A 56404-nucleotide genomic window follows, 5' to 3' on the forward strand; every position below is an offset into this window, starting at 1 on the left:
GGCGGTCCAGCGAAAACCATTGTGCATCCTCGATTTCATCGGCCTGGGGGGTGATTTCGCCACCGGCATAGTCGGCATGAAAAGCCAGCATCAGCGATTGCGGGAAGGGCCAGGGCTGGCTGGCGAACCAGCGGATATTGGTGATGTAAATGCCGGTTTCTTCGAATACTTCACGGCTCAGGCAGCCCTCCACGCTCTCGCCTGCCTCAACGAAACCGGCCAGTGCGCTGTACATGCCGGGGCGGAAATGCGGCGAACGCGCCAGCAGCAGTTCCTTGCCCTTGCGCACCAGGCACATCACGGCCGGTGCGATCTGGGGGTAGCTGCGGTGGGTGCATACCGTGCACAGCTTGGCAGGCTCGGCCGGATCGATCAGGGTGGGCGCACCGCAGGCGCCGCAGAAGCGGCTGGCCCGATCCCAGCCGAGCAGGTGCTTGGCTCTTGCGGCCAGCATCCAGGTTTCATCCGCGATGAGGCCGAAGGCTGCGCGTGGATTGAGCGCCTGGACTTCTTCCGGCAGTGCCAGCTCGGCCGGCCAGCGGCGTGCGCGACACGGCCGCCCGCCTAGCTGGCCGAGCAGAAAGTCGCTCTCTGGCGGAGGCAGGGCGGCCAAGACGGCCGAAGCGGGCAGGGCGTGCTGGTGGCTCAGGAGCAGGTCTTCGCCGGCAAAGGCGAACTCGAAGGCTTCGCTGATTTCGCTCGGCGCGGCACTCAGATGGGGCAGGAAATCAGCGGGCCAATTCACGCAGGGACTCCGGGAGGGCCGACATCGGGGCAGCTGTCAGCATGCTGCAACGGGGGCTCATTATGCTGCATCGACCCCCGCCTCTGCCCGGAGAAACAGCATGGCCACCTCTCGCCGCACTCCTTCCCCCGCGTCTGCCGATACCGCCCGCACTGCGCTGATCATCAGTGGCGGCGCACCGAATGCGACCCTGGTCGCCGGTGCGCTGGTGGCCTTCCACGAACTGGGGCTCAAGTTCGATGTGATCTCCACGGCGGGGGCGGGCGCCTTGCTGGGCCTGATGTACTGCGCGCCAAAGAATGGCGATCCGGTCAGCACGCTGGCCGGGCTGAAGGAGATGGGCGTGGCTGACCCGCTCTACGAGGCCTTCCCGGTAAACTTCAAGGTCTTTAATAAGCCGGGCACGCTGGCCGATCTGTATCGCCGCGCGCTGGGTCTGAATCCCTTCATCCAGAAAATGATGGATTGGCCCGCCCAGACCCCACTGGCCCAACTGGTAAAAGATTCCAGCGCGCTGATGCTGGCTTCAGCCTGCCCCAGCGATCTCAACCCGGAGTCGCTGGGCTTGTGCGCACATGTACCGTTTGCCGAAACGATCATTGATTTCGCCGCCGTGCCGCAGATCACGCCTGATTTCTGCGTGAATGCCTTCAACCTGCGCACGCGCCAGATGGAAAACTTCCGCAAGGACAAGCTTGGCCCGCCGCATCTGCAAGCCGCGTTGTCCTTCCCCTTCCTGTATCCACCGACCGAGCTGGATGGCGGGCTCTACATCGAAGGCGCTGCGCTGGATTGTCTGAACTTTCACGAGCTGCTGAGCCGCCATCCGCAGCTCGAAGAAGTGGTGGTGTTCGACATCCTCGGCGCAGATCGCCTGCTGCGTGCGCCCAAGAGTCTTTACGACGCCTGGGTGATGTCCATCCTCACCCCGCTGATCGAGATTGCGCGGGACGATCTGAAAATCTTCGAAGCCACGCATCTGGGCAAGTACCCTCAGCTGCAGCGGCCACACCGCGTGCCGCTGATCGATGACATCCCGGAAGCCGAATTGCCGGACGTGTTCGACTGGTCGCGCAGCAATCTCGAGCGTCTCTTCGACCTGGGCTTCGAATCGGCGGCGCGCTATGCACGCAGCCGGTTGGCGCATCTGGCCAGTTGAGGCATTCGTACGCGTATGGCGGGTGCGTTTGGTCACAATCTGCACACAGTGTGTGCAGTCCGCCACAATTGTTATCGGATCTTGCCCGCCCGGCCCCTCAAGGGAGATCGCCCCACGCCGTAGAACCCGCATGAGAACAAGTTTTCCGGAGAGATGCGCGTGAGCGGAGCACAGGCGGGCGTTGAAGCATGGGTCAATCGCATCAAGGAACGGGACATGCCGGTCTTCGGCCGCACGGTGCAGGAAGTGCGCAGTGTGACCGAGGACGACATGGCCTCCACCGCGCGCCTCTCGCGCGCCATCCTGCAGGATGCGGCCCTCACCACCAAGGTGCTCAAGCTCTCCAACAGCGTGATGTTCAATCCGTCACGACAGAGCGTGAACACCATCAGCCGGGCCATCGTGGTGCTCGGTTTCGATCTGGTCGGCAACATCGTCCTCTCCATCCAGCTCATCGACGCACTTCTCGCCAGCGGTATGCGCGAACGCGTGGTGGCCGAGATGGCACGCTGTTTCCATGCCGCAGTGCAGGCCCGCACGGCCGCTCGGGCGCGCAGCAGCAAGGCCGCCGAGGAAGTCTTCATTGCCACTCTGCTCGGGCGGGTGGGAGAGATGGCCTTCTGGTGTTTTGGCGGCGAGCAGGCAGAGCAACTCGATGCCGCCATGAAGGCGCGCCCCGATGCCAAGCCCGAAGAGCTGCAGCTCGAAGTTCTGGGCTTTCGCCTCAACAGCCTCACCGCTGCGCTGGCGCGCGACTGGCACCTTGGCCCCATGGTGATTGCGGCGGCCCAGCCGCCGGCCAATCCGGATGCCAACGAAAAAGCCATCCTGCACGGCTATCGCCTGGCTCATGCTGTCGAGGGGGGCTGGGAAACCCCCGCTGCGCGCGCTGCGCTGGCGGAATACGCCGACTACATCGGCCTGCCGCTCAAGGACATCACCGAGGAGCTCACCGCCAATGCCGGTGAGGCCGCGCGCGTAGCCGCCCAGTTTGGCGCCGAAGAGGCTGCGCGCCTGATTCCGATGCCCAAGGGCGAGCTTGTCGATATCGATGCCGAAGTGGCCCAGATCAATGATCCCGCGCCGGATCCGATGCTGCAGCTCAAGATTCTGCGTGACCTTTCGATGCTGCTGGCAGGCAACCCGAGTCTCAATGACGTGCTGCAACTGGTGCTCGAAGGCATCTATCGCGGGCTTGGCATGAGTCGGGCGGTGTTTGCCCTGCAGACGGCGGATCGTGCCAAGGTGGTGGGCAAGGTGGCGCTGGGGCGCGATGCGGACAAGCTTGCCGCCCATTTCGCGTTTCCGCTCGATCAGCGCCCCGGCGAAATCATCAATCTGCTGTTTGCCAAGTCCGCGCCGATCTGGCTCAAGGGCGAGCCGGCGGCCGGCCTCAAGCTGGACCGCCTCGAAGCCGTCACCGGCCAGCGTGACTGCATGCTCGCTCCCATCGTGGCCGCTGGTCGCGTGATCGGTTTCTTTTACGCTGATCGTGCGCCGGCCAATCCGCCTGACGATGAAACCTGGCAAGGCTTTCTCCATTTCGCCCAGCAGGCCAGCCTGAGCTTCCAGCATGTGGCCTCGCGCGGGGCGGTGAAGAAGTAGCACCGCTGGGCCTTCGCCAAGAGGTGCGGTGCACCCGGCGTCCGATGCCGTAAAATCCGCGCTTCCCTCTAAGCATCCCAAGGAAGCGCCATGCCCGTGAACCTGCCATTGCCTGTTGCCGATCAACTCCTGCCTGTCGCCGGTTTACGCCTGGGCACGGCCGAAGCGGCAATCCGCAAGCTCAACCGCCGCGATCTTTCTCTGATCGAACTCGCGCCGGGCAGCCGCGTGGCCGGTGTGTTCACCCAGAACCGTTTCTGTGCTGCGCCGGTCACGGTGTGCAAGGAGCACCTGGCTTCCGGCTCAATCCGTGCGCTGGTCATCAACACCGGTATTGCGAATGCCGGCACTGGCGAACTGGGGATTGCCAATGCGCGCGCATCCTGTGACGCGGTAGCCGCTGCGCTGGGCGTGAGTGCCCGTGAAGTACTGCCTTTCTCCACCGGCGTGATTCTTGAACACCTCACCGTCGACAAGCTCATCGCGGGTCTGCCTGCCGCCAAGGCCGCACTCAAGGCGGACGGCTGGTATGAGGCCTGCCATGCCATCATGACCACCGACACCCAGCCCAAGTGCGCTTCGCGCCAACTGCAAATCGGCGGCAAGACGGTGACCCTCACCGGCATGAGCAAGGGCGCCGGCATGATCAAGCCGAACATGGCCACCATGCTTGGCTTCCTTGCCACCGATGCAGATGTCGCCCAGCCGCTGCTCGAGGCGCTGGTCAAGGAAGCCGCGGATCTCTCGTTCAATAGCATCACCGTCGATGGCGATACGTCCACCAACGACAGCTTCATTCTGATTGCCACCGGCGCTTCCGGCGCACCGGCTATCACCGATGCCGCTTCCGCCGATTACCAGGCGCTGCGCGCTGCGGTGATCGATCTCTCGATCTGGCTGGCGCAGGCCATCGTGCGCGACGGCGAAGGTGCCACCAAGTTCATGAGCATCGTCATCGAAGGCGGTAAGAGCCGCGAAGAATGCCGCCAGGTGGCTTATGCCGTGGCCCACTCGCCGCTGGTCAAGACCGCCTTCTTTGCCTCCGACCCCAATCTCGGCCGAATCCTCGCTGCCATCGGCTATGCCGGTGTGCTGGATCTGGATGTGAGCCGCCTGCGCGTGTGGCTCGGTGACGGCAAGGAAGAAGTGCTGGTGGCTGAGCAGGGCGGGCGCGCGGCGAGCTATGTCGAGGAAGCCGGCGCGCGCATCATGCAGAGCGCCGAGATCACCGTGCGCGCCGATCTGGCGCGTGGTGATGCGGCTGCCACGGTGTGGACCTGCGACTTCTCGTATGACTACGTCAAGATCAATGCGGATTACCGCTCGTGATCTGAGATTGCATCAGCCAACAAAAAGCCCGCTCTGCAGAGCGGGCTTTTTGTTGCCCTGAGCTTTCGCCGTGTCAGGCATTGCGTGCGGCTCAAAGCCGGTTTTTGGTCGTCACTGCGGTGACGGTCTGTAGCCAACCTTCAAACAGTTTTCCGAAAGGATCGCGTGAGAGGTATTCGTGTTCGAGCACGAGATGCAGGTCCTTCGAATACACACGGCGCTCGCGCGTATAGGGTACGGCCCCTTCGCAAACCTGAAGATAGGTTTTCCCCTCGATATCCACAACCGTCACAGGCAGGCGGACGATCTGGCCGTTGATGCTTACATCACGCTCGCTGGCCGACGATCTGGCTTTGAATTCGCCGTCAAATCGGCACACATAAGCGCTTTCGTTGGAGGCCGGGCTTTCCCAATGGTTTTCGAAGGACCACTTCATGCCAGGCTTGAGTTCTGTTTTCGGCATCCAGTGTTCCACTGCGTCTGCCGGGATCGCTCTGCGTTCTCCCGTTTTGCTGATGGAGGCAATGACGGCGAGCTTCTTGTCCAGGACTTCAGCCGAACCATTCCCGTAGCGCAACAGAATCTCGCTGGCGGAGTCGGATTCGATGGCGTAGGAATAGGTCAGGGTGCGATTTTCAAGAACGGGCTCGGAGCCGGGGGCGTCCTGCACATATTTCCTGAAGGCGTTGCTGACCTGATCGCCGCTTTGCAAGGGGTCGGGCTTGCTGGGGTCCGGATCGGCCCAGACGGATGTACTCAGAATGCTCAGCGCGAGCATTGAAATAAGCCCCTTCATGCATGTCCCCTTGAATCATTTATTGGATTGAGCCGCGCATCATAGTTCAGCGCAGCGGACATGCAGGGCGCAGCACGATTTTTCCGGCCGGCTTCTGTTGCACGGCTGCCAATTGCCTCCGGAGTTCCCGGTGAGCGCGCACACACCGTGCAGGGGAGCGGTCCGTGCCGGAGATGATGACGATCGGGTTCAATGAGGCAGACGGCGCGCCAGATCCGGCATGTCGAGCTGCCTGAGAGAACGGGGTTGTTGGCCCTTGGGGCCGGGCTTCTGGTGCCAGGGACATAGCGCAGGGGTGTGACGCCCTGCGCAAGGGCTTGTCAGGGAGCAGGCGTGAGCAGAGCGACTTTCTTGCCGGTCGAGATGGATGTGATGCTCAGCTGCTGGCTGGAGCCGAGCAATTTGCCATAAGAGCTCAGACTCAGTGAGCTGTGTTCCAGTACAAGGTCCAGGTCCCTGGAGTAGACGTAGCGCTCCTCCCTGTCGGAGCCTGATCCGACGCAGTTTCGGATATTCACCCTGCCACGCACCTCGATCACGATGACAGGCAGGCGGACGATGCTGCCGTTGATGTTCTGGTCGCGTTCGTCCGCATAAGACACCGCGTCATACTCGCCAAACCATTGGCACATTTTGGTGGAGTTCGAGGCCACCTGCTCATGGCGTTCAGAAAATGACCACTTCATGCCCGGCTTGAGTTCTGTGGTGGGCATCCAGTGCTTTACCGTCTCGGGGTCAATATCCTTGCGCTCCCCGTTCTTGTTGATCGTGGCGATCAGCGCGAGATCCTTGCCAAGGATCTCTGCAGCGCCGTTCCTGCTGCGTAATACGCGTTCGTCGCCGGCGCCTGACTCGATGGTGTAGGACGTGGAAGCGATTTTTTCCTCCAGAACGGGCTTCGATGTGGGGGTCTCCTGGGTGTATTTCTGCAGGCTGCGGGTGATCCGATCGCCATTCCGGATCGTGCTGACAGGCGTCGTGCCATCGGCGGCGCAGGCATTGGCGCACAGCAGACTCAGTGCGATTGCAGGGACTATCCGTTTCATTGCGTGCTCCGTGAATTGATCAGGGGAAATTTCGTCGGGGATGTTATGCCAGAAAGTTTTTCTGGCGGCATATGTCTCCCGTTGGTTTGATCATTCAGGCCGACTATGCGCCCTGTGGTGGTCGTGGTTGCTGTTCGACGCGTTCCAGGGGGGGGGGCGTCGAGGCAGGTCCCGGCAGTCCGTAGAAATTTCCGGTTGCCGGCGCTTCTTCCGCATGCTGAGGGTGTTGCTCCGCCCGCGCTGCGGCTATGCTGCGAGGTTCGCGGAGAACGCAGTCGCGGAATTGATTGCGCATTCCGGTTCCGGCCAAGGTGGGATTCTTGTGCGCGCTGGCCGGTGCTTCATTCAGGAGATGGTTTGGGCATGTCCTTGAGACAGAGATTGCTGCAGTGTTTCGGTCGCTGGATCGGGCGCGGCGCGGCTGTGGTCGCCGCGCCTCAGCCTGTGCCATCAGGCCGGCGCCGTGAGGCGGAGGATTTCGCCCAGCTCAATCGCCTTGCCCCGCGCAAGGATGCGCCGGATACCCACAATGCCTTCGTGCGTCGCGAGGCGATCCTGTCGCGTGGCGGGCGCATCGCCGGCTACGAGTTCTCCTTGCTGACCAGTATGCAGGCCCGCATGAATCAGGAGCAGGAGCTGACTCGCCAGGCTTATGACGCGGCGCTGCTGACCCGGATGGCGTTGCAGGGCGTCCAGTCCTTGCTCGGCCGGCGCCTGGCCTTCATCCAGGTGGCGGTGGAGTCGCTCAGCAACTTGCGGATCAGCCAGTTGCCACCGAAGAACACCGTGCTCGTGGTGCATCTGGGCGCACACACGACGGAACTCGAGAGCCTGCCAGCACGTTTTGCACGGCTCAAAGAGGAGGGCTTCCTGGTAGGCCTGATGGCGGATGAGGATTTCGACATGGCGGGTCCGCTGCTGGAGCAGGTGGATTTCATCCAGATCAATGTCACCGCTTTCAACGGCATTGACCTGCGCACCGCAACGCGCGCCCTGCGCGCTGTGGCGAGACCGGGTGGGCGAGCATTGCGACTGGTGGCGCGCAATGTGCAGAGCTACGACGACTATCAGTTCTGCAGCAAATGCGGCTTTGATTTTTTCCAGGGGGCCTTCATCTCCAGTCGCGAGAGCCTGCGGCCGAGCAGCGCCAAGATCAATCGCATGGTCTTGCTGCCGATCCTGAACATGGTGATGAGCGACCGGAGCTTCGGCGAAATCGCGGATCAGCTCTCCAGCGAGCCGACCATGAGTTACAAGCTGCTGCGCTACCTGAACTCGGCGGCCATGGGCTTGCAGAAGCCGATCGACAATCTGACAGAGGCGCTGGTGCTGATCGGGCGGGAGAAGTTCTACCGCTGGACGTCACTGCTGCTCTTCGATTTCGCCGAGCCGGATTATCAGCAGCGCTTGCTGGCCGAACGAGCGCTCACGCGCGGGCGTACGCTTGAGCTGATGGCGGGCAAGGGCCTGATTCCGGAGGATGCCGGCAAGCTTTTCCTGGTGGGCCTGTTTTCCCTGCTTGACGAGGCGCTCGGGCGATCACTGCCGGAGTTGCTGGCGCAGGCGGCGCTGCCGGAGGCCGTGCGTGATGCACTGCTGGGCAAGCCGGGGCCCTATGCGGATGCGCTGAATCTGGTGGTGCTGGGTGAGGCTAATTCGAGCACCCGCCTAGTACAGATCGCCGAGGCCGTGCAGCGTTGCGGCATCGACTACACCGACTTCATGCCGGCGGCGGCGCAGGCGCTGGTATGGGCCAACCAGATGCTGGCTGGAGAGGAGACCGAGGCGGCAGGGGGCGACTTGCTCTGAGTGCCTGTTGTGATGGTGCTTCAGGCTTTCGTCTGTTGTGCATGCGCAGGCCACGGAGGAGAGAGATGAAGAAAGGTCTTGTCAGCACGTTCCTTGTACTCACCGTGAGTGCGGGGGCGCTGGCCGCCGAGTTCGGCTCGCGTGGCGGCCCGGAGCCGGTCAATATCGATGCGGTGGCGCAGGCCTTGCAGCAGGATCCGTATGACATGGAGCTGCTGATCAGCTACGGCACCTCCAAGGGCGGCTCGGCGGGTCATCTGGCTTTGTCGATTCGAGATAAGGCCTCTGGTGACGAGTTCGTGCATTCGGCGAACTTCTATGCCGACCGTTCGGAAGCACATGCGCGCGGCGTCTACAACGCCGAGCTGATGACCCGGATCCCGAAGATGGAGTATCTGTTTCGCACTTCATCCTCGCTCGGCGAAACGGCCTCCTTCGGGCTGGATTTCGGCGAGATCTACAAGCGTTCGGTACTGGGGATCCGCGTGTATGGCGTGCCCGAGCGTGAGAAGGCCGAACTGGAAGCCTTCTTTCGCGAATTGAATGCCGACTTCCAGCGCCAGGCGACGGACACGCGCTATCACTCGGGCGAGGTGCGTTACGGTTATCTGGATCTGAACTGTGCCAAGACCATCGGCAGCGCTTTCCGCTACGGCGCCGGCTATGCCAGGCTCGAGGTGCTGAACGGCCCCTATTTCTCCTGGCGACTACTCAAGAAGGCGTTGCGGGCCAATATCCCGACCGAGATGGCACTGAAGATCATGCGCGAATGGCAGGCGCGCGGCTATGCGATGGATGTGGTGCTGTACCGCAAGTACGCAGCTTCCAGTTACATGGATCCGCACGACGAAGAGCCCGTGGCTTTCAAGGATCTGCCGAACCGCTTTCCTTCGGTACTGTCGCGTGACTTCCGCCGCGAGTCCGGGCGTTACGAGGATTACGACAATCTCTTCGCAGCCTATCTGTTCTACAACCTGGGCAAGTACCGGGTGAGCCTTGATCCGGCCAGTCAGCGTCTGCAACTGGAGCAGCTGAAGGCGCCGATGCCCTATGCGCTGGCGGAGGCCTGGGCGAAAAAGCATGCTAAGACGGACCATCTGAAGTTGCAGCGCGGGCTGCCGGAGCCGCTTCAGGGAAGGCCGGTCGAAGAGTAAGGCGCCGCCGACAGGCCCGCCCGGCGGCGCTCAGCATCGGCTGCGCGCCTACTCCCTCATGAATTCCCGCTCCCGGCGGCGGCTTCCCGCAGCTTGTCCTTCTTGCTCTTTCGCTTGCCCTTGATGCCGCCTGAGCCTGCGCCGGGCTGGGGCGTTTCGGTAGGCTCGAAGCCTTCGATGAATTCGCGTTCCAGGCGAATGCCGATACGTTTTTCGATCAGGCGGAAGTGGGCTTCGGTGGCGGCGCTGATGAAGCTGATGGCGAGCCCGGGCTCACCGGCACGGCCAGTGCGGCCAATGCGATGGGCATAGTCGGTGGCGGCACGCGGCAGATCGTAGTTAATCACCACTGGCAGGCGGGCGATATCCAGCCCACGTGCGGCCACATCGGTGGCGACCAGCACATGCAGGCGTTCGGCCTTGAAATCAGCCAGCACTTCGCTGCGCGCGCCCTGGCTCAGCTCGCCGTGCAGCGGTGCGGCCTGGATGCCGCGGCGGGCGAGTTTGCTGGCCACCAGATCGCAGGCGTACTGGGTGGCGACGAAAACGAGCACGCGCGTCCAGCCTTCCTGGCGGATCAGGTGTAGCAGAAGCGCCGTGCGGCTTTTTTCATCCACGGTGAGGGCATGCTGGTCGATCTCGGGTTCGCCGGCCGCTTCTGCGATGCGCGTGGGGGTACGCAGCAGGGTTGCGGCCAGCGCTTCGACGCCCGGCGGCAGGGTGGCGGAGAAGAGCAGGCTCTGACGTTGGGCCGGCAGCAGGGCGAGGATGCGCTGCAACTCGTCGGCAAAGCCGGCGTCGAGCAGGCGGTCGGCCTCGTCGAGTACCAGGGTGCTTAACCGGTTGATGCTGACGGCATTGTGGTCGATGAGGTCCAGCAAACGCCCGGGCGTGGCTACGAGAATATCGGCACCGCCGCGCAGCGCCATCATCTGCGGGTTCAGCGAGACGCCGCCGAAGGCCACCACCACCTTGACCGGTTCGGCCAGATGGCGAGCGAGATCCTTGAGGGTTTCACCGCTCTGGATGGCCAGCTCACGGGTGGGGGCGAGGATCAGCGCGTGGGTGCGCCGTGCGGCACCATAGATGGATTTGCGTGGCAGATCGGCGAGCTGCTGCAGGATCGGCAAGCCAAAGGCGAGGCTCTTGCCCGAGCCGGTGGGCGCCGAGCCGAGAATGTCTTCACCGCGCAGGGCGGCTGGAATGGCGGCAGCCTGAATGGCGGTGGGGCTGGTGAATTCACGCTCGGCGAGCGCGTTCAGCAGGGCGGGGGCAAGGCCGAGGTGGGCAAAGGGCATCGGGGCGCTACGGTGGGGAATCAGGGCGTGATGATAGGCAAGTCCGTCGGTGGCGTCAGAACTGCGTGTGCTGGGCTGCCGCCGGCCAGCTCCACCCGGTTGCCGCCACGGGCCTTGGCGGCGTACATGGCTGCATCGGCGATGCTCCACAGGCGGCTCTCGCTGTCGCCATGCTCGGGGTAGCAGGCGATGCCGATGCTGGCCGAGATGCGTAGCGCGTGGCCACCGATTGCAAAGCGGGTGGCCAGGGCCTGACGGATTTTTTCGGCGACGTGGCGGGCGTCTTCAACGCTGCTCAGGCTGGGCAGCAGGACGACGAATTCGTCGCCGCCGATGCGCCCGACGGTGTCGGAGGCGCGGATGCATTCGTGCATGCGGCGGGCCGCTTCCTGCAGCAGCAGATCTCCGGTGGCGTGACCGAAGTGGTCATTGATGGCCTTGAATTCATCGAGATCGACGAAGAACAGCGCGAGGTGGGCGTGGTCGCGGTGGACCAGGCTCAGTGCCTGTTGCAGGCGGTCGGCAAACAGGGCGCGGTTGGGCAGGCCGGTGAGGGAGTCGTGCTGGGCCATGTGGCGGATCTGCTCTTCACTGGCCTTGCGCGCGTCGATATCGGAGATCGTACCGAGCAGGCGCAAGGCCTTGCCATCGGCGCTGCGGCGCATGACGCGGCCGCGCGCGAGCACCCATTTCCAGCGGCCATCCTTGCAGCGCAACCGGTATTCGCTGGAAAAGCTTTCCTGGTGGCCCTTGATGCAGGCCGCGGTAGCGGCGAGGGCGGCAGCGCGGTCGTCCGGGTGGATGCGCTCGACCCATTCCTGGCGATGCGGGGCGATCTCGTCCGGTTCGTAACCGAAAATCTCCAGGCAGCGGCGCGAGTAGAAGGCGGCATCACCGACCAGATCACGGTCCCACACGCCATCGCCGGCGCCTTCGAGGGCGAACTTCCAGCGCTCTTCGCTACTACGCAGGTCTTCGGTCATTTGCTGGGCCAGCCGGAGGGCGAGCTGGCGAGCGGTGGCGAGGATGCGCGCCAGCACGGCCAGCAACAGGCTCAGGCAGAGGCCGCTGATGGCTATGGTGGTGGCGTCGCTGTGGCCGACGCGGGTGACGAAGCCGGGCAGGGTGCTGGCTTCGATGACCCAGTTGCGACCGCCGATTTCGAGATACTCGGCTGCGTAAAGGCGTGGCGGTTTGGTCTCGGCGGGGTGTGAGCTGAAGAGCAGATTGTCGGTACTGGGCTCGACGCCATCGTGGACGTGGATGAGGATGTCGGAGTCTGTGTCGCCGTACAGGCTAGCCATCATTTCATCCAGATGGACCGGGGCATAGATCCAGCCGATGAGGCTGGCGCGGCGCTCCGCCAGGGTGCGGATGCTGCTGCCCTGCCGGAACAGGGGGGCACAGAGGATTACGGAGGGCGCCCGGCCGTTGGCTGGATCGAGCAATTGCGGAAGTTTGCCGGTGATGCGGGGCATGCCGGAGTCCCGCGCGGCCTCCATGACGGCGCGTAGCTCCGGTACGGTGTAAGGATCGAAGCCGAGGGTCATGCGATTGCGGCCGCTGAAGGGTTCGACCTGAATGATCGGGGTGTACAGCGCGCGCTCGCCGGGCGGGGTGATGCTGTAGTCCGCAAGGCCCTGCCGGTGCAGTTGCTTGAGCAGGGTGGGCAGTTCTGCGGCAGGGGTCAGGGTGATCTGGCCGACGCCTTGGATACCGGCGAAGTCGGCGCCCAGCTGCAAGGTGTTCACATAGGCGGTGAAGCCCTGCCGGGTGACCTCACCGGAACCGGCGTAAAAGCCCTGTACGCCGCGCAGCATCTGCTCGTAGGCGCTCATGCGCTGCACGATGCGGGCCGTGGTGTCGCGCAGGCTGTCGTCAAAACGCGCCCGCAGCCAGCGCTCGGATACCTCCTGTTCATGGCGCCAGGCCAGCCAGGTGCTGCCCAGGGCGATGAGCAACACCAGCACGACGGGAAGGTGCCGGCGTGCGGGGTTCATGTCAGTCCTTGAACTCCGTCAGCGTGCGCGCCAGCTCGGCCGGGAAGTACTTCTCGAAGATGCGCCGGGTGCTGCCGTCTGCACGCATGGCGCGGATCAGCGCGCGCCACTTGTCCTGCTCGCTCGTGCTCAGTGACTTCTTCGACATGATCAGGCCATGTGGCACCGGCGCATCGCCGAATTCGAGGATCTGGCTGATTTCGCGGATCTTGTCGCTTTCAATTGCCGGATAGTCGAAGGGTTCGATGATCATGCCCTGGATGCGCCTAGCCTGGAGCAGCTGGTAGAGCGGCTCCAGGCCGGAGGCATAGCTTACGCGCTGGGTTTCGGCGAGCTGGTCGACCAAGGCGTTGGCCGTAGCGCTATAGCGGAAGCCGCGGATGGCGCCCAGCTGCAGTTCGCGATTGCGGGCGAAGTCACTGATCTTGGCCACTTCGGCATCGCGGCGCACCAACAGGTAATACTTGTTGGAGAAATACCAGGCGAACCCGGCGAACTTGTCGCGCTCGGCGTTGCTGATGCCGGAGAGGCTGAAATCCAGTGCGCCGGATTCGATCAGCTGCCAGATGCGTGCGCGCTGGATCAGGGTGACGGTGACTTTGCAGCCGCTGCGGCGGATCAGCTCGTCGGCGATGTCGCGGTCGATGCCGCTGTCGCTGGGCGAGGCGTAGAGCTGACCATGTTCGTGCAGGGCCAGGGTGAAGGCGCGCGAGCAGTCCGGCCCGTCGGCACTCCAGCCGAGCGGGGCGTGCAGCAGACAGCTCAGCAGCAGGGCGTGCAGTGGGCGCAGCATGGCGACTCCTTTTCCAGGTCTACCCGTCCTTAACGGCGAGGGGCGTGGAAAACTGGCTCGCCCATGCGGGCAGTGTGACGGGCGGCAGCTGCCGCTTGGGCTCAGTCGCGCGAGAACCGGGCGCTCAGCTGCCAGCTGCCATCGCTCGCCGCGGGCGCAGTGGCGATGAGCTGGCGCACGTTTGGATTGGCGGCATCTACGGCTGAGGGCGGTTGGGCGATGTCGCGCACCGCCAGAGTTACCGGCTGGCCACTGAAGCGGATATGGAGGGTCTTGCCGGCCTGGCTCAGGATGGCCTCCTGGCCATCGAGGCGGATTGCGGCCTCGGTGCTCATGGCCCAACGGATCTGGAGGCCGGGCGTGGCGCCGCTGAACGTGTCGCTGAGGGTGACGCGCTGCCCTTCGATGCGGGCCCGGCGGGTGGCCTGGCTGACTTGCCCCGGCAGGAAGACCGGGCTGAGATCAAGCAGGGCTTCGTGGCTGCCTTGCAACTGCAGCGTGGCCATGCCCCGTGCGTTGTGCAGGCTGCCATCGAGGGTGAGCGTGTTGTGCGCGTCACTGCCGATCCGGAATACCTGCCAGCGCGGCGAAGCCTGCTGCATGTTCCACAGATCGATGCCGCGGCTCTCCAGCGAGTAGTAGTCCTGCATGCCCAGATCCTTGGCCCAGCGGATGCCATCCAGTTCGAGGATGAAGCTGCCTGCGTCCATGTGCGCATGGTTGTGATGGGCGCCGCCGCCCTTGATGGCGAAGTAGAGCGCGTTTGGGTCGGACCAGGCCGAGCGCCAGATCGCCAGAGGTTGCGGGCCCTGGCCGGCGAAGCTGAGCGCGACGGGGCGGGCGTTTTCGGGCTTGGGCCACCACAGGGCGATCAGCGGGGCGTAACGCTCGGAGAGACCTTGCTTGTTGCGGATCATCTGGCGTTTGGCGTCGATCAGCGCTGGCTGTTGCAGCTCACGCGCGAGGTAGAAGAGCGGCGGTGCCAGTTCCTGCCCCTCGCCGCTATCGGCAAAGTTGAATTGCCGGCCGCTGGGGCTGATGGCCTGAGCAAAGAATTCCGCGCTGCGTTTGAGGCCGGGTGCCTCGAGCAGGCCCCAGTCTGTTCCCAGACTGCTGCGCAGGGCTGCGATCAGCAGGGTTTCGTAGCTGCTGCCGTAGGTCCAGTAGGAAGGGCCTTCCGGATAGATGCCGTCTGGTTGGTAGGCGTCCAGCGCGATAAAGGCATTCTTGTGGGCGGCGGCCAGCAGATCGCGGGCGAGTTCGGGCTCATCCTCCTCCACGGCCAGGGCGCCGAGCACCATGCCAGCGATACATACCTGACCCCAGTTGTTCGTCATGCCGAAGGTCTTGTGGCCGTGGCGGGCCTGGGCAATGCCCTTGTCGACGAGCGCGCGGCGCAGGATCGCGCGCTCCTGTGCCGGTAGATCGTGATAGAGCCAGTCGTAGCCGAGTGCGAGGCCCGCCGTCATCTCGGCCACATCGAGGTAATGGCTCGGATTCCAGTCCGGGAAAGCCGCCACCGTGAGCATTTCGCGGCGGGCGCGCTCAAGGAAGACGTGCTCATGGGTGAGACGCCAGGCAAAGCTCCACAGCAGGGTGCGGCGGATGAATTCGCGCGATACGCTGAGTAGCCGGCGTCCCTCCAGCTTGCGTTCGAGTGGCTCGCGCTTCAGATCGCCACGGGCCCGCTCGAGTAGCAGTGTGATGAGTCGATCGAGGTCGGGATCCGCCGCGCGGCGGCCGGCCAGCGCGTTCCAATCCGCCGGGGTTGCAATCAGGCGCGGGTGATCGGGCAGGCTGGCTGAAGTCTTTGCCGGTAGCGGGGCTTCTGGGGCGCCAGCAGGCAGGGCGCAGGCAGCCAGCAGCGCGCACGCGCCCAGTAGCAGTCGGGTGGCATGGCGCTTCAGGCGGTGGGCAGGCATGGGTGGCTCTCGTGCAGGAATTGGCGCGAGTGTGCCGGATCTGCGCGAAGCCAGCGAATAGGGGCTTGTCCGCAAGCTCAAACGCAAACGGAGCGCCCACAGACGCTCCGTCTGGCCGGGCTGGTCGCTCTTACTGGGCTGCGCCCGGGCCGCTGTTGTGGTACTCGGCCAGATAAGGTTTGGCTGCCGTGCCGTACTGGACCGGGTTGCTGCTGCTCCAGTCAGCCCACGGCGGGTTCTTGATCTCGGCGCTGAGGTAGGACTCGCGCACGATCATCTTGCCGATGGTCACCCCGGCGCTGGACGATTCCGGCCATTGCCGCGCCAGCGAGATCGTGGCCGCGCCCGCATCGGCCGAGAAGGTGCAGCCGGTGAACAGGAAGCCGTAGGGGTGTGTGCCATACGTGCTGGGGGCGCCTATGGTGCTGCTGCTCTTGCGCACCCGGGTGAAGAAGATCGTGCTCTTGTCGAACACCGCCGTGCCGCGCCCGAAGATGAAATCGGTATCACCCTCAATGTAACTCTGGGCGAAGTAGCTGCGTGCAACCACATCCACGGCCGTCGATTTCACATACAGCGTGTCCTGGTTGGCGAGCAGGCGGGTCTTGTAGAACAGGTTGCGATCGCCCACCACCATCAGCGCCACGGCCTGCGATTCGCCGTTGGCTGATTCGCTCCAGGTGTTCTGGATCGTGAGGTTGGTGGCTTCGAAGTTGTCGGCGTTCACCACGAAGAGGGCGGAGCAGGTGGTGCCGATGCTGCCGCTCTTCGCGGCGCAGGCGTCATAGGTGGCCTTGATCGAGCTGGGCGTGCTGCTGGTGAACACGGCACTGCCCGGATTGGCCAGCGCCGCGTACTGGCTGCCGGTGAGTTTGGCGGCCGTGGGCAGGGCGATCACGGTCTGGGCTGGATCGCTGCCACCACCATAGAGTGTCACGGTGAGGCCCTTGGGCACGATCACCAGCTCGTTATAGGTGCCGGGCATCACCTTGATGTACTGCCGCGTGGTCTTGCCAGCCAGGGTGGCCGCGGTGATGGCCGCCTGCACCGTGCTGTAGGTGGCGCCGGATTTGGCCACCAGATAGTCCGGCGTGGCCGGCATGCTGATCACGCTGCTACGCGGCTTCCAGTTGTCGGTCACGAGTTTGCCGACGGTGCCGGCAGCTGCGAGGTACTGATCCACATCGTAGGCCGCTGCGACCGTGTCCGAGAGTTGCGGGCGGGTACTGGTACTGGCAGGCCAGCTGCTGCTGCCGGAGGAGGCGACCGCACTGGATGCGGCGGATGATGCAGCGGACGTTACCGTTGCCGAAGAGGCCGCCGAAGAAGCGACAGAGCTGCGTGCGGCGCTGCTGGCCACGGCGCTGCTGCTTTGCGCCGAAGAGCTGGCTGCGCTCGAGCTAGCGCTGCCGTTGGGAATCGAGCATTCATTCACGCCGCCGGCAATCCGTCCGCCGAAGGTGGCCTCGCTGCAGGCGAAACTGCCGGTGAGGGTCTTGTAGAAGAACTGGTCTGAGCGGCCGAAGGCCACATTGGTCGCAGTGGCGACCGTACAGGTCTTGCCCTCGCTGCAGAGGGTTACGTAGCCGCTGGGCCGATTGGCGGCGCTGGCGCTGCCCGCGAACAGCGTCAGGCTGGCAGCGGCCAGCCATAAGGTCTTGTGCATTGCTTGTCTCCTGAGCGTGCGGCTTGGCGGTGATTTCCGTTTGCCGCTTGTGTCTGAAAAGGGCCTGAGCTGCCGTGTGGCAGAAAAGGCCCTAATCAACCTAGATCAGGAGGTGACGGGTAACAAGCGTGAACTGCTACACGGTACGAAGGTCCGTGAATCGACTTTTAGTGCAGGGTGCGCGGCCCGACCAGAAAAAATTCGGGGATTTCAGCGTCGAACTGCATGCTGTCTTCGGCCACGAAGTGATAGCTGCCGCGCATGCTGCCAAAGGGCGTGGCGAGCGGGCAGCCGCTGGTGTACTCGAAGCTCTCGCCGGGCGCCAGCAAGGGTTGTTCGCCGATCACGCCTTCACCTTCCACCTCCTCGGTGTTGCCGTGGGCGTCGGTGATGAACCAGTGGCGGCTGATCAGCTTGGCGCTGAGTGTGCCTTCGTTGCGGATCGTGATGTGATAGGCAAAGGCATAGCGCGGCTCGGTCGGGTCCGACTGCTCGGGCAAGTAGCGGGGCTGGGCGCTGATGGTGATGCGGTACTTTGGGAGACTCATTTTTTTGCTGGCTTGTGGCGGGGGGCGACTGGGATAATACGGCTTTGCCGTCCCTCAGGGCCAGATCATGTCAGACCGTTCCTTCATCCTTGCCCCTAGCCTGCTCTCTGCCAACTTCGCCCGCCTCGGCGATGAGGTTGAAAAGGTGATTGCTTCCGGCGCCGACTGGCTGCACTTCGACGTGATGGACAATCACTATGTGCCCAACCTTACCATCGGCCCGCTGGTCTGTGAGGCGATCAGGCCCTGCACCACGGCGCCGATCGACGTGCACCTGATGGTGGAGCCGGTGGATGCGCTGGTGCCGATGTTCGCCAAGGCCGGCGCCAACATCATCACCTTCCACCCCGAAGCCTCGCGCCACGTGGATCGCACCCTGCAGCTGATCCGCGATCACGGCTGTCAGGCGGGGCTGGTTTTCAACCCGACCACACCCCTGCATTACATCGACTATGTGTTGGACAAGATCGATTTGATCATGCTGATGTCGATCAATCCGGGTTTTGGTGGTCAGACCTTCATTCCTGCAACGATGCCGAAAATTCGTGAGGCACGCGCCAAGCTGGATGCCTACGAGCGTGAGTCCGGTCGTCGCATCCGCCTCGAGATCGACGGTGGCGTGAAGCCCGCCAACATCGCCGAGATCGCCGCGGCCGGTGTCGATACTTTCGTGGCCGGCTCGGCGGTGTTCGGTGCCGGCAAGGATTCTGACCCGAACCGTTACGACTCGGTGATCGCCGCGATGCGCGCCGAGCTCGCCAAAGTCTGAGCGTGAGCAGTCTGCCACCCCCGCAGAAGCAGGCTCCGGAGCCGTGTGACACGCAGGCTCCCCAGCGCGCCCAGCAGCAACAATGAGCCGCCCCACCGTACGATTCCGCGAGTTTGAAAGCCCGGCATGAAATCCTTTGCTCCCCGCGCCATTTTCTTTGACCTCGATGGCACCCTCGTCGATTCCGTGCCGGATCTGGCCGAGGCCGCGCGCCGCATGCTGCGTGATCTGGGCGAGGCTACGCGCACCGATGCGGAAGTCGCCACCTACGTCGGCAAGGGCATTCCGACCATGGTCGAGCGCGCGCTTACGATGGGGCGCAACCCGGTCGCACCGGAGCGCCTGGCAGAGGCAGTGGCGCTTTTCATGCGCCACTATGAGGACACCAACGGCCTGCTCACCCGCGCCTACCCTGGCGTGGTCGAGACCCTGCCTGTCCTGAAGGCCCGCGGCCTCAAGCTCGGCGTGGTGACCAACAAGGCCGAAGCCTTCATCGCGCCGCTGCTGGACGAGCTGGGGCTGGGCGGGTTTTTCGACGTGCTGATCGGTGGCGACACCCTGGCGCAGAAGAAGCCGGAGCCCGAGCCGCTGTGGCATGCCTGCGAGCAGCTCGGTGTGTCGCGCGAGGCAGCCCTGATGGTCGGTGACTCCGGCAACGATGCCCTGTGCGCCCGCCGCGCGGGCATCCCGGTGCTGCTGATGACCTACGGTTACAACGAGGGAGTGCCCGTGGACACTGAAGATTGCGACGGGTTACTATCGAGCTTCACTGAATTGCCCGCTCTGCTTGCCTGAGCGCGGTTTTCCCCGAATTTCATCATCGTGACAAGCAAAAGCCTGTTTCTCGCAGAGGAGATCCTCCCGATTTGCGTAGCCTGTGGTTGGCGGCGCAACGGGAGTTCATGGCGCACTCGCTGAGTGTTGCGTCACGGGTCGGCACGCGCCGGCCGGGTATTTCCTGAAATTGCCGAAACCGGAGTCATGATGACCGAACAAGAATTCCTCGCGCTTGCCGCGCAGGGTTACAACCGCATCCCGCTCACCGTCGAGACCTTTGCTGATCTCGATACGCCGCTCTCCATCTATCTCAAGCTCGCCAACGAGCCCTACACCTACCTGCTCGAATCGGTGCAGGGCGGTGAGCGCTTTGGCCGCTATTCCATCATCGGCCTGCGTGCCCACACCCGCATCGAGGTGCGCGATCGCACGGTGCTGCTGCTCTCAGGCGACCGCATCGTCGAGCGCCGCGACTACGGCGATCCGCTGGCCTACGTCGGCGAGTTCATGCAGCGCATCAAGGTGCCGCCCAAGTTCAGCCTGCCGCGTTACTGCGGCGGCCTGGTCGGCTGCTTCGGCTACGACACGGTGCGCTACATCGAGCCCAAGCTGGCCAAGCATGAAGCGAAGGACGAGATGGGCATGCCGGACATTGCGCTGCTGCTCTCCGAAGAGATCGCGATCGTCGACAACCTCTCCGGCAAGCTGACCCTGGTGGTGTATGCCGAGCCGGAAGTCCCGGGCGCGTACAAGCGTGCCCAGCGCCGGTTGGCCGAGCTGGTCGCGAAGCTGCGCGAGCCGGTCGAGATCCCGGCAGATACCTGCGCCACGCCGCAGCCGGCTGTGTCGAGCTTCGGTCAGGAGGCCTTCAAGGCCGCCGTGCAGCGCGCCAAGGACTACATCATCGAGGGCGACATCATGCAGGTGGTGCTGAGCCAGCGCATGAGCAAGCCCTTTGCGGCCAGCCCGATGGCGCTGTATCGCAGCCTGCGCGCGCTGAACCCTTCGCCCTACATGTTCTACTTCAACTTCGAGGACTTCCATGTCGTCGGCTCTTCGCCGGAGATTCTGGTGAAGCTCGAAAACGAAGGCGAGCAGCAGCTCGTGACCGTGCGGCCCATCGCCGGCACGCGCAAGCGCGGCGCCACGCATGAGGAAGATCTGGCCCTTGAAAAGGATCTGCTGGCCGACCGCAAGGAGCTCGCCGAGCACCTGCAACTGCTCGATCTGGGCCGCAACGACGTGGGCCGCGTGGCCGCCACCGGCACGGTGAAGGTCACTGAGCAGTTCACCATCGAGCGTTACTCGCACGTCATGCACATCGTGTCCAACGTGGAAGGCCTGTTGCCGGAAGGGCAGGACAAGCGCGCCGCGGCGCTGGCCGTGCTGCGCGCCACCTTCCCGGCCGGTACGGTGAGCGGGGCGCCGAAGGTACGGGCGATGCAGATCATCGACGAGCTGGAGCCGGTCAAGCGCGGCATCTACGCCGGTGCTTGCGGCTACATTGGTTTTGATGGCGACGTGGATGTGGCAATCGCCATCCGCACCGCCGTGATCGCCAACGGCCAGCTTCATGTGCAGGCGGGCGCCGGCATCGTGGCCGATTCGGATCCCGAATCCGAATGGCAGGAAACCCTGAACAAGGCGCGTGCGGTGATCCGTGCAGCCGAGATCGCCGAGAGCGGGCTGGATACCAAGATCAGTTCCTGAAGCTCGAATCCATTGCTACTTCAAGCCACCTCCAAGGAGTGAAAGCCATGCAGAACTTCAGTTACTACAACCCGACCCGCATCCTCTTCGGCAAGGGCCAGATCGCCGCGATTGCCGGCCTGATTCCCGCTGGTGCCAAGGTGCTCGTCACCTATGGCGGCGGCAGCATCAAGAAAAATGGCGTCTATGACCAGGTCAAGGCCGCGCTGAAAGCGCACGCCTGGCTTGAGTTCGGCGGCATCGAGGCCAACCCGCGCTACGAAACCTTGATGAAGGCGGTCGCGCTCGTCAAAAGCGAAGGCGTGGACTTCATCCTTGCCGTGGGCGGCGGCTCGGTGGCCGACGGCAGCAAGTTCATCGCCGCCGCCGCGCGCTTCGATGGCGCCGATCCGTGGGACATGCTGGCCAAGCGCGCCCCGGTTTCTTCTGCCGTGCCGCTGGGCGTGGTGCTGACCCTGCCGGCCACCGGCTCGGAATCCAACACCTTCGCAGTCATCTCGCGCGAATCGAGCGGCGACAAGCTCGGTTTCGGCAGCGAACACTGCTACCCGCAGTTCGCCGTGCTGGACCCTGAGACGACTTACAGTCTGCCGCCGCGCCAGGTTGCCAATGGCATCGTCGATGCCTTCGTGCACACCATGGAGCAGTACATGACCTACCCGGCCGAGGCTCCGCTGCAGGACCGCTTCGCCGAAGGCATCCTGCACACCCTGATCGAGGTTGGCCCGCAGACTCTGGCGCATCCGCAGGACTACGCCGCGCGTGCCAGCCAGGTGTGGAGCGCCACGCTGGCGCTCAACGGCCTGATCGGTTGCGGCGTGCCGCAGGACTGGGCGACCCACATGATCGGCCACGAGCTTACCGCCGAGTACGGGCTGGATCACGCCCAGACCCTGGCCGTGGTGCTGCCGGGCGTGCTGCGTCACCAGAAGGAAGCCAAGCGCGCCAAGCTGCTGCAATACGCCGAGCGCATCTGGGGCATCCGCGAAGGCAGCGAAGACGAGCGCATCGAGCGCGCGATCGCGGCCACCGAAGCCTTCTTCGAGTCGCTGGGCGTGCACACCCATCTGGGCCTTTACGGCGTGGCCGGGACCAATGAGGCGCCGAGTCGGGTTCCGGCCCGCCTCGAGCGTCACGGCTTCCTGAAATTGGGCGAGCACGGGGCGATCACGCCTCAAGCCGTCACCGAGATTCTTGCCGCGCGGCGCTGAGCCCCGGCGGCCGGCGCAGGGCGCCGGCCTCATGCAAAGGAAATGACCATGTTGTTGATGATCGAAAATCGACATTGATGTACGCGGAGTTCTGTGTTGGTTCGTGGTTGTCTGCAAAGTGTTGTAATTAAAGGGTTTTGTTTTTCGTTGGTTTCCGCTGGGGTTTGTTGTTTTTCTATACCAGCCGTTTTTTTGCCGTATAAAATGCCGTACAAACGTTGTCGATTACGAGGTTTGTACGGTGCAATTGCTGACAGATACCAAAGTTCGCCAGGCCAAAGCCCAGGACAAGCCGTATCGGCTTCTCGATGGAGATGGCCTTCATTTGGAGGTCCGGCCTAGCGGGGCAAAGGTGTGGCTGTATCGCTATTGGATTACGTCGAAAAAGGGCGGGATCTATACGATAGGCGCATACGATGATGTGTCCTTGGCTGAAGCCCGCAGGCTTCGCGATGAAGCGTGCGTTCTGGTGCGTAAGGGCCTCAACCCAACCAAAGAGCGCAAGCTTGCTGCTCTTGTGGAAACAGAAGAGCGCGATCTGACGCTGGCTGTTGTTGCCGCCAAGTGGCAAGCAGAGAACGCCGCGAGTTGGAGTCCTTCGTACAAGCGCCAAGTGGAGCGCTTTTTGAAGCAAGACCTGCTCGACACCTACGGCGAGCTGCCAATCAAGCTGGTGACTAGTCGCCACATACTGCAAGCCATCAAAAAGGTTGAGGGTCGTGGGGCGAAGTCCATTGCGAAGCTTATCCGGCAATGGGCGGGGGGCATCATGCGTTACGCCATCGCTAACTTGATGCGCGACGATGATCCAACTTACGCGCTACGCGGGGCGATCAAGATGCCCGCTACCAAGCATCACGCGCACCTAGTGGAGAACGAACTCCCTGAGTTTTTGCGAGCATTGAAAGCCTACAAGGGCTTTGGCTTGGTGCCGTTGGCCGTGGAGTTGTTGTTGCTGACGTTTGTTCGCACTGGAGAGTTGCGGCGTGCCGAGTGGAGTGAGTTCGATTTACGCGAAAAAATCTGGCGGATTCCTGGCGGGAAAATGAAGGCGCGCCGCCAGCACATTGTTCCTTTGTCGTCGCAAGCAGTGGAAATACTCAAGCAACTACAAAAGATGAACTGGCGTAATTCTGCTTACTTGTTTCCGAATGTACGTCGGCCTTCAGACTGCATCACCTCAACAACGGTTCTTCGCGCTATTGAACTGATGGGCTTCAAAGGACGCGTGACAGGGCATGGGTTTCGAGGCTCTGCATCGACAATTCTGCACGAAAAAGGGTGGCCGACCGATGTCATAGAAAGACAGCTCGCCCATACCGAAAAAAACAAGTCTAAAGCGAGCTACGATCACGCGGAGTATTTGCCCAAGCGCCGTGAAATGATGCAATGGTGGGCTGATTTTTTGGACGAGAAAGCGAAAGAATCCCCTCGTCCGGCCGGGGCTGATTTGAGCGACCTTGCGTCGAAAACTGAATAGGCTGCCGAAGTTGAATGCTGATGGTGTCTTGGCGCAACAGCCTGTAACGTAGCAACGACTACGGCTGCGCACTCGGTGCGGTGGCGGACTCATCCACCAGCACGCTCATAGGCACGCCCAGTGCCTTGGCGAGTTTCTTGATGTTGCGGATCGTTGCGTTCCGCTCGCCTCGTTCAATCCCACCCACGTAGTTTACGTGCAGTTCGGCCTTCTCGGCCACGCGCAAGGTGCAGGCCAACGGCCATGCCCTGATGCTTGATGGCACGCCCAAGCGCGTCAGCAACAAGTTTTTCTCGAAGTCGTGGAGCCTGACGCAGTATCAGGTGAGGATCATTGATTCGTCCGACTTCCCGAAGAGCGATGACGATACCCGCCTCAAGATCGGGCCGAAACAGACCGGCGTCGGTTCTGGCACTTTCAATCTCTACGCGGATGATGATGGCGTCGTGAAAGCCGTCAGCTTTGACTTTGCGAAGTCTGATCTGAAATACCAGGACAAGGACTACATCATCGTCATGGCTCGGCCAATCTGATCGGCCAAGGCTGCGGGCTGCACCCGGCTCGCGCAAAAAGTGGCAAGGCGTGCAAAGTTGAACGGTGCGTGATCTTCGCCGCTGCCCGTGGCTTACTGACGGTAGCCGGTCGATACCGGCTACCGCACAGCAATTCCGCTTGGTGGTCCGCTCGGACTCATTCGGCCAAGCATCACTCCCAGCCTCACATCTGACGTTCTGCCAGTCGGCGGTGTTGTCGTGCGCCCATTCACTTTGAAAAGGAGCGCCAACATGGCCACCAACGTACCTACCACTTCACCCGCACAGCCTCCGTACAAGCGTGTTCAGCAGAAGTCAGACTTTGACTGCATGTGGGCCTGTATCGCCACCCTGACCGGTAAGACCATCGAGGAGGTCAAGAAGGTTGCGATTGACTACGGCCACATCCCCGATCACGGGCCGTACTGGTTCCACGATGATGCGCTGATCTCCAAGGTGCTGGTGCCGCTCGGGTTTTCGGGGTCGATCTGGCGAAGCAGCGAGTCCTATACAGACATCGAGCACAACATCGCCATCTGCTTGACCGACTACTTGGATGAGACCGAGCTGGGGCGTGCTGTGCTGTTTGTCCGAACCCCGAGTTCGCCGGGCGCCAAGACCGGTGACTGCTGCGTGATCGACCCTGCGTTCTGGATTGACGCCAAGGATCACGTTCGCCGTGACCTGAAGGACTTCAAAATGCCTTGGTACATCGGCGTGACGAGGCTGGCGACGGTCAAGACTCAGGGCAAGTAGTCTGCACAACGCCATGGACCCACCCTGCAGGGCATAGCCTTCGCCCGCGGGGTGTTCCGAATATCGTCACCGAATTAGGCGTCGTAGTTCGCCGGCCTACCATCCAGTCTGGAACGTTAATTCAAGAGTGACGTTCCGATTTTGGAACAGGTGTCTGGCTATAGATCCGAGGACAAACAATTGACATACGTTTGTTTGTTCCTGTACAAACATGATAAAATGACTACCATTATGGCTAATGCTTTTACCTATGTCTTCCCGGCAATACGTGGAGTGCAGGCGGGGCGTGAATACTATGTCTCAATGTGCCCTTTACAATTGTTGCGCCGGTTCTTTATTTTCGACGATGAAGAGCTTGTGCCGGAGCTTCGGGCCCAGCGAACCCTGAATAAAGCGCGCGTGCCTGAGATTGCTCGCTATATTGTCGAAAATCCCGATAGCTACACCTTCTCCGCGATCACGGTGTCGGTCGACGGCGAAGTCAAATTTGACCCCATTGATGCAGGTAGTTCTACCGCTTTTCGGATGGGGTCGCTTACCGTCTCAATGCATGCCAAGTTTATCGTTAATGATGGACAACACAGGCGTGCGGCGATTTTGCAGGCGCTTGATGCTGCTCCAGAGCTTGGCGAAGAAACCATCGCGGTGGTGTTTTTTGTCGATCGCGGACTTGAGCGCTGCCAGCAAATGTTTGCAGATCTCAATCGTCACGCAGTAAAACCATCGGCTTCGCTTGGCATCTTGTACGACCATCGGAGCGCCGCAGCTAATCTTGCTCGACATCTGAGTTTGACCTCGCATGTTTTCAAAGGATTGATTGAGGCGGAGCGCTCTTCGCTATCACCTAGGTCGAGAAGTTTATTTACCTTGAGCGCGGTCCATTTCGCAACTACCGAACTCCTCTCCGAGAAAGAGCTGGAAGATTTTCACTCTGCTAGTCAGAAGTGCTTGGAGTTTTGGGAGTTAGTTGGCGAGCAGATCCCCGAATGGGCTTATGTGCGCGAATCAAAAATGACGTCTGGCGATGTGCGCCGAGATTTCATTCATTCTCATGCCATTGTGCTTCAAGCGCTTGGGCGAGCTGGGCGTGCGCTGTATCAACTGCCTGCGGCAGAACGAGCCAAACGTATTAGGCAGCTTCGAGCGGTGGACTGGTCTCGTCAGAATGCCAAGACCTGGGAAGGTCGCGCTATGGTCGGCGGCGCCATGGCGAAATCCGGACAAAATATTACCCTCACGTGCAACGAGATCAAGCGAGTGCTGGGCTTGAAACTTACGCCTGAGGAATCGAGTGCAGAGGCGGCTTGGGCCGCTTCACGTATGCCTCAAAAATTGTCAGCGGGAAGGAGAACAAAATGAGCGTTGACGCTGAACAGATCATTGAGGAGATTCAGGGTATCTACTGTTCCGATCCGATGCCTTGGATTGTTGGATACAGTGGGGGCAAGGACTCTACGGCTTGTCTGCAGTTGATCTGGACTGCGATCGCCCGTTTGCCTGCCGAGCAACGGACCAAGCCGATTCATGTCATCAGCACTGATACGCTGGTGGAGAACCCTGTTATCGCTGCTTGGGTCGCGACCTCGCTTCTTCGAATCGGTAGCGCAGCCAAGCAACAAGGGCTCGAAATTTATCCCCACCGCCTGACGCCTGCGTTGGAGAACCGTTTCTGGGTCAATCTGATTGGTAAAGGCTACCCAGCACCTCGCCCCAAATTCCGCTGGTGTACGGACCGGCTAAAGATCAGTGCTTCAACCAAATTTATTCAAGAACTCTCCGAGTCGAATGGAGAGGCGATCCTGGTGCTTGGACAGCGGCGAGGCGAGAGTCAGGCGCGCGACAAGGTTATGGATCAGTACCAAGGCAGTACTCGTGATCGTCTGAGTAAGAACAAGGACCCTCGCTTGTCACGCGTCTGGGTCTATCCCCCTATCGAAAGCTGGACGAGTGACACTGTCTGGGAATTTCTGATTACCAATCCCAATCCGTGGGGCATTGATAATCAGGAGCTGTTCGGAATTTATCGGGGCGCGACGCCAGACGCCGAGTGCCCGATTGTTGTGGACACCTCGACGCCGAGTTGCGGCGACAGCCGTTTCGGTTGCTACGTGTGCACCATGGTCTCGCAGGATAAGTCCATGCAAGCCATGATTCAGAATGACGAACAAAAACAATGGATGCAGCCCATCTTAGATTTTCGCGACAAGCATCTAGCTGTAGAAGATCGCTCAAATCGTGATTTCCGACGCATGAACGGTCGTCTAACTGTGTTCCGAGATGAGCTTGTTCATGGCCCTTATACCCAAGCGCATCGCGCGAGGCTGCTAAAGGAGCTTCTCACAGCCCAGCGACTGGTCCGAAATGCAGATCAGAAACAAGGGACACAACTGATCGAACTGATCTCAATCGACGAGCTGGATGAGATTCGGCGTATTTGGGTCGAGGTCAAGGGAGAGATTGAAGACCTTGTGCCCAAGATCTACACGGAGGTCTTCGAGACTGCATACCCAGGCCGAGAGCTCGAACAGGCACCATTGGATCGTGCCGATTTGGCAATGCTGGAACAGGTGGCATCTGAAGTGGATTCAGAGCCCGAAGCTGCGCATGAACTTTACAAGCTGACGCGCAGTCTTTTGGCGGTGCAGTTCCAATCGATTGAGTCCCATAAGCGATCCAAGCATTTGGATCTGTTGGAGGGCGTACTTAAACACTATGCCTTCCGTAATGAAAACGAAGCCCTTGAATTTGCATTGTCCAGCCCTCCCGATGATTCTGACGGAGAAGCTCCAGACGCAACGGCATTGATAGCGTAACTCATGGCAAAGATAACAATTACAAACGTCTCCATCGAAAACTTGGGGCCATTTCGCGAACGACAAACCATTGACCTTGACGTTGATACAGGCAAGCCCGTTATTCTCGTGAAAGCACTTAATGGCAGCGGCAAGACAACGCTGCTAACTGCTTTGCAGATTGGACTTTACGGCCAGAAAGCGTTGCCGGGGCTAAAGCGTTCTGAATACGAGCAACTGTTGCTGGGCTTGCAGCGCCGTGATGCGCAAGGTCATAGCGTTGTGGAAATCGGCGTTGTAGTCGAAGTTAGTGGTGCGCACCGGCAGTTAAAACTAAGGCGGGAATGGGCTGTAAAGGCTGATGGGTTGCAAGAGAACATTTCTGTGTTCGAGGATGATCGCCGCGATGCTGACTTTTCTCAGACTTGGGATGAGTTTATCGGCACCATCTTGCCAGCTGAACTCGTGCAGCTTTTCTTGTTTGACGGTGAAAAGATAGAAGCGCTAGCCAATCCTGAACGACTGCCTGATTTACTCAAGCAAGCCACTGAGGTTTTTCTTGGAATCGGTGGAATCGAAGCGCTTGGCAACGATCTAAAGGCGTTTGAGCGACGTACGGCCTTAAAGAATAAGAACACGTCAGAGGAGTTTGAGATAGCGCGCTCTAATGTGGCCACTTGGCATAGCCAAGCTAATGAGCTGGAGTCGCGTATTCAGCGCCTAACACAGGAGCTAGCTTCAGCTCGGAATACCGTAGACCAGGCTCAAAATGCACTGGATCGGTATACGCATGAAGCGCAGCGCAAGGGCCTTGTGGCGTATGAGCAAGCTGCGGAAATTCGGGGCTCCGTTGAGACGGCCCGCAAGGCCGTCAGCGCAGCGCGTTCCAATCTGGCTGACGCCATGTCAGATCCGATCTTGCCACTCGCATGGCTGTCATCTCTATGGCCTAGCTACGTTGATGCTTGGGAGCGGGATCAACACGCACGGCACTCAAAACTACTTGGGCAGGAGTTTAAGAAACGGGATGAGCGAGTTCTCTCCTCTCTGCCGCCAAATCTGTCCAAATCTGCTATCGATGCACTCAGAATTGCATTGGCGCAAGATCTTAAGGTCTACTCGGCGAATCGCGACAAGGGCGTACCACGTTTGCACGACGCGCCTCCCAAAGACGTTGAACGTCAGCTGACGTCAAGTCGAAGCCAAGTTCAGCGTGAGTTGGACGCTCTGAAGGCTGCGCAGATTCAGCTTGACAGGGCGGAGCAACGTATTGGTGAGATTCCAGCTGAGGAGCAAATTAGCGACATCCTGTCGGCACTCAGTGAGCGAAGCAAAGCGACGGCGGCGGCGGAAGCTCAACTTGCCGTATTGACCCAGCAACTGGAAGAGGCTCAGAGCAACCTCGCTCACGTTCGTACGCGGCTAAATGCTGCTCAGGCACGCTTGGGAACAGAATTTCGCGATCGATCCATGGAGGCAAAAAGCCTGGATGCATCGGCAAGAACCCGCAAAGTACTCACTGTCTTCAAAGACCGACTGTTGGCATCGAAGGCCCAGTGGCTCTCAGACGTGATTACCAGTGAGTTCCGGAATCTGATGCGAAAAAAGAACTTGATCGCTAGCGTTGTCGTCGACCCCACGAGTTATCAAGTGTCAATCAAAGACAGCAAACAACAAGAATTGCCCATGGATCGGTTATCGGCCGGAGAACGGCAGCTATTGGCGATCTCCGTCCTCAGTGCTTTGATCAAGGAACGCAAAGGACGCTTCCCGGTGGTGGTGGATACACCGCTGGCCCGTCTGGATCAGCAACACCGCTCGGCGATGATCAAGCGATTCTTTGCAACCGTTTCGCACCAGGTCGTTGTGCTGTCTACGGACCAAGAGGTTGATGGCTCCGCTTACGATGCCCTCAAGCCTTTCACCAACGCAGAGTACTCGCTGGATTTCGACGATAGTGAGGGACGAACAACAGTCAATATTTTGGCCACGGAGGTGCACTAATGGAGCGCGTTAAGCTTACCTCGGCGGCACGCAACCAGCTTTCCACGATTAAACGTCGAACCGGGATTGAGCACAACAATGCCATTTGTCGACACGCGTTATGCATTTCGTTGGCAAACCCATCCGTTCCACCGAACGAGAATTTTTCATTTTCTGGTGGTCTAGAGATTGACTGGCGCACACTGACTGGTGGCCAGGAAGATCTCTACACGAATTTGCTCATCATCCGCTTGCTCAACGAAGGAAATAAAATTTCCGAAGAGTCAATCAGACAGGCTTTTATTCTGCACGTTCATCGCGGCTTGTCTTACCTGGTTAGCCGCCGAGACGACGACCTTCTAGTTGAAATGAGCAGTACTTTGTCGAAAAATTAGAAAAGCTCTTTCCAGGATTTTATGGGGACGGTTAGCGTATAGAGACTTTGTAAACAATAGAAAAACTACAGGTCTTGGCCTAAGGCGGCAGACAGGCGCTCAACCGCAGTATCTTCGGCTCGTTTATTTGTGCCCTCTTCTGTTGTGCAGGCTAGGATGTGTGGCTTAATCTTATAAAGAGTACTGAAGAAAAAATCTTGCGACAGACTTCCCTCTTGTAGCCCTTTTCTAGCAATCAATCCCAATACGCGTAAGAAAACTTTTACGCCAATGCTCCTGAGTGCATATGATTCCCAGTTGTGCTCAGAAACTTCCCTCAAAGCTAGGAAATAATTTCTAAGTATTTTTGAGAAAACGAGCGAGTTTTCGTCGATATATAGCTGCCTAAGAGGCAAAGCCTCTTCAGGCAGAAGCCTCTCGCTGTTGCGCACCTGTTTTTCGTCGAGTTTTTCGTTCTTTGAAATCAGTGGGATAATTGCATCCACGAGAGCGGCCTGAGACAGGACCTCGCTGTCGTTGAGTTTTCGCCCTAACATCTTTACTCTTTTCGACAGAGGCCCATCCTTGTCGTAGTTTAAAGTTTTGCATACTTCATGGCAAAACTTGGCCGGCGTGTTGCTGTCGGTGTAATCAAATAGGTCGTAGATGTAAGATTTTGGAACTTTGACTTGGGTGCTGTTTATAGTCGAAAAGACTGTAGCCTTGTCTTCGATACTCAAATCAATGAATATGCAGACGGGGATTTCATATTGATTGAAATTGTCAACATATCGAAGCCCCTCATACCTATGTTGTCCGTCAATAATTTCACCCCAAGGGCTGTCGTCGGACGTTGGAATCATCAAGTAGTATTCGTTATTTGCCATTCGAAGCTCTGCGAATGGAACAGAAATAACCAATGGTGTTGGGAGTATGGCGTCTGCAGTAGATAGATAATCAGATATCTCGCGGATTCTCTTTACTGCGAGATCTCTCTGAACTCCATCGGCGTGCACAGAGCGGCGTCGAATGTTTAGCTTTCCAACAATGTCTTTTGTTTTTATTTTTGAATAGTAGAACGACCCGCCGGGTTGCTCTATTGGGAATACAGAGATTTCAAACATATCTGTTCCTATAAGCTGATTTTCTTGTCGCCAATGGTTGCTGAATTCGTCGATAGCATGCCGCTCGCCGCACTAAGCGCAGCCTCTGTCTTATCTTTTGCATCTTCTGAAGCGGTTTTTTCTACGACAGAGAAGGTGATGTACATCGCGTATGACAAAAATGCGCCCGCAAAATAAAGCGCTGCATTATAAAAAACAAACCACATCGACCAGAATTTAGGCGATTCTGCGCTGTTTATGTAGATATAATTTATCATGGCCAAAAACGCCACCAGCATTGAGCCAATCAAAAGCGTCACTCTAAGAAAAAATAATTCTTTGATGGGCTCTTCCCCGTATTCTTCAAAGTAATAAACCAAGCAAGAAAGAATTAATGATATTTCGAAAGTAAGAAAATTTCCTGACTTTCCTTGCTTGGCTAAAGCATCCACAAAGCCTTCGCCATTTATACTTCCCCATATAAGCGAGGTTATGATGCCGATTTGTCCTAGCAAAAAGACGAAGAACCAAAATGAAAACACTCTTTTGGGGGTCTTTGCTTTGTCGAAGCGCTCTTTGCGTAGTGTTAGTTGCTGGCCTATCCTCTCGAAGAACAAGCCCGCGGATTGTTTTAAAAAATACACAAGCCCTCCAAAAATATCCGGCACATCTATTTCTGTAGTAGGTTTTGGACCAAGCCAATCTTGGCTGGCTGTTATATTACTTAATCTGCAACAGCTTTCATCATTTTCTGATACCGCGCGACTTGATGAGCGATGCGGTCAAGAATAGGAGTGAGATGCTCCTGCTGCGAGAGAAGAGTGTCCACCTTTAGGTCTTGAAGGGCCTTCAGCAAAGAAGTAAGGGCATCAATCGGCGTTCTCTGCGTCTTGTGTTGGAGGAATTCAGCCTCAATAACACCAATTGGCCTTGCTTCGTCAGGTGAGTTAACGTCGAGTTGCTTGGCGAAGTTCGTCCCGCACTTGCCATCATAGGTTGCCATCTGGTTCCAGAGGCGCACGCTTTCGGCCTTGTAGAAGACGTTCTCGTTGTCCTCTTCCTTGCCGGAGCGGGGCTTCGAAAACGCCCACTGGAAAAGAACCTCTTCAGATTCTTTCGGGAGCCTCAGGGAGTCTTTGTTCACATTGAACTGCTCCTTCGGGTAGGCGTTCTGAAGAATCAGCTCGAAGAAATAGTGGTCCTCATCGGACAGTGCTTCGCCCTCAGGCAGCCGATCTTCATAGTCGCGCTTGAAGTGGGTGAACGCAGAGGCTGCTTGGATATTTCGCCGGGCCTTGGTGCCACTCAGCGATACCATGGAAGCCACCTCGTTTACCAGATCGTCCTCAAGGCGCAGAGCCACTTTGCTTCCGTGCCGGGCGCGGAACAAGCGTTCATATAGAGATAGGATGTAAAGGTTCGTAGCGTAAGGCTTCCACTCACGAGCATGGCTGATGTGCCGGACTCCGAGCAAGCGAGGCAGGATTGCCTGGAGCTCCTCGACCGATTTTGCAGCCACAGGAAAGACGCGAAGCTGATCGGTTTGACTGACAATCTTCTCCAGTCGATCTACCAGGTCTTGCTGTACACGCAATTCCTCTTCAAAGCGGCTTGGGGTTTTCTTCAACTTATCCAACTTCTTTCGCTCGCGTTCCAGTCGGCTGCCACGCAGGGTGCGTAGTGCAACAGTCCGCGTGTTCCCCTCTACTACAATGTAGTGCCCAGGGCGATGCGAATGCTCCCATACGATGATCGAGTCAATGGGAACCCAGCCATGAGCGAGAATCGAGTCCTCTAGGTTGGCAACGTCGTAGACAGCACGAACGCGCTCCTCTAGCGTGTGCTGAAGGTCATCGGCGAACAGGGCTTTGTCATCCAGATAGCCGGGGGGGCTTTCGGGGGCAATGCGAGGATTGTTGGGGTCGAGATGAATCTTGTCGAAAGGTACCAGCTTTGCATCTTGCAGGTCGTTGATGGGGGTGTGATGGTTATTCATTGTTGGGCTCCTTGACGGTGTCGATACTAGGGGTTTCGGTAAGGACCAAAACGCGCGCTGCACGTGCAGTTGGGTCCGCCAAAAACTCACTTCGATGCAGTAGGCGTGCGGGCAAGTGCGAGCTGCTTGAGCTAACTAGATGGGAAGCCAGTGCTCCGAACTGCTCTGCGGGTGCGGCTTGGGCGAGTTTCTGTCTGAGTTCATTTAGCGATTCAGTTAGGTCGGCGGTTGCGCTTGCGGTAAGCAAAAAAGCTTCTGATCCTGTCAGGGGCAATGGCACTTTGACAGCGGTTGCGTATTGCAGAGGAGTTTCAAGATAGGCGGCCTCGATTTGAGAAGCGTTGTGGCAGTCTCGAAGAAATTCGCTGAGGGCGTGAGGAACGGCGGGCCGGAAGGAAAAGGAAACATATCTGAGCCATGTTGTTGCTCCATGGGGCTTGAAGGGCCGGCTTCCCATGGTGTCGATTGGGGAGGGGCCATGTACTTCTCGCTTGGCAAAGTACGATGCGGTCAGCAATCCGGTCAGCTCTAGCCAGCGACTGCCGACACGAAGGTCTTTTGCTAGGCCGTAAGCGGCGCCGTCTCGTAGAAGGAAGTCGGAGGGGTCTGACAGATCTGCGCCCAGCGAACAGAAAGAATTGAATACGCCGCGCAGCATCGCCGATGTATCTGCAGTTTCCAGAGAGACGCCCCAATTCGACTCCGTCTCGAACTGATCAGCGGAGCCGAAGTAAGGGAGTCCATAAAGAAAGAGCCGGCAGGTCTCGCCCGGTATCAACGTCTCGATGCGAGCGAGCGAGCGCTGTGCTTGCTTTTCCTCGACGCGATGCTGCTCCAGTAAAAGTCTGGCTTTCTCATAAAGATCGCCGCGACTCACATATTCAATATCAATGAGTTGCGGCCGCAAGAAGTCGTCGATCTCCTGATAAAGCCATCTCTGATCGAAATGGTAGGCTATAGAGTCGTTTCGAGCTTGGACTACATACGCTGCACGCTTATCGGGAGCGTATCGTACGCATCTGCCCGCCGCTTGCATTAAGCGGATGACGCTGGAGGACGGATAGGTGAGCACGACGGCATTGATGCTCGGGTCGTCAAAACCTTCCAACAGCAGCTGGGCGGAAATCAGTACTGCGCGGGGTTTGTTGCCGAAGCAGGCAAGGAAGTCCTCGTTATTGATGCCGAGTGAGTTAGCTGCACCATGGACAAAGCCTATATCTTCGGCCTCAAGTGGATGATCGTCTGGCAGCCGATCAAGCAGCGCCATGTAAAACTCTTCAACTCGATCGATACGAGGGGCAAGTATCAGTACTTTGGTGAAGTCTGCAGTGGTTTGATCGACGATGTAGTCCGCTAGATCGTCTATGGCCTCAGGTGACCAGTCGAAGTCCTCAACCGGGAAATCTAGGAATTCCGGAGTAAGAACAGCTCGGCGTTCAGCAAGCTCGCGGTACGTAATTGTGAAAGCGATTTCATCAATGCCGATGGGCAAGCGGTCGCTTCGATTAGGTGTTGCGGTAAGCAGCAGTACGGGCGCAGCCCAAGGGTTAGCGAAAACGGGCTGGTACGAAGGCGCTGCCGCGTGGTGCGCCTCATCAATGATGATCAGCGCTGGCCGAGTTGCTGCGCCTTCGAGCAGCGGCGTCAGGTCGCCAACCATGATGAATTTGATCCGATTGGCAAGCTCGGCCAGCTTTTCACCATCCTCGCGGCCAGTTTGCGCAGCGATGAGCTTTTGTAGCTCTCGGTAAGCTTGTTCGCGGAGGTTGCGTCGATGAGTAACCCAGTACGCTGGCGCCTTGGGCTCAAGACATTTATCCAGCATGGTCAGGACGATGCGCAAGGCTGTACGAGTCTTGCCTGCGCCGGTAGGCAGTACAAGACCAACCCGACCAGCAGGTCGTCGAGTAAATGCTTCTATGCACCTTGCGACAGCAGTATCTTGATAGCTCCAGTCAGGGGGCTCATGCCGAACAGCGATCGTACTCTTGGAGTTCAGCACTCCGGACGCCCCGGCTCCTGTAGCGACTCCAGGTGTTTCGTCGAGTAGCCGAGCTGCGAGCGCCATAGGAATGGAGAGGCGTTCCGCTATTTCTTCCAGGGAGTCCGTTGAGAATGCACGCAGTTTCAAGGCCTCAGCCCGGAATGCGTTCAATGCAATCGACGCTCGATCAGCTACCGTCCGATCAGCCTCAAGCGCAGCGCATGCGGCCTGCTCCGTAAGTTCTACGGTTGCCTCGTTGAGCGACCTGGTTACGTCATTCGATAGCAAGGAGTGCAGTCGATTGGGGTGCAGCCGGCCTTCAATCCCAGAATCCCGAAGGGTGTCGTTCAGTAGCTTGGTTAGCGCCGCGACATTGCCGGCAGCCAAAAGCAACGGCAGAACCTGAGTGTCCACCAGGTGCTTAACCCTTTCGCTCTGAGTGCTAAGTCGCGCCATCTTGGAAGGCTCCAGTATCGTTTAACTGGATTCTCCTAAAATGGAATCAGAAAGTCAAGTTCCGAAATAACGGAACGAGCCAACTGCCGGTGCGTGACAATGAACTCGAAGCCTCACAGCAACGAAGGAAGCTTGCGCCGATCTCTGATCCGAACGTACTTCTGCAAGGTCGCCTCGCTCCTGTGGCCAGTTACCTGCATCAGCTGGTGGCTCGGCACTCCAGCCAAAATTCCTGCTGACACAAAGCCGCTGCGCAATGAGTGCCCTGAGTAGGCGCCTGGGTCACGTCCGGCCTGCTCGGCCAGCCGTTTGACGATGCGAGCCACGGAGTGTGGCGTCAGAGCTGCGCCACCGATTTGGTCGTGACGATTGATCGGTCGGAACATGTGGCCTGTGGTGATGCCCGACACCTCGAGCCAGTGCTGGAGCGCCTTGCTCGGGCACCACGCGCCGTGTGAGGCGGGCAGGAACTTCATGTAGCCTTGCCCTTCCTGATCCACTTTCGAGTGCCGAAGCAGGATCTCAATGCCGCTGCCGTCTAGCCAGGTCACATCCTCCACTCGCAGATTAGCGACTTCACTTCTTCTGAATGCCCCTACCCATCCAACTAGCAGCAAAGCTACATCACGCGCCGCTTGCATTGGTCGCCCTTTGTTTGCCACCAGTAGTAGCTCCAGCAGATCGGTTTTCATCAGCGCGGCAACCTGGCGCGGTGCCGTACCAACTGATCGCCGGATGCCCTTCATGAGCTGCTTGATCCGTGGTGCATGCACAGGGCTGGCGTGGCCGTGTTCCGTGTGTGCGACGTGGATTGCAACCAGCCGCCGCGCCAGGGTGCGTGGTTTGATGCGTGTGGCCTCCTTGGTGATGAACTCGGCCAGCTCGGCAACGGTGGCGGGAATGCTGTACCCGGCCGTCACAAAGTATTGAACATCCTTAGCGTACTCGCTGCGCGTCGAGGCTGCACGCGCAGCAGCCATTAAATCGGCCTCTGTGAGCGTTTCGGCGCTCAGCCGTGTGTTGCGTGCCATATCGGTTTCGCTTTCGTTGATGAGCGTTTTGTGGCTCCGCTGGCGTTCGCAAACTGCGATTTTTCGTACGTCAGCGGCTTGCCGTGAAACGCGGTGATGATTGATGGATTGCGGCGAATGCCTGCGGAATCGGCAGGCTGCCTACGTTGGTTTGGCTGAAATGAAAAGAGCCCGGTGTGGGCTCTCATGGGATGGCTGGAGGGGTGACGCGCGGTTCTGGCGGATCGAAATCGAATGTGTGTCGTCTGCACGCCGCTGAGTAGAGGTGCGCCGTTGCCGACACGTCCGCCAGCTCTGCTATGAGCCAGCCAATCGCCTCGACCGTTGCAGCTGACAACTCCTTGGTTTCGTACTCCGGCGAAGAGTTGGCTAGCAGTACGCCGATGGCCTGCAATCCGCGATGAATGACGCACATGGCGGTCTCGGCGTTGTCGGCAATCGAGACGAGAAGCGCTGCGTCTGCAGCCTCGTAATCGACTGCGGCTCCTGGTGCGGCACTCAGTAGGGGAAGCTGGCGAAGCAGGTCGTACAGCGGTCGTTCAGAACGCGCAGGAGCCCCGCGTAGAAAAGCGTTTAGGGTTTCCATGTCAGTACTCGTCCGGCCGCAACAAGGTTGTCACGCTTCTGTCGGCTTCCGTGATGATCCACAGCCGTTCGCCCGCGCATTCGTAAGAGGACAGGATGCGAAAGCCGTGCTTGATGGCAGCATTATTCGTTGCAGCATCCTCGCTGCACACGTCGCCCCAGTCGCCGTGTTGGTGACGGTGCAGAAAGGTGCGCGCCGATATACCGTGTTCTATCAGGTGCTCAATGACGGCTGGCGTGGCGACGACTTGGCCCAGTGAGAAAAGCGGTGCCGGTGACAAAGGGCGAGATACGGCAGGTTGAGATTGGTGTTGATCCATGATGGCTCCTGTGAAAGTGAGCCACCCGCGCAGCACAAAGCAAAACGCCAAGGGCTGGCCTTGGCGCGATGCGGGGGATTCCTGGGAATTGGTGCTGCGGGAGGGGTGGCGCAGTCACGAATGCGGCTGCGCTACCATCATGTCAGAGTGCGTATGGGCGGATCAAACACTCTTCAACTTTGGCTGGCCTGTGTTTGTGCGGCTGTTCTGATGGCGCGTTGAATCGCTGGCCTGCGTGTGTTTTCGCAGATTAAGTGGGACGAGGGGTTGGGCGTCTAGTCACGCATGTGCTCCATAACCTGAAGCAGTCTGAATACCGGGTTGCGAGCGTCATGAGTTGTCTTGGCGGCAAGTTTGCGTAATTCTTCGACGCGCCGTTTGTACTCACCATTGATGATGAGCTGTAGTTCTTCCAGCTTGGATAGGTGTTCCGTTATGTAGCCGACAGGCACGACCGGCGACCAGAACATGTACTCACACTCGAAGTTTTCAAGGAACTTTACCCCGTATCGCTTCTGGCGTTCGTGTTTCTTCGTGATTCGCTCAACAGTGGTTCGGTTGTCTTTGTATAGAACTCCGCGAATATGCGTAGTGACTTCGCAAAGGTAGGCGTGGTGGGTCTTTAGATTGAGGCCGATCACATCCATTTCTTCGAGACCTTCCAAGCCACCACCAGGTGGGCGGACGTTGTAATCGACTACGTCGCAGCCAAGAATGAGCTGCAAGTACGCGCCGACAATGTACTCGCCTACATCTGTTAGCATGCTTACTCCTCAGTGAGAAGGCGTGGGTTCGCAAAGCGACCCATTGAGAATGGTCCAGCTTGACAGGCCGGTGCTCCTGTAGTCGTTTTTGGTAGCAAGCCCAACCAACAAATCCAACCGCCACTGTACCTGCAATTATGAGTCTTTCCATCCGTTCAGGTTTTCCTAGGAATATTTTTGAACTCATGGGGAAGGATGAGAACAGCGCGACCTACGCGTTGGGATGGGTTCTCGAACGTAGCCCCCACTTTGCCTCCATGCTTGCTAGTGAAATAGCTGGCCGACCGGTTGACGTTTCTAATCTGCGTATCGCCCTTCAAAAGAGCGGCAATGATCGGGGCTACACCGACGTTGAGTTGAGATGCAGCAATCTGCTTCACGCCATCATCGAAGCTAAGCGAGGGTTCGAGCTTCCCAGTGCCGAGCAACTTTTGCGATATCGGCCACGCCTGAATGAGAGTGGTTTCGATGCCGTAGCTTTGGTTTCTATGTCGGCGATCCCGGAGGGCATCGCCTGCCTGAGATTGCCTCAGGCGATCAAGGGAGTTCCGGTCAAACATTTGTCTTGGGGCGTCGTCCGTGGCTTGGCCAAGGTGGCTAAGCGCAATGCCGTAGGGTTGGAGGAGAAACTCTGGTTGCGGGAGTTGATTGAACACTTTGAGGGGTACGCAGCAATGAACACGATTAGAGACAATATGGTCTTCGTGGTGTCGCTGGGCAGCGGCACCATGCGGGACGACTCGGATCGCACTTGGATCGACGTTGTCGAGCAAGACGGCAGCTATTTTCATCCTGTAGGTAACCATTGGCCCATTCAGCCGCCCAACTACATCGGGTTCCGCTACCGGGGGCAACTTCAGTCAGTGCATCACATTGAGGGCTTCGACATCGTCAGCGATGTATCGACTGTGAATCCGACTTGGTGCTCGACCAGCGTGGATCACTTTGTTTACAAGCTCGGCCCCGCAATGAAGCCGCCAAAGCATTTGGGGGCTGGTGGCTCTCATGATTCCGTCAAACGAAGTGCGCGAGTCTGGTGCGCGATCGACACGCTCTTGTCGGGGCAATTCGGGCAGCTCGGCGAAGCTCGCGATGAGACCAACCGCAGGATCAAAGCAGCCGAAGAGAGCGATATTTGAGAGCCCCTTTGATGTCGAGAATGTCAGATTCGGCTGGGCGCTCAACCTGCGGGATCTGATTATTCGCGAGCTTCCGTCTGTCCAACTTGATCATGGCACTGCTAGCATCCGCGCACTCAGAGCGGCAGCTCCTGCCCCAAGCGTCAAGTACTAAGAGCAAACGACCAAGGGGTTCGGTTCATGGCGATTCACAATCCTGTGTGATTTGAAAATGGAATTGAGACGTGAATGATCTGATAACTCAGTTGACCAAGGCAGAGCGGCTGCTTCTGGATACAACTCTTCGAAGCAATAATCCATTCGAGGGCCGCGATCATGCGTTGCGGCTACATGCCGATGTGTTGATGGCGCTTAATCAGGCAATCCCCAAAGAGACAGTTGAGAATGCTGTAGATTGGTATCCTGTGGAGTATCAACGACTGACCCTGTCGGCAGAAACTCTGCAAGCTATTGATCAGGCATTTGCGGGCGGTAGCGCATTCCGGAATGAGCCTGTAACTGCTGAGCACGTTCGTCAGGCACGGGAGTTTATGCAGCAGCACTATGAGTTTGATGCTTCTGCGGTAAAGGTGAATATTTCACAAGTACTCCAAACGGAAAGCGTCGAAGGTTTCTTTATGCCTTGCGGCATCTCCGACGGAGCTGTCTTTCTACCTTCTGAGTTCTGCTCGCCTGTCGAGCTGATTGTTCACGAGCTCGGACACGCGATGCACACGACAATTCGTCGGCAGCGGCAACCCACAGACTACCGATTCTGGATGAATCGGTTTCAGATCGAGTCTGAGATGTGCGCGTTTCACGCGCAATTCAGTTACCTTCTCAAGCATGGCAACCGAGTGCAGTTCTATGTGGCACTCGGAGCCTTGCTCACCAAGGTGTCAGAGCTTCTCTGCTTGCGGGCTTTGAGCGAGGAGATGTCTTTAGCGGATTTTAAGACATGGCTTCCAGTGCAGGCTTACCGCGACACGGGAGCATGGCAAGCGCTACTGGATATGTATGGGGGGATGAATCCAACACATCCAAACTCAGAGCAGAACACCGCCGTTGCGGTAAGAGAGTACCCCAAGGGCATGGGGTTGGCGCTCGCTTTGAAGTTGATCGATGAGCCAGAGGGGCTAGTTGCCTTTATGAAGGAGGACAGTGCAGCGATGCCGATCTTGTCTAAGCTCAACGAAGCGTTCCCACGTCACAATAATCTTGTCAGCCTTGATGACATCAACGACGTGATCCATCAAATCAGTGCCCGAATGCAGGCATAAAGTGGGGCGGCAACCACCGTCGCCCACAGTATTTTTGATCCGCGAATAGTTCTAGGTGCCGGCGGCTTCTGAGTCTCGTGGTGACACAGGCATGTGTAGCAGTCAGACTGTTCAGCGAACGTTCGGTTCTGGCCGATAGCCACGCTGATTCCAGTCGGTCTGTGAGAAAAAGCTCGCCGGATCAGCGCAGCAGCCGGGCTACGCGCTGAAACCACTTCTCGTTGCTTGCCTTCGGCAGCGGGGGCAGGAGCCGCATAACGGTGTGTTCGTGCCCGTCAGCGGTTTCCACCCACAGGCTGCGTACTCCTTCTCCAATTCTGTGCTCGCCAAGTGCGTACACGGATAAAACCATCCGCTTCTTGGGGGCGGCAGCCAGATTTATGGCGTGATCAGAGCTGTCCATGACATTGGCATCTGGCAGCAAGCGCTGATGCCAGGACAGCACCGACTCGACCTGCACGCCAAGTGCGCGGAGATGGTCCCGCACGTCTGACGCCACTTCGACCCTGCCCAGTTCAAAACAAATCGGGCGTCTTTTCGCCAACTCGTCCAACCGGTTGGCCACGTCTGTTTCGCTCATAACTACCTCCGCATGTGTATTGCCACGGTACAGAACGCCCGGTGGCCTGTCGTCAATTCTTCAACTTTGCGCGCCCTACCACTCATCACTGCTTTTCCGTGGCGCACGCGGGGCTGAAGCGCGGGCGAACGTTGGCGTCTTCCTCAGCTTGGCAGGGGTGATCTCGATGATTCCCGCGTCGGACACGCGGACGTTCAACTCGTCGCCAGCACGCACACCAGTTATCTCGGCAACGTGGCTCGGCAGACGAACACCGAGACTGTTCCCCCACACACAGAGTTTGGGCATAGGCACTCCTTCGTTTGATAGCCATTGCGACTCAACGAAATTGGTATGCCTACCTTGGCGCGAAAAGTCAGTTCGGCGGCTGTTTTGGTTCGGTCCTGTAAAGGCTGCAGGTACAGACACACGGTGTGTCCTGTACTCCCTTATAGGAGTAACAAATCATGAGCAACAGTCTTTGCCGTAGCATTCAATTTCGCCTTCGCACTCGTGGCTTCTACGTGTGTGATACCCGCGCAGTTCAATACGGTACGCAGTTTCGCCTTGGCGTTGGCCCGGTTGTCACGGTCTATACGACCGGCAAGGTGGTGGTGCAAGGGAAATTCAAGGAGTGGCATAAGAGCAAGCGAAACTACCTGATTAGCTTGCTTCCGAAGAACACCACCTGGATGGCGTAGTAGCAAAAGCAAGGAGCCTGAGTCGTGAGAGTCAGGCTCCTTGGGTTGCGCGAAAAGTTGCGCAGCTACGCAACTTTTTCCTGGCTGGCGATGAAGCGCTCGAACCGGTCAATCGTCTGATTGATGTCTTCGCCGTAGAACAGCGTCGGATCTGTCCGCACATCATCAGGAATCGGCACGAAGTTGGCGGGGGAGAGTGCCTCGGCCAGATCAATCAGCTCAAACACCGAGGGCGGTGCGCAGGCGATATCAATCGAGTGATTCTCCAGCAAATACTTGCGGTGCCCGGCCCGAGTTAGCTTGGACATGTGCATATCCAAGTCGTCTCCGTTTTGCCACAGCGCCAGCGTGCTCCGGTAGGGGCGCGGGATCTCGTTCAAGTCATGCGGTGAAAGGCGAGACTTCAACCGTTGATGCAGCCGAAGCCGTTCCATGACTTTCAGAACCATTTGCGCCAAGCGCTCCTTGGTGAACCAAGCTGGAGTCGGCAGCTCGCCGCCCAGCTCAGCCAGGCCCAAGAAGTATTTCTTGCGAAACACGAACTCGACCCGAACGTAATCGCGGGCAATCTGCTTGAGGCGGTCAGCGTTGGGGCTTTCCGACCAGCACGGTTTGCGCTTGCTCTCGTTCTCCTTGTACTTGTCGTAGAGCTTCATCGAGTTGCTCTGCGAGTGTGCGTCAAAACTCACCGTTTCGCGGGGGTAGACGTCAACCGGCAGGCCCAAAGCGAAAAGTGCAAAGCTGACGGCGTTGATGAAGTCCCCTGTGCTCATGCCCTTTGGCAACTGCATGAGCAGAGTGACATCGATCCGCTCGATGCGGATGTCGCCGCCCTGCGCAATTGCCAACTTGCGCTCCACCGGCACGACGAGAGGGTATTTGCTGTTGACCGCCCGAAGCATCGCGTAGCTGAGCATGCGCACGTCTGCTGAGCTGACTACGTTGTGCCCCTGCGCGTGTGCCGCATAGCTGCCTTCGATCTTAATCTCCGGGTAGGCGGTGCTGCCACGCTTCTTTATAAGGCCCTTGCGGATGCGCAGCGATTGCTTACCTGCGCCGTTGCGCATATCGGCCTTACCCCATGCGCTATCCGGGTCGAACTCAAATTCATTGTCGTCATCGTCTGACTGGTCGAGACGACCATAGCTATTCTTAAGCTTAGGATCTACGTGGCTCATGGCCAGTATGATGGTATCTACCATGACGCACTGAGCAACATGTTCTAACTGGTGCTGCTCATCCATATGAAAAACCATACTACTTACGGTATTACGTGACGTGCTCGTGACGAGTTTCGCGACTCCGCGCGTACTTGGCTTCGGCTTCTTTGAGTTGTTCATGATTGGCTCCTGATTGGCATCTGTTCTGGCTGGCGCAGGCGAAAGGTTGCGCAAAAAGTTGCGCAGGTGCGCAACGGTTGCGATCCCTGAGTTAGGCCTTTTTCCGCGGGTAAAGGCCCAGAATGCGGCCAATCGTGGATTTCTCCAGGCGAAACTTCCGAGCTACTGAGGCTAGTGATTGGGAGTTGGCGTACTCACTCATGATTTCTGCGTTTCTATCGGCTATCGAGTTACCGCACGGATCAACATGAAACATGAGGACGCTATCCTTGTGCCATGAACTCCACGCATGACTATGAACAAGTTGAGGGTCATAGTCTCGGAACAGGCGATGGTTAAGAACGAAACAAGTCTCTCCTTGAGCTTGCCCTGCTTTCGTCGCTGCAGCAGAAATTCGGGCATCCACCATCGGCAGATATGCATCAAGAGTTTTTTTGTCGATGTGCTTGCAGAGGTCGCGCATCATGACAACCGTTACTCCCATCTTGCGGATGTCCTCTATCATTTTCTGAAGTGAAAATGGTGTTGGGGCGTACTCATCGTTTGGAGACATGAGGTTTCCAGACATGTCGTCGTAGATAACGAGTTTGACTTTATGCTCTCGAATCAATGAATACCCTTCGCGGGTGAGTAGCCCCGGGTCTTCGCTGGAGTTGTGTTTGTCGCGCAAGGAAATGATTTTTAGATTTCTATTTGCGCATTGGATCGACTCGCGGTCTGTATTGCGAGCATGGATCATCGCCCATTGACGCATGGATGCTTCATGTTCCATTCTGGCGTCACAGTAGAGAACTGGGGCAGTTTCTCCTTTGCGCCAATAGGGGCCGAAGTCTTTTCCGGCGGCGACCGAATACCCAAGGCCTTTGCCGAAGATTAGATGGTCAGGATTGACTACGCAGTAATCAATAAGACCTCCGTTATTTCGACCTAAGCGCTCGAAATACGGTGCATTATCATCCGAGTGGTTGGGAGTGATTTCTGAGATTGATTTCTCGATATCTGTAATGATCTTCATGGTGTCCTCAAGTAAGTGATTTGGCTTTGAAATCAACAAGCCTTTGCGTGCAGCCGAAGAAGGCTCGTCGCTTGTGCAGTGGCTTATTTCTAATTTCGTTGCTCGAACTTGAGTGCGATCCACTCAAGAACCGTCTTGCGGAGCCAAAGTGAGGTACGCCCGATCTTTACAGGTTTAGGGAACTCGCCCTTTTTGATGAGTTCGTAGAACTTGGTGTTGCGAAGGTTTGTTAGCTGCAATACTTGTGGGCGGCGTAGCGCTTCAGATTGCAAGTCCGTATTTGTTTGTGCCATGGTGCTTTTCCTGTCTTCGTCAGATTGTGTGATTCAGCGCTGAGCCCGGATCATGACGAAGGTCTGCGGATTACGCCCTGGCGGTAGCTGGCATGTTTTTGAGCGTGTGCGAGTGAGAAAAAGAGTGCGCTTAGGTGCCTTGATTAGGCTTTGGTTATGTGATAGCGGGGCCTCTGGCGAGGGCGGTATAGTCGCCGGCGATGAGGTTTTGAGCCCTTTCGATACTCTTTGCGACCCGCAAAGGAAGATTGGCTTCCCATTCAAGTTGCTCTGGTGTCTTGGCTGCGTGCAACTTGTGCTGGATCTTGAGGATGCCGTCAGCGATCTGGGGCGCTGTTAGGCCTTGTTGGTTGAGCAGCCAGCAAGTGATGTGGCGTTTGTAGGTAAAGCCGTCTGTAACAATATTTCCGGCCATTTTTTCAAACTGCCTCTCGGCCCTGAAAGAGCAAGAACTGAATTCCTGCTTTAGATAGGCTGCGATTTTCTTAATCTGCTCTGTTGGTGCGATGGTGGCGTCAATCTCGATTGAGACTTGTTTCCGTAAGAGAATGGATTCTCGGTTCTCGTCTATCAGGATTTTGTTTCGTTCGACGGACCTTGTGACGGGGTTGTCGTGATTCGGTGACGGCTTGTCGTGGCCGTGAGTTTGGATTGCTTCGAGATGTGTTCTGGCTCCTTTGGCTGTCAGTGTTTTTTTGTAATTACTGGCAATCTTGCAGGCGATCTCGATTTGCGAATCTATCGGGCCGTTAAGATCGATCTCGATCCATAGGTCACGGCTCAAGGTGGGGTATTGGCGAGAGGCTGCGCTGTTTGAGCGGTTATTCTTGTTTTTGCATTTTGTCGTGACGCTTGCCAATTCAGGATTAAGGCAGGCAAGGGAAAATATGCCGGCTTTGAACCCCGCGCACGGGTCGCTTATACGCATTATTTTTGAGGGGAAAAACCAGGAGTCTGTTTTTGCGCTAAGTCCAGGTAAATCGGTTTTGCCTGGGTCTAGCCAGGCACTAAGACCGAATTTGGTTCGGCAAGGCAGTAGGTGCTCAGCTTGTGACTCAGTCAGGCTGTGAATTATTGAGTTTTGGGTTGCTGTGTGGCGGTTGTGGTCGTGCAAGTTTTTAAGCTCTGACGGGGTAAGAAAGCGCGGGTCTGAGCGCGCTAGTTCGTACGCGAGCTTGTAGTCGGCGTTGTGCCGAAGGAACTGCCATGCCCAGTCGTCATTCTTGAGCATTTTTTCTCTTTTTCCCGTTAGTGCAAAAGGGGCATCATCTGCTGCGATCTCAAAACCGTGAAGCTTCAGGATGTTTTGCATTTCTTCGGCCGATAGCAGTTCGGTTTGGGGGTTCATGGTTGGAGTGCCTTGACTGGGTAGCGCCATGTGTTTGATACTGAGCACATGAAAAGATATCGCATCCAGCAATCTGCTTGTGAGTGCTCGCGCTACATGTGTGGTTGGCGTGGCTTGAACATGCCTATGCTTGCTTGAGGATGGTCATTTGATCCTCGCGATATGCAAAGGCCGCAGCTAAAAACTGCGGCCTTTTTGTTTTGTTCGGGCGCTTTAAGCCAGTTGTTTGGTTCTCTGGATGCTGTGGTTGGTCCGTTTTCAGCGATCAAGGAACAGTATATGGTGCAGTATATATTTGCTTGATTTGTGGCTATGTCTAGCTGCAGCAAAGGATTGGTGCGAGTATGCTTTTGATGATCGATAACTACGACAGTTTCACTTACAACATCGTGCAGTACCTCGGCGAACTGGGTGCCGATGTGCGCGTGTATCGCAACGATGAAATCACCCTGGAGCAGATCGAGGCCCTGAAGCCCGAGCGCCTCGTGGTTTCGCCCGGCCCCTGCTCGCCGGCGGAGGCGGGCATCTCGGTGGCGGCGATCAAGCACTTTGCCGGCAAGCTGCCGATTCTTGGCGTGTGCCTTGGCCACCAGAGCATTGGCGCGGCCTTTGGCGGCAAGATCGTGCATGCCAAGCAACTGATGCATGGCAAGACCTCGCCGATCCAGCATGCCGACGTGGGCATCTTCAAGGGCCTGCCGAATCCCTTCATCGCCACGCGTTACCACTCGCTGGCGATTGAGCGCGAGAGCTGCCCGGACTGCCTGGAGATCACTGCCTGGACCGAGGATGGCGAGATCATGGGCGTGCGCCACAAGACGCTGCAGATTGAAGGTGTGCAGTTCCACCCCGAGTCGATCATGACCGAGGGCGGCCACAAGCTGCTGCAGAACTTTCTGGACATGTGATGGTTTGAAGCCGCGTAAGCGGCTTCTTCATTCTGGCGGGAGGCAAGATGGATCAGGCCTGGGTGTTGGTGGCAATCAGTGCGGTGGTGCTGGTGGCCTATCTGTTCGATTTCGTCGGCCGTTTCATCAAGGTGCCGGCCGTGGTGCTGCTGCTGTTCTCGGGCCTGGCCCTGCGCGCGGGCACAGACGGGCTGGGCTGGCAGATGGCGCTGCCCGGCGATCTGCTGCCGGTGCTGGGCACTTTCGGCCTGATCCTGATCGTGCTGGAAGGCGCGCTGGATCTGCGTCTCACCCGTGAGGCCGCGCCGCTGATCGCACGCAGTGCCGTGTGCGCCACGCTGGGGGTGCTGATCACCGGTGGCATCATTACCTTCGGCCTGATCAACTGGCTCGATGCCTCGCTGCACGCCGCGCTGGTCAGTGCCGTGCCGCTGGCCGTGATCAGCTCGGCGGTGGCGATCCCCGCCGCTGCGGCCTTGTCGCCGCGCTTGCGTGAGTTCGTCGTCTACGAAAGCTCCATTTCGGACATCGTCGGCGTGGTGCTGTTCTATGGCCTGCTGAGCGAGTTCGCCGGCGTGGGCCAGATGCTGACCCGGCTGACCGGTGAAATCACGCTCTCGGCCTTGGTCGGGCTGGCGGTCGGGCTGGCCGTGTTCTGGCTGATCCAGCGTATCGAGCATCATGTGCGCATGCTGCCGATGATTTTCGGCATCACCCTGCTGTATGGATTGGGCAAGATCACCCATCTCGCGCCGCTGGTGATGGTGCTGCTGGTGGGGCTGGTGCTCAACAACAGCCAGCTGCTGGGCAGGCGCTTTGCCGCTGGCCCCAGTTACGAGCAGGATCTGGATTCCTTCAAGCACCTCACGGCCGAGTTTACCTTCGCGGTGCGCAGCTTCTTCTTCGTGCTGCTCGGTTACTCCACGCAGATCGTCGATCTGCTGACCATCGAAGCCTGGTCGATGGCTGCGTTGGTGCTGGCCTGCAGCCTGATTCCGCGTTGGGCGCTGCTGCGCTTTGTGGCGCGTGAGAGCACCGAGCCGCTGCTGTGGTTCGCCCCGCGTGGTCTGATCACCGTGCTGCTGTTTCTCGGCATTCCGGCCCAGCTGGCGATTCCCGGCTTTCCGCGCGGCAGCCTGATGCTGGTGATTCTGGTCTGCGCGCTGCTTCTCACCCTGGGCGTGATGCGTAATGCTCGCATCAGGCCTCCGCTAGAATCGGCGACCCCGGTCGTCTCTGAAAACCTTTGAGTACGGAGCTCCCATGAGTCCTCAAGAAGCCCTGCAACGCGTAATCGAACATCGCGAAATCTTTCATGACGAGATGGTCGATCTGATGCGTCAGATCATGTCCGGGCAGGTTTCGCCGGTGCTGATCGCCGCCATCATTACCGGCCTGCGCGTGAAGAAGGAGTCGATCGGCGAGATTGCGGCGTCCGCCACTGTGATGCGCGAGCTGGCCACCAAGGTGCCGGTGAAGAGCGACAAGCAGACCCTGGTCGACACCTGCGGCACGGGCGGCGATGGGGCGCATACCTTCAATATTTCCACGTCGGCGATGTTCGTGGCGGCTGCTGCTGGCGCGCGCGTGGCCAAGCACGGCGGCCGCTCGGTGTCCTCGCAGTCCGGCTCGGCCGATGTGCTCGAAGCACTGGGGGCGAATCTGAGCCTCACGCCGGAACAGGTGGGTGCCTGTATCGACGAGGTGGGTCTGGGCTTCATGTTCGCCCCGAATCACCACAGCGCCATGAAGCACGCCGCCCCGGTGCGGCGCGAGCTGGGCGTGCGCACCATCTTTAATATTCTTGGCCCCCTGACCAACCCGGCCGGCGCCGCGAATCAGGTGATGGGCGTGTTTCACCCGGATCTGGTCGGCATCCAGGTGCGCGTGCTGCAGCAGCTCGGCGCGCGCAACGTGCTGATCGTGCACGGAATGGAGGGGCTGGACGAGATCTCCATTTCGGCGCCGACCCTGATTGGTGAGCTGAGAAATGGCGAGGTGCGGGAATACCGCCTGACGCCGGAAGATGTCGGCCTGCCGCTGCATGCCTCGTCGGCGATCCGTGCGGCCAACGTGGAGGAGTCGAAGGCCATCCTGCTCGGCGCTCTGAATGGCAGCCTGCCGGCTGCGCGCGACATTGTGGCCTTCAATGCCGGTGCCAGCCTGTATGTGGCGGGCGTGGCCGAGTCGCTGGCTGACGGCGTGGAGCGCGCGCTGGCAGTGATCGGCAATGGTGCTGCTACGCGCAAGCTGGGTGAATTCATCGAGCGCTCGCGCAGCTTCGGCGCCTGATCCTGCGCAGCGGCAGGCTTCGGCTTGCCGCTGTCAGTGCGGGCTTACTTGGCGGGCGTTTTGCTCGTTTTCTTGCTGGCAGAGCTGGTGGATTTGCTGGCCGTGGTCTTTTTGCCGGCACTGGATTTCTTGCTGCTTTTCTTGGCGGCGCTCTTTTTCTTTTCGGCCTGCAGCCGGGCCAGTTCATTGCCTTGCGGACAGCCGCTGAGCTCGCGGGCATTCCAGCCGATGCTGTCGTCGTTCTTTTCGAGCAGGGCGCGCAGGCCGGCGATCAGGGTCGGGCTGCCGAGGCCCAGCGCGTCCGGTTGAGTGAATTCGATGTCGTGAATCACCCAGTGGCGCTTGTGCATCCTGAGCTGAAGAGTGGCTTCGCGATGAATGCCGTCCTCGAAGGCAAAGCCGGCCCCCAGCGTTGCACGCTCGCCCTTGATCGAAGCCTTGCCAAGATTGAAAGCATTCGGGAGGGCGGGGGCTCCGGAATACAGATCTCCCTGTTCAAAGGGTGCTGTTTCGGTCGGATGCGTCTTGCTGAAGGCTTCGCTGTAGCGGCGGGCGGCGCCCAGCAGACAGACCAGCTCTGGCCCCAGGTTGCCGGAGTAATTCGCCAGCTCAAGCCCGCCCGGCGCTCCGAGACTGCCTGTTCCAACGCGGGCGGAATAAAAGGCGCTTGCCGCTTCTTCCGGCGAGGCGCCCGCCAGCGCTGGCAGGCTCAGACAGAGAAGGATCAGGGGCAGGAAGCGCATGCGGTCTCCGGGGCGGGGAAGCGGGATTGTACGCGCAGCAGGCTCCGGTCGGCTTGCTTTGCGGCTACCATACGACCCTGTAACCCCCGACGAGTTCCAGTGCCTTTCCATGTCAGACATCCTCCAGAAAATCCTTGCGACCAAGCGTGAAGAAATCGAAGCGGCCGAGCGCGAATGCTCGCGTGAAGCGATTGTCGAGGAGGCGCGCGATGGCGTGCCGGTGCGTGATTTTGTCGGTGCGATCCGCGCGAAGATTGCCGCCGGCCAGGCTGGCGTGATTGCGGAGGTCAAGAAGGCCAGCCCTTCCAAGGGCGTGATCCGGGCGGATTTCCGCCCTGCCGAGATCGCGGCCTCGTATGAAAAGGGTGGCGCGGCCTGCCTGTCGGTGCTGACTGACCGCCAGTATTTCCAGGGCTCGCCTGAATTCCTGCAAGCCGCACGCGAAGCCTGCTCCCTGCCGGTGCTGCGCAAAGATTTCATCATCGACCCCTATCAGGTCTTTGAAGCCCGTGCGATGGGTGCAGACGCCATTCTGCTGATCGTGGCCGCCTTCCTGCCGCCGGACGGCACGGTGAATGCGAGCACAGGCCGCGCGGCCGTGAGCCATATGCTGGAGCTGGAGCAACTGGCCCACGATCTGGGCATGGCCGTGCTGGTCGAGGTGCACAGTGCCGAAGAGCTGGACCTGGCGCTGCTGCTCACCACGCCGCTGCTGGGCATCAATAACCGCAACCTGCGCACTTTCGAAGTGACGCTGGATATCACCTTGTCGCAACTGGAGCGTATCCCGGCGGGTCGCATCGTGGTGACCGAGAGCGGCATCTTTACACAGCAGGATGTGGCGACCATGCGCAATCGCGGCGTTCACGCCTTCCTGGTGGGCGAAGCCTTCATGCGCGCTGAGGATCCGGGTAGCGAGCTGGCGCGCCTGTTCGCCTGAAGCGGCTCGCGCCAGACAGTAAAAAGCCCGATCCGTGGATCGGGCTTTTTGTTTGTGGCGAGCTTCGCTTAATCGTTCTTGTGGGCCGACATGACATGCTGCACCAGTTCGGCCAGTGAGTTCACGCCCATCTTCTCCATCACACGGGCACGGTGCACTTCCACCGTCTTGATGCTGATGCCCAGATCGTCGGCGATCTGCTTGTTCAGACGGCCTGCCACGATCAGCTCCAGCACTTCGCGCTCACGCGGGGTTAGGCCTTCGATCCGGCGCTGGGCGTCGGCTTCCTGCAGGCGGCTGTCGTGATGCTTGCGGTCTTCGGCCAGCGCGGTATGGATCAGCTTGACCATGTCCTGATCGTTGAAGGGCTTCTCGATGAAGTCGACCGCGCCCTTCTTCAAGGCCGAGACGGCCATCGGTACATCGCCGTGGCCGGTGATGAAGATGATCGGCAGGGTGGAATGCATGGCGGCGAGCTTTTCCTGCAGCTCCAGCCCGTTCATGCCGGGCATGCGGATATCCAGCACCAGGCAGCCGTTCAGGCGCGGGCTCCAGGCGGCGAGGAAGGCTTCGGCCGAATCGAAGGCCTGGGCCTTGAGGCCGGTAGAGTCCAGCAGCCAGAGGAGGGAATCGCGCAGGGCTTCGTCATCATCAACGATGTAAACCAGCTGTTCGACGACGGGGACATTAGGTGTCATGGTGTGATTCAAGCGATTTCTCCAGTGCCAGCGTGAAGCGGAAGATACTCCCGCCAGTGGGGTTGGCGTCAACCCAGAGGCGACCCTTATGGAACTCGATGATCGAGCGGCAGATGTTCAGACCCATGCCCATGCCATCCTGTTTGGTGGTGAAGAAGGGTGAGAACAGTTCGTCCAGTGAGGCGGTGCTGATGCCGCAGCCGCGATCTGCCACCGAAACTTCGATGTAATCGTCGCTGTGGCGGGCCTCGATGTGGATGACGCGCTCGTCCAGCGGGATGCCCTGCATGGCCTCGGCGGCATTCTTGATCAGGTTCATCAGTACCTGCTCGATCATGATGCGGTCGGCCAGTACATCCGGCAAATCATCGGGCAGAGAGGTCAGGATGCGGGTGCCCAGCCGGCGTGCTTCGATTTCGGCGATCCCCAGTGCCTCTTCGGTGACCTGGCGGATACTGATCAGACTGCGGCGCGGTTCGCTCTTGCGCACGAAATCACGGATGCGGCGCACGATATTGCCGGCGCGGTTGGCCTGGGTGCTGGCCTTTTCCATCGCACCGAGAATATCTTCGATCTGGAACTGACCGCTCTTCAGGCGGTTCACGCAACCTGAGCTGTAGTTGGCGATGGCCGAGAGCGGCTGGTTCAGCTCGTGGGCCAGGGTGGAGGCCATCTCGCCCATGGTGATCAGGCGTGAAGTGCGCGCCAGGCGTTGCTCCTGCTCGCGGGTCAGTTCTTCTGCGCGCTTGAGGGCCGTGATGTCGGTCGCGACACCCAGGCGCACGATGCGTCCGTCCACCCAGCGTAGCGCGCGTTCGCGCAGGTGGAACCACTGACCGGTAAAAGGATGCTGTAACTCGCCATCGAAAAGCTCGCGCGGTACATCCGCGGCGCCCAGCTTGCGCGGGTCACCCGGGTAATCGCCGAGCTCAGGCTGGGGAACAACCAGCAGGCAGCTTTCGCCAACCCGGGTGTGCTGGGCATCGAAGGCACGGTTGGTGTAAAGCAGCTCTCCGCTGCCCGCTTCCGAGACATAGACTGCGGCGTCCAGCCCGTCGAGCACGGTTGTGATGCGTTCGTTGGCGGCCTGCAGTTCGGTGCGGGCACGCTTTTGCTCGGTGATGTCGGTCATGGCTGTCATCCAGCCGGTCTGCTCGCCCTGATTGTCGACCAGAGGCGAGAGATGCAGGCGAACGTCTACCCGCGCGCCATTGCGGCGCCTGATCACCAGCTCCAGGCCTTCCCGCGAGGCCTGCCCTTGCATGCACTGACGCAGACGCTGGCGGTTCTGCTCGCGGTCTTCTTCTGGCCAGAACACATATGGAGGAGCCTGCCCGGCGAGCTCTTCGGCGCTCCAGCCGACCAGTTCGGCAAAGGCGCGATTGACATGCAAGATCCTGCCATCCGGCGCCACGGCCTGCATGCCGGTGAGTACCGAGTTTTCCATCGCTTGGCGAAAGGATGAGTCGGCGCGTAGCAGTTCTTCGCTGGCCTTGCGTTCAGTGATGTCGTGAGCCACAACATAAATGCGGGCTTCGTCTAGCGCCGGGTTGGCGCTCCAGGAAAGCCAGCGCCAACTGCCGTCACCACAGCGGCAGCGCAGCTCGAAGTTGACTGGCCTGCCTGCGGCAAGCTCTTGCAATCGGGAGGTGGCCAGTTGGGTGTCTTCAGGATGAGCGATGTCAAGCAGGCTCATGCCTTCAGTCAGGGTTTCGGGCTTGAGGCCGAGGATATTCAGAACCGCCGGGTTGATGCGCTCGAAGCGACCACTGAGTCCGAGCACGCCCAGGATGTCCAGTGAGAGACTGAAGAACAGATCGCGCTCTTCGGCGATCTGGCCAGCACGCTGGTTCTGTTTGCTGGCGAGCACCAATCCCCAGCCGGCAACCGCGATCAGCGCCACGATGATGGCCAGGCTCAGGCGCATGCGGTCTGAGGCCAGTGCATTGCTGTCCTGCGGCAGGGCGGCGAACCACACCAAGCCCAGCACGATGGCGAGGATCAGCACCGACAGCAGTGAAGACTGCGGGGCAGGAGGAGGCGGGGCCAGGTTTTCGGAGTTGTCGCGGCTTTCCATTCCGCTTACTACCTCGCAGACGAGATAGTCATTATGGCCTACCTGCTGGGCTGTTGATGCCCGGAATAGGCGCTGGACTATCGGGTATGGAGGTTTTCTGTGAAGTACTGGAGCGTGGATGACAAATCAATACTTGTGCGCTGCAACATAATGATTATTCAAAGTTTTTTATGGGTCGGAAATCAAATTTGATGGGGCTTTGACGTTGCGCGGGGCAGGTGCTTCTTTTATATTGCCCGCTCGAAGAATCCTGTGGGTGCTACCCTGCGGGCCGCTTTCGAGTCTGTACCTTGCGGCTGGCGTAATCCGGGCGCTTTGATCTGACCCTCTTCGTGCGTGACGCAAGTTTGTGTCCACGGTAGTGGTGAATGGGCAGGCATCAGACAAGTATAAAAGCCCGGGTCTCTCCCGCCCGGGCTGATCCATGAAACCCAGGTTAGGAGAGACAGATTATGGCAGTAGTGCCGCACGTCCTTCTGCAATCCGATGCGGATCAGCAGGAGACCATGGAATGGCTGGAAGCCCTTGATGCAGTTGTTGCGAAGGAAGGTCCGGAGCGTGCGCGCTACCTGATCGAGCGCTTGATCGAAGATCTGCGCAATTCCGGCGTCGTCTTGCCCTACAGCGCCAATACGCTGTATCAGAACACCATTCCCACTGCTGACCAGCCGAACTACCCGGGTGATCCCGAGATCGAATTGCGTATCCAGGCTTATCTGCGCTGGAATGCCATTGCCATGGTTGTGCGTGCTAACAAGCATACCAACGTTGGTGGTCACATCGCTTCGTATGCCTCCTCTGCAACGCTCTACGACGTTGGCTTCAACTGGTTCTGGAAGGCGCCGACCGATGACAAGGAAGGCGATCTGATCTACTTCCAGGGGCACTCGATCCCTGGTGTCTATGCACGCGCCTTCCTGCTCGGTCGCCTGACCGAAGAGCAGCTCGACAACTTCCGTCAGGAAGCTGGCGGCAAGGGCCTGTCGTCCTACCCGCACCCCTGGCTGATGCCTGATTTTTGGCAATTCCCGACCGTGTCGATGGGCCTTGGCCCGCTGCAGGCCATCTACCAGGCCCGCTTCATGAAGTACCTGCAGGATCGCGGCATCCAGAACAACGAAGGCCGCAAGGTGTGGGCTTTCCTCGGCGACGGCGAAATGGACGAAGTCGAGTCCCGCGGTGCGCTGGGGCTGGCTTCGCGCGAGAAGCTGGACAACCTGATCTTCGTGATCAACTGTAACCTGCAGCGCTTGGATGGCCCGGTGCGCGGCAACGGCAAGATCGTCCAGGAACTCGAATCCGAATTCCGCGGTGCTGGCTGGAACGTGGTCAAGCTGATGTGGGGCTCCAACTGGGATGCTCTGTTCGAGCGTGACAAGAAGGGTTTGCTCAAGCAGCGCATGCTCGAAGTGGTCGATGGCGAATACCAGACCTACAAGTCGAAGAACGGTGCCTGGGTGCGCGAGCATTTCTTCAATACGCCGGAGCTCAAGGAGCTCGTGGCCGACTGGACTGATGACGACATCTGGAAGCTCAATCGCGGCGGCCATGACATGTTCAAGGTCTTTGCAGCCTACAAGGCCGCGGTTGATACCAAGGGTCAGCCGACGCTGATCCTTGCGCACACCGTCAAGGGCTTCGGCATGGGCGAATCGGGTGAAGCTCAGAACACCAGTCACCAGCAGAAGAAGATGTCGCTGGATTCGTTGCGCGCGTTCCGCGATCGTTTCCATATTCCGGTTTCCGACGACCAGCTCGAGTCGATGCCCTTCATCAAGTTTGAAGAAGGCTCGCCCGAACTGAACTACATGCGCGCCCGTCGCCAGGAGCTTGGCGGTTACCTGCCGGCTCGTCGCCGTAAGGCCGCTGCGCTGGATGTGCCTGCGCTGACAGCCTTTGATGCTCAGCTCAAGGCGTCCGGCGAAGGTCGTGAAATCTCCACGACCATGGCCATCGTGCGCATGTTCAACACCATCCTCAAGGACAAGAACATCGGCAAGAACGTGGTGCCGATCGTCGTTGATGAGTCGCGCACCTTCGGTATGGAAGGCATGTTCCGCCAGTACGGCATCTGGAACCAGGAAGGCCAGAAATACATTCCTCAGGATCATGACCAGCTCATGTTCTACAAGGAGACCAAGGACGGTCAGGTGATGCAGGACGGCATCAACGAAGCCGGCGCCATGGCGGACTGGATTGCTTCGGCTACCGCCTATTCGGCGCATGGCGTGCAGATGATCCCGTTCTACATCTTCTATTCGATGTTCGGTCTGCAGCGCACCATGGACCTGTGCTGGGCCGCTGGCGACTCGCGCGCCCGTGGTTTCCTGATCGGTGGTACCGCTGGCCGCACTACGTTGAACGGTGAAGGCCTGCAGCACGAAGATGGTCACAGCCACGTGCTGGCGCACACCATCCCGAACTGCGTGAGCTACGACCCGACCTTCGCTTACGAAGTCGCGGTGATCTTCCAGGACGGCCTGCGCCGCATGTTTGCCGAGCAGGAAGACGTGTACTACTACCTGACGGTGATGAACGAGAACTACGAGCATCCGGCTATGCCGGAAGGCGCGGAGGCCGACATCATCAAGGGTCTGT

The 56404-nt window shown here is 59.0% G+C and carries 51 protein-coding genes (2 of these 51 only partly in view); 24 read left to right on the top strand and 27 right to left on the bottom strand.

All coding sequences use genetic code 11. The features are described from left to right. A protein-coding gene (gene nudC, locus Q3Y64_RS16330) for an NAD(+) diphosphatase (protein ID WP_303563436.1) crosses the window boundary here: on the bottom strand, positions 1 to 745 show its 5' portion. It extends 80 nt beyond the left edge of the window; only the first 745 of its 825 coding nucleotides appear in the window; its start codon is at positions 743 to 745; the stop codon falls past the left edge of the window. Positions 746 to 845: 100 nt separating this feature from the next. Here nudC and Q3Y64_RS16335 point away from each other — a divergent pair, with 100 nt between their 5' ends. The 3 genes from Q3Y64_RS16335 (at position 846) to argJ (ending at position 4838) form a co-directional block, all read left to right on the top strand. Then, on the top strand, positions 846 to 1904 hold the full coding sequence (locus tag Q3Y64_RS16335) for a patatin-like phospholipase family protein (RefSeq protein WP_101941621.1): 1059 nt from the start codon (positions 846 to 848) through the stop codon (positions 1902 to 1904). 159 nt (positions 1905 to 2063) lie between these two features. Next, on the top strand, positions 2064 to 3509 hold the full coding sequence (locus tag Q3Y64_RS16340; protein WP_158239165.1) for an HDOD domain-containing protein: 1446 nt from the start codon (positions 2064 to 2066) through the stop codon (positions 3507 to 3509). Between the two features lie 90 nt (positions 3510 to 3599). Further along, positions 3600 to 4838 (top strand): bifunctional glutamate N-acetyltransferase/amino-acid acetyltransferase ArgJ, encoded by a 1239-nt coding sequence (gene argJ / locus Q3Y64_RS16345; protein WP_101941619.1) that lies wholly within the window; start codon positions 3600 to 3602, stop codon positions 4836 to 4838. Between the two features lie 91 nt (positions 4839 to 4929). Here the strand turns inward: argJ and Q3Y64_RS16350 are convergent, their stop codons facing one another. Beyond that, positions 4930 to 5634 (bottom strand): hypothetical protein, encoded by a 705-nt coding sequence (locus Q3Y64_RS16350; RefSeq protein ID WP_303563441.1) that lies wholly within the window; start codon positions 5632 to 5634, stop codon positions 4930 to 4932. Positions 5635 to 5954: 320 nt separating this feature from the next. Then, positions 5955 to 6680 (bottom strand): hypothetical protein, encoded by a 726-nt coding sequence (locus tag Q3Y64_RS16355; protein ID WP_303563443.1) that lies wholly within the window; start codon positions 6678 to 6680, stop codon positions 5955 to 5957. A gap of 363 nt (positions 6681 to 7043) precedes the next feature. Between Q3Y64_RS16355 and Q3Y64_RS16360 the strand changes: the two genes are divergently transcribed. Then, positions 7044 to 8489 (top strand): EAL and HDOD domain-containing protein, encoded by a 1446-nt coding sequence (locus Q3Y64_RS16360; RefSeq protein WP_101941616.1) that lies wholly within the window; start codon positions 7044 to 7046, stop codon positions 8487 to 8489. A 65-nt stretch (positions 8490 to 8554) separates the two neighbouring features. Beyond that, positions 8555 to 9643 (top strand): hypothetical protein, encoded by a 1089-nt coding sequence (locus tag Q3Y64_RS16365; protein WP_303563446.1) that lies wholly within the window; start codon positions 8555 to 8557, stop codon positions 9641 to 9643. Positions 9644 to 9699: 56 nt separating this feature from the next. On the opposite strand, the gene Q3Y64_RS16370 is transcribed toward Q3Y64_RS16365, so the two are convergent. The 6 genes from Q3Y64_RS16370 to apaG all read right to left on the bottom strand — a co-directional run bounded on the left by Q3Y64_RS16370 (position 9700) and on the right by apaG (position 17870). Continuing rightward, positions 9700 to 10941: a DEAD/DEAH box helicase gene (locus Q3Y64_RS16370; protein WP_303563448.1), complete on the bottom strand. Its 1242-nt coding sequence runs from the start codon at positions 10939 to 10941 to the stop codon at positions 9700 to 9702. 20 nt (positions 10942 to 10961) lie between these two features. Then, positions 10962 to 12941: a diguanylate cyclase gene (locus tag Q3Y64_RS16375; RefSeq protein WP_303563450.1), complete on the bottom strand. Its 1980-nt coding sequence runs from the start codon at positions 12939 to 12941 to the stop codon at positions 10962 to 10964. A gap of 1 nt (position 12942) precedes the next feature. After that, a complete protein-coding gene (locus tag Q3Y64_RS16380; protein WP_303563451.1) occupies positions 12943 to 13734 on the bottom strand; it encodes an ABC transporter substrate-binding protein in 792 nt (263 codons plus the stop codon). Between the two features lie 101 nt (positions 13735 to 13835). Beyond that, positions 13836 to 15656, bottom strand: a complete 1821-nt coding sequence (locus Q3Y64_RS16385; protein ID WP_303563453.1) for a heparinase II/III family protein — start codon at positions 15654 to 15656, stop codon at positions 13836 to 13838. Between the two features lie 130 nt (positions 15657 to 15786). Next, positions 15787 to 17322 carry a pectinesterase family protein gene (locus Q3Y64_RS16390; protein ID WP_303563455.1) on the bottom strand — a complete coding sequence of 512 codons (1536 nt, stop codon included), beginning with the start codon at positions 17320 to 17322 and terminating at the stop codon, positions 15787 to 15789. Positions 17323 to 17489: 167 nt separating this feature from the next. Further along, positions 17490 to 17870 carry a Co2+/Mg2+ efflux protein ApaG gene (gene apaG, locus Q3Y64_RS16395; protein ID WP_101941609.1) on the bottom strand — a complete coding sequence of 127 codons (381 nt, stop codon included), beginning with the start codon at positions 17868 to 17870 and terminating at the stop codon, positions 17490 to 17492. A 67-nt stretch (positions 17871 to 17937) separates the two neighbouring features. Here apaG and rpe point away from each other — a divergent pair, with 67 nt between their 5' ends. From rpe to Q3Y64_RS16420, 5 genes are all read left to right on the top strand, one after another. Continuing rightward, positions 17938 to 18639: a ribulose-phosphate 3-epimerase gene (rpe, locus tag Q3Y64_RS16400; RefSeq protein ID WP_101941608.1), complete on the top strand. Its 702-nt coding sequence runs from the start codon at positions 17938 to 17940 to the stop codon at positions 18637 to 18639. Between the two features lie 126 nt (positions 18640 to 18765). Further along, positions 18766 to 19434: a phosphoglycolate phosphatase gene (locus Q3Y64_RS16405; RefSeq protein ID WP_101941607.1), complete on the top strand. Its 669-nt coding sequence runs from the start codon at positions 18766 to 18768 to the stop codon at positions 19432 to 19434. A 189-nt stretch (positions 19435 to 19623) separates the two neighbouring features. Beyond that, positions 19624 to 21126 carry an anthranilate synthase component I gene (gene trpE, locus Q3Y64_RS16410; protein WP_303563577.1) on the top strand — a complete coding sequence of 501 codons (1503 nt, stop codon included), beginning with the start codon at positions 19624 to 19626 and terminating at the stop codon, positions 21124 to 21126. Positions 21127 to 21173: 47 nt separating this feature from the next. Further along, positions 21174 to 22337, top strand: coding sequence for an iron-containing alcohol dehydrogenase (locus tag Q3Y64_RS16415; protein WP_303563459.1), 1164 nt, complete (start codon positions 21174 to 21176; stop codon positions 22335 to 22337). A 241-nt stretch (positions 22338 to 22578) separates the two neighbouring features. Further along, a complete protein-coding gene (locus Q3Y64_RS16420) occupies positions 22579 to 23817 on the top strand; it encodes a tyrosine-type recombinase/integrase (RefSeq protein ID WP_303563461.1) in 1239 nt (412 codons plus the stop codon). 58 nt (positions 23818 to 23875) lie between these two features. On the opposite strand, the gene Q3Y64_RS16425 is transcribed toward Q3Y64_RS16420, so the two are convergent. Continuing rightward, positions 23876 to 24055: a helix-turn-helix domain-containing protein gene (locus tag Q3Y64_RS16425; protein ID WP_303563463.1), complete on the bottom strand. Its 180-nt coding sequence runs from the start codon at positions 24053 to 24055 to the stop codon at positions 23876 to 23878. 13 nt (positions 24056 to 24068) lie between these two features. On the opposite strand from Q3Y64_RS16425, the gene Q3Y64_RS16430 reads away from it, so the two are divergent. The 6 genes from Q3Y64_RS16430 to dndE all read left to right on the top strand — a co-directional run bounded on the left by Q3Y64_RS16430 (position 24069) and on the right by dndE (position 30276). Further along, positions 24069 to 24350 (top strand): hypothetical protein, encoded by a 282-nt coding sequence (locus Q3Y64_RS16430; protein WP_303563465.1) that lies wholly within the window; start codon positions 24069 to 24071, stop codon positions 24348 to 24350. A gap of 252 nt (positions 24351 to 24602) precedes the next feature. Continuing rightward, entirely contained in the window at positions 24603 to 25106 is a 504-nt protein-coding gene (locus Q3Y64_RS16435; protein WP_303563467.1) for a hypothetical protein, read from the top strand. A 219-nt stretch (positions 25107 to 25325) separates the two neighbouring features. Next, complete coding sequence (gene dndB, locus Q3Y64_RS16440) at positions 25326 to 26465, top strand: DNA sulfur modification protein DndB (protein WP_303563469.1); 1140 nt, start codon at positions 25326 to 25328, stop codon at positions 26463 to 26465. Then, positions 26462 to 27919, top strand: a complete 1458-nt coding sequence (dndC, locus tag Q3Y64_RS16445; RefSeq protein ID WP_303563470.1) for a DNA phosphorothioation system sulfurtransferase DndC — start codon at positions 26462 to 26464, stop codon at positions 27917 to 27919. The genes dndB and dndC overlap by 4 nt, the downstream gene beginning before the upstream one ends. Positions 27920 to 27922: 3 nt before the next feature. Further along, positions 27923 to 29902 (top strand): DNA sulfur modification protein DndD, encoded by a 1980-nt coding sequence (dndD, locus tag Q3Y64_RS16450; RefSeq protein WP_303563471.1) that lies wholly within the window; start codon positions 27923 to 27925, stop codon positions 29900 to 29902. After that, a complete protein-coding gene (dndE, locus tag Q3Y64_RS16455) occupies positions 29902 to 30276 on the top strand; it encodes a DNA sulfur modification protein DndE (protein ID WP_303563473.1) in 375 nt (124 codons plus the stop codon). Before dndD ends, dndE begins: the two co-directional genes overlap by 1 nt. A gap of 65 nt (positions 30277 to 30341) precedes the next feature. On the opposite strand, the gene Q3Y64_RS16460 is transcribed toward dndE, so the two are convergent. From Q3Y64_RS16460 to Q3Y64_RS16495, 8 genes are all read right to left on the bottom strand, one after another. Further along, positions 30342 to 31379, bottom strand: a complete 1038-nt coding sequence (locus tag Q3Y64_RS16460) for a DGQHR domain-containing protein (protein WP_303563475.1) — start codon at positions 31377 to 31379, stop codon at positions 30342 to 30344. Positions 31380 to 31387: 8 nt separating this feature from the next. After that, positions 31388 to 32026, bottom strand: a complete 639-nt coding sequence (locus Q3Y64_RS16465; protein WP_303563477.1) for a hypothetical protein — start codon at positions 32024 to 32026, stop codon at positions 31388 to 31390. Positions 32027 to 32082: 56 nt separating this feature from the next. Continuing rightward, positions 32083 to 33354, bottom strand: coding sequence for a hypothetical protein (locus Q3Y64_RS16470; protein WP_303563479.1), 1272 nt, complete (start codon positions 33352 to 33354; stop codon positions 32083 to 32085). Then, entirely contained in the window at positions 33347 to 35794 is a 2448-nt protein-coding gene (locus tag Q3Y64_RS16475) for a DEAD/DEAH box helicase (protein ID WP_303563481.1), read from the bottom strand. The genes Q3Y64_RS16470 and Q3Y64_RS16475 overlap by 8 nt, the downstream gene beginning before the upstream one ends. 113 nt (positions 35795 to 35907) lie before the next feature. Next, positions 35908 to 36825 carry a site-specific integrase gene (locus tag Q3Y64_RS16480; RefSeq protein ID WP_303563482.1) on the bottom strand — a complete coding sequence of 306 codons (918 nt, stop codon included), beginning with the start codon at positions 36823 to 36825 and terminating at the stop codon, positions 35908 to 35910. A 184-nt stretch (positions 36826 to 37009) separates the two neighbouring features. After that, positions 37010 to 37411: a hypothetical protein gene (locus tag Q3Y64_RS16485; RefSeq protein WP_303563484.1), complete on the bottom strand. Its 402-nt coding sequence runs from the start codon at positions 37409 to 37411 to the stop codon at positions 37010 to 37012. 1 nt (position 37412) lies between these two features. Further along, on the bottom strand, positions 37413 to 37730 hold the full coding sequence (locus Q3Y64_RS16490; protein ID WP_303563486.1) for a hypothetical protein: 318 nt from the start codon (positions 37728 to 37730) through the stop codon (positions 37413 to 37415). A 275-nt stretch (positions 37731 to 38005) separates the two neighbouring features. Beyond that, entirely contained in the window at positions 38006 to 38494 is a 489-nt protein-coding gene (locus Q3Y64_RS16495; protein WP_303563488.1) for a hypothetical protein, read from the bottom strand. A 137-nt stretch (positions 38495 to 38631) separates the two neighbouring features. Here Q3Y64_RS16495 and Q3Y64_RS16500 point away from each other — a divergent pair, with 137 nt between their 5' ends. Beyond that, positions 38632 to 39633: a hypothetical protein gene (locus Q3Y64_RS16500; RefSeq protein ID WP_303563490.1), complete on the top strand. Its 1002-nt coding sequence runs from the start codon at positions 38632 to 38634 to the stop codon at positions 39631 to 39633. Positions 39634 to 39857: 224 nt separating this feature from the next. Then, the gene (locus Q3Y64_RS16505) at positions 39858 to 40892 is read left to right on the top strand and encodes a hypothetical protein (RefSeq protein WP_303563492.1); all 1035 of its coding nucleotides are present in this window, start codon (positions 39858 to 39860) and stop codon (positions 40890 to 40892) included. Positions 40893 to 41073: 181 nt separating this feature from the next. Here the strand turns inward: Q3Y64_RS16505 and Q3Y64_RS16510 are convergent, their stop codons facing one another. Continuing rightward, positions 41074 to 41472 carry a hypothetical protein gene (locus Q3Y64_RS16510; protein ID WP_303563494.1) on the bottom strand — a complete coding sequence of 133 codons (399 nt, stop codon included), beginning with the start codon at positions 41470 to 41472 and terminating at the stop codon, positions 41074 to 41076. A gap of 75 nt (positions 41473 to 41547) precedes the next feature. After that, a complete protein-coding gene (locus Q3Y64_RS19530; protein WP_368506662.1) occupies positions 41548 to 41760 on the bottom strand; it encodes an AbrB/MazE/SpoVT family DNA-binding domain-containing protein in 213 nt (70 codons plus the stop codon). A 158-nt stretch (positions 41761 to 41918) separates the two neighbouring features. On the opposite strand from Q3Y64_RS19530, the gene Q3Y64_RS16515 reads away from it, so the two are divergent. Further along, positions 41919 to 42152: a hypothetical protein gene (locus Q3Y64_RS16515; protein ID WP_303563496.1), complete on the top strand. Its 234-nt coding sequence runs from the start codon at positions 41919 to 41921 to the stop codon at positions 42150 to 42152. Between the two features lie 65 nt (positions 42153 to 42217). On the opposite strand, the gene Q3Y64_RS16520 is transcribed toward Q3Y64_RS16515, so the two are convergent. From Q3Y64_RS16520 to Q3Y64_RS16535, 4 genes are all read right to left on the bottom strand, one after another. Then, entirely contained in the window at positions 42218 to 43492 is a 1275-nt protein-coding gene (locus Q3Y64_RS16520; RefSeq protein ID WP_303563498.1) for a phage/plasmid replication protein, II/X family, read from the bottom strand. Between the two features lie 91 nt (positions 43493 to 43583). Next, positions 43584 to 44507, bottom strand: coding sequence for a hypothetical protein (locus Q3Y64_RS16525; protein ID WP_303563500.1), 924 nt, complete (start codon positions 44505 to 44507; stop codon positions 43584 to 43586). An 89-nt stretch (positions 44508 to 44596) separates the two neighbouring features. Beyond that, the gene (locus tag Q3Y64_RS16530) at positions 44597 to 44800 is read right to left on the bottom strand and encodes an AlpA family transcriptional regulator (RefSeq protein WP_303563502.1); all 204 of its coding nucleotides are present in this window, start codon (positions 44798 to 44800) and stop codon (positions 44597 to 44599) included. A gap of 154 nt (positions 44801 to 44954) precedes the next feature. Continuing rightward, positions 44955 to 46148: a hypothetical protein gene (locus Q3Y64_RS16535; protein WP_303563504.1), complete on the bottom strand. Its 1194-nt coding sequence runs from the start codon at positions 46146 to 46148 to the stop codon at positions 44955 to 44957. Positions 46149 to 46492: 344 nt separating this feature from the next. Here Q3Y64_RS16535 and Q3Y64_RS16540 point away from each other — a divergent pair, with 344 nt between their 5' ends. Genes Q3Y64_RS16540 through trpD form a run of 3 tightly spaced genes read left to right on the top strand, consistent with a single transcriptional unit; the run spans position 46493 to position 49348 of the window. After that, positions 46493 to 47056 carry an aminodeoxychorismate/anthranilate synthase component II gene (locus Q3Y64_RS16540; RefSeq protein ID WP_303563506.1) on the top strand — a complete coding sequence of 188 codons (564 nt, stop codon included), beginning with the start codon at positions 46493 to 46495 and terminating at the stop codon, positions 47054 to 47056. 47 nt (positions 47057 to 47103) lie between these two features. Then, entirely contained in the window at positions 47104 to 48306 is a 1203-nt protein-coding gene (locus Q3Y64_RS16545) for a cation:proton antiporter (protein WP_303563508.1), read from the top strand. A 13-nt stretch (positions 48307 to 48319) separates the two neighbouring features. Further along, complete coding sequence (gene trpD, locus Q3Y64_RS16550) at positions 48320 to 49348, top strand: anthranilate phosphoribosyltransferase (RefSeq protein ID WP_303563510.1); 1029 nt, start codon at positions 48320 to 48322, stop codon at positions 49346 to 49348. 44 nt (positions 49349 to 49392) lie between these two features. Here the strand turns inward: trpD and Q3Y64_RS16555 are convergent, their stop codons facing one another. Next, entirely contained in the window at positions 49393 to 50091 is a 699-nt protein-coding gene (locus Q3Y64_RS16555; RefSeq protein ID WP_303563512.1) for a hypothetical protein, read from the bottom strand. A 109-nt stretch (positions 50092 to 50200) separates the two neighbouring features. Here Q3Y64_RS16555 and trpC point away from each other — a divergent pair, with 109 nt between their 5' ends. Further along, on the top strand, positions 50201 to 51031 hold the full coding sequence (gene trpC, locus Q3Y64_RS16560; protein ID WP_303563514.1) for an indole-3-glycerol phosphate synthase TrpC: 831 nt from the start codon (positions 50201 to 50203) through the stop codon (positions 51029 to 51031). A 68-nt stretch (positions 51032 to 51099) separates the two neighbouring features. On the opposite strand, the gene Q3Y64_RS16565 is transcribed toward trpC, so the two are convergent. Further along, the gene (locus Q3Y64_RS16565) at positions 51100 to 51729 is read right to left on the bottom strand and encodes a response regulator transcription factor (protein ID WP_303563579.1); all 630 of its coding nucleotides are present in this window, start codon (positions 51727 to 51729) and stop codon (positions 51100 to 51102) included. Continuing rightward, entirely contained in the window at positions 51719 to 53806 is a 2088-nt protein-coding gene (locus Q3Y64_RS16570; protein ID WP_303563515.1) for a PAS domain S-box protein, read from the bottom strand. Before Q3Y64_RS16570 ends, Q3Y64_RS16565 begins: the two co-directional genes overlap by 11 nt. 452 nt (positions 53807 to 54258) lie before the next feature. On the opposite strand from Q3Y64_RS16570, the gene aceE reads away from it, so the two are divergent. After that, positions 54259 to 56404 carry the 5' portion of a pyruvate dehydrogenase (acetyl-transferring), homodimeric type gene (gene aceE / locus Q3Y64_RS16575; RefSeq protein WP_101941597.1) on the top strand. Its footprint extends 527 nt past the window's final position, so only the first 2146 of its 2673 coding nucleotides appear in the window; it begins with the start codon at positions 54259 to 54261; its stop codon lies off the right edge, out of view.

The organism is Uliginosibacterium sp. 31-12 (assembly GCF_030548425.1).
In the GTDB taxonomy this organism is placed as follows: Bacteria; Pseudomonadota; Gammaproteobacteria; order Burkholderiales; family Rhodocyclaceae; genus Uliginosibacterium; species Uliginosibacterium aquaticum.

What these genes read in the sequence shown, in the direction of transcription:
- Q3Y64_RS16335 (WP_101941621.1), top strand. Translation starts at nt 846, where the DNA reads ATGGCCACCTCTCGCCGCACTCCTTCCCCCGCGTCTGCCGATACCGCC.
- argJ (WP_101941619.1), top strand. Translation starts at nt 3,600, where the DNA reads ATGCCCGTGAACCTGCCATTGCCTGTTGCCGATCAACTCCTGCCTGTC.
- Q3Y64_RS16350 (WP_303563441.1), bottom strand. Translation starts at nt 5,634, where the DNA reads ATGAAGGGGCTTATTTCAATGCTCGCGCTGAGCATTCTGAGTACATCC.
- Q3Y64_RS16355 (WP_303563443.1), bottom strand. Translation starts at nt 6,680, where the DNA reads ATGAAACGGATAGTCCCTGCAATCGCACTGAGTCTGCTGTGCGCCAAT.
- Q3Y64_RS16360 (WP_101941616.1), top strand. Translation starts at nt 7,044, where the DNA reads ATGTCCTTGAGACAGAGATTGCTGCAGTGTTTCGGTCGCTGGATCGGG.
- Q3Y64_RS16365 (WP_303563446.1), top strand. Translation starts at nt 8,555, where the DNA reads ATGAAGAAAGGTCTTGTCAGCACGTTCCTTGTACTCACCGTGAGTGCG.
- Q3Y64_RS16370 (WP_303563448.1), bottom strand. Translation starts at nt 10,941, where the DNA reads ATGCCCTTTGCCCACCTCGGCCTTGCCCCCGCCCTGCTGAACGCGCTC.
- Q3Y64_RS16375 (WP_303563450.1), bottom strand. Translation starts at nt 12,941, where the DNA reads ATGAACCCCGCACGCCGGCACCTTCCCGTCGTGCTGGTGTTGCTCATC.
- Q3Y64_RS16380 (WP_303563451.1), bottom strand. Translation starts at nt 13,734, where the DNA reads ATGCTGCGCCCACTGCACGCCCTGCTGCTGAGCTGTCTGCTGCACGCC.
- Q3Y64_RS16385 (WP_303563453.1), bottom strand. Translation starts at nt 15,656, where the DNA reads ATGCCTGCCCACCGCCTGAAGCGCCATGCCACCCGACTGCTACTGGGC.
- Q3Y64_RS16390 (WP_303563455.1), bottom strand. Translation starts at nt 17,322, where the DNA reads ATGCACAAGACCTTATGGCTGGCCGCTGCCAGCCTGACGCTGTTCGCG.
- apaG (WP_101941609.1), bottom strand. Translation starts at nt 17,870, where the DNA reads ATGAGTCTCCCAAAGTACCGCATCACCATCAGCGCCCAGCCCCGCTAC.
- rpe (WP_101941608.1), top strand. Translation starts at nt 17,938, where the DNA reads ATGTCAGACCGTTCCTTCATCCTTGCCCCTAGCCTGCTCTCTGCCAAC.
- Q3Y64_RS16405 (WP_101941607.1), top strand. Translation starts at nt 18,766, where the DNA reads ATGAAATCCTTTGCTCCCCGCGCCATTTTCTTTGACCTCGATGGCACC.
- trpE (WP_303563577.1), top strand. Translation starts at nt 19,624, where the DNA reads ATGACCGAACAAGAATTCCTCGCGCTTGCCGCGCAGGGTTACAACCGC.
- Q3Y64_RS16415 (WP_303563459.1), top strand. Translation starts at nt 21,174, where the DNA reads ATGCAGAACTTCAGTTACTACAACCCGACCCGCATCCTCTTCGGCAAG.
- Q3Y64_RS16430 (WP_303563465.1), top strand. Translation starts at nt 24,069, where the DNA reads ATGCTTGATGGCACGCCCAAGCGCGTCAGCAACAAGTTTTTCTCGAAG.
- Q3Y64_RS16435 (WP_303563467.1), top strand. Translation starts at nt 24,603, where the DNA reads ATGGCCACCAACGTACCTACCACTTCACCCGCACAGCCTCCGTACAAG.
- dndB (WP_303563469.1), top strand. Translation starts at nt 25,326, where the DNA reads ATGACTACCATTATGGCTAATGCTTTTACCTATGTCTTCCCGGCAATA.
- dndC (WP_303563470.1), top strand. Translation starts at nt 26,462, where the DNA reads ATGAGCGTTGACGCTGAACAGATCATTGAGGAGATTCAGGGTATCTAC.
- dndD (WP_303563471.1), top strand. Translation starts at nt 27,923, where the DNA reads ATGGCAAAGATAACAATTACAAACGTCTCCATCGAAAACTTGGGGCCA.
- dndE (WP_303563473.1), top strand. Translation starts at nt 29,902, where the DNA reads ATGGAGCGCGTTAAGCTTACCTCGGCGGCACGCAACCAGCTTTCCACG.
- Q3Y64_RS16460 (WP_303563475.1), bottom strand. Translation starts at nt 31,379, where the DNA reads ATGTTTGAAATCTCTGTATTCCCAATAGAGCAACCCGGCGGGTCGTTC.
- Q3Y64_RS16470 (WP_303563479.1), bottom strand. Translation starts at nt 33,354, where the DNA reads ATGAATAACCATCACACCCCCATCAACGACCTGCAAGATGCAAAGCTG.
- Q3Y64_RS16475 (WP_303563481.1), bottom strand. Translation starts at nt 35,794, where the DNA reads ATGGCGCGACTTAGCACTCAGAGCGAAAGGGTTAAGCACCTGGTGGAC.
- Q3Y64_RS16480 (WP_303563482.1), bottom strand. Translation starts at nt 36,825, where the DNA reads ATGGCACGCAACACACGGCTGAGCGCCGAAACGCTCACAGAGGCCGAT.
- Q3Y64_RS16485 (WP_303563484.1), bottom strand. Translation starts at nt 37,411, where the DNA reads ATGGAAACCCTAAACGCTTTTCTACGCGGGGCTCCTGCGCGTTCTGAA.
- Q3Y64_RS16490 (WP_303563486.1), bottom strand. Translation starts at nt 37,730, where the DNA reads ATGGATCAACACCAATCTCAACCTGCCGTATCTCGCCCTTTGTCACCG.
- Q3Y64_RS16495 (WP_303563488.1), bottom strand. Translation starts at nt 38,494, where the DNA reads ATGCTAACAGATGTAGGCGAGTACATTGTCGGCGCGTACTTGCAGCTC.
- Q3Y64_RS16500 (WP_303563490.1), top strand. Translation starts at nt 38,632, where the DNA reads ATGAGTCTTTCCATCCGTTCAGGTTTTCCTAGGAATATTTTTGAACTC.
- Q3Y64_RS16510 (WP_303563494.1), bottom strand. Translation starts at nt 41,472, where the DNA reads ATGAGCGAAACAGACGTGGCCAACCGGTTGGACGAGTTGGCGAAAAGA.
- Q3Y64_RS19530 (WP_368506662.1), bottom strand. Translation starts at nt 41,760, where the DNA reads ATGCCCAAACTCTGTGTGTGGGGGAACAGTCTCGGTGTTCGTCTGCCG.
- Q3Y64_RS16515 (WP_303563496.1), top strand. Translation starts at nt 41,919, where the DNA reads ATGAGCAACAGTCTTTGCCGTAGCATTCAATTTCGCCTTCGCACTCGT.
- Q3Y64_RS16520 (WP_303563498.1), bottom strand. Translation starts at nt 43,492, where the DNA reads ATGAACAACTCAAAGAAGCCGAAGCCAAGTACGCGCGGAGTCGCGAAA.
- Q3Y64_RS16525 (WP_303563500.1), bottom strand. Translation starts at nt 44,507, where the DNA reads ATGAAGATCATTACAGATATCGAGAAATCAATCTCAGAAATCACTCCC.
- Q3Y64_RS16530 (WP_303563502.1), bottom strand. Translation starts at nt 44,800, where the DNA reads ATGGCACAAACAAATACGGACTTGCAATCTGAAGCGCTACGCCGCCCA.
- Q3Y64_RS16535 (WP_303563504.1), bottom strand. Translation starts at nt 46,148, where the DNA reads ATGAACCCCCAAACCGAACTGCTATCGGCCGAAGAAATGCAAAACATC.
- Q3Y64_RS16540 (WP_303563506.1), top strand. Translation starts at nt 46,493, where the DNA reads ATGCTTTTGATGATCGATAACTACGACAGTTTCACTTACAACATCGTG.
- Q3Y64_RS16545 (WP_303563508.1), top strand. Translation starts at nt 47,104, where the DNA reads ATGGATCAGGCCTGGGTGTTGGTGGCAATCAGTGCGGTGGTGCTGGTG.
- trpD (WP_303563510.1), top strand. Translation starts at nt 48,320, where the DNA reads ATGAGTCCTCAAGAAGCCCTGCAACGCGTAATCGAACATCGCGAAATC.
- Q3Y64_RS16555 (WP_303563512.1), bottom strand. Translation starts at nt 50,091, where the DNA reads ATGCGCTTCCTGCCCCTGATCCTTCTCTGTCTGAGCCTGCCAGCGCTG.
- trpC (WP_303563514.1), top strand. Translation starts at nt 50,201, where the DNA reads ATGTCAGACATCCTCCAGAAAATCCTTGCGACCAAGCGTGAAGAAATC.
- Q3Y64_RS16565 (WP_303563579.1), bottom strand. Translation starts at nt 51,729, where the DNA reads ATGACACCTAATGTCCCCGTCGTCGAACAGCTGGTTTACATCGTTGAT.
- Q3Y64_RS16570 (WP_303563515.1), bottom strand. Translation starts at nt 53,806, where the DNA reads ATGGAAAGCCGCGACAACTCCGAAAACCTGGCCCCGCCTCCTCCTGCC.